Source organism: Ancylobacter lacus (genome assembly GCF_018390635.1).
Lineage (GTDB): Bacteria > Pseudomonadota > Alphaproteobacteria > Rhizobiales > Xanthobacteraceae > Ancylobacter > Ancylobacter lacus.
The window spans coordinates 1-56,276 of sequence record NZ_JAHBGE010000051.1; the positions used below are offsets into that span (position 1 = coordinate 1).

The window sequence follows — 56,276 nt, forward strand, 5'->3', positions numbered from 1 at the left end:
GGGCCTATCCCACCAAGCCCACCCTCAGTAACGTGGCCTGAGGACGACGCTTACCATGCAGCGGCTGAAGGCTGAGGCGAGCGGAACCACTGGCCTCGGCCTTGAGCTGGCGCGCGCGGTGCCGAACTTCGTCCAGCCCGAGGACGCGGTGAACTTCCTCACGGAGCGAGGCTTCCACGTCACCGCCCGCGACCTCATCGAGGCCGCGGCGGTGGAGGCGCGGGACGAGGTGCCGGTCGGCGAGGGGGAGGGCGGCAATGGCCTGCTGATCCGCTTCATGGTCGAGCATTGAGGCGATAGCGCGCCCGGCTTTGGCCGGCTCATCCCGCCGCGCGGATGCGGAAACGCAGGACGAGGCGCCCATTTTCCTCGTCCCGCTCGGTCGCCTCGAGGATCGCGCCCATCTGGCGCACCAGATGCGGGATGTCGATCACCGCCATCGGGTCGGTGCAGATCACGTCGAACACGGCGCCCGCCCCGGCGCGTTCCAGCGCGCGGCGGGTGCGCAGGGCCGGCAGCGGGCATTTCAGCCCGCGGAGGTCGAGCCGTTGCGGATCCATTTCCCCCGCTTAAGCCGAGGGCGGTGCGGCGGCAAGGGCGCTTGACGGGCCGCCGCAGCAAGGGCACCTGCGGCCGGTCGGAGGAGCGCATTCATGAAGGTCATCGGTTTCGCCGGGTGGAGCGGCGCGGGCAAGACAACCCTTCTTGCCCGCCTCATTCCCGTACTGACGGCACGCGGCTTCACGGTGTCCACCATCAAGCACGCCCATCACGCCTTCGATGTCGACACGCCCGGCAAGGATTCCCACACCCATCGCGTCGTCGGCGCGCAGGAGGTGCTCGTCGCCTCCTCCGCGCGCTGGGCGCTGATGCATGAACTGCGCGGCGCGCCGGAGCCGGAGCTTCCGGAACTGCTCGGTCACCTCGCCCCGGTCGATCTCGTGCTGGTCGAGGGCTTCAAGCGCGACCGGCACCCGAAGATCGAGATCCATCGAGCCGAGGTCGGCAAGCCGCTGCTGTTTCCCGACGATCCCTTCATCGTCGCCATCGCGTCCGACGCGGCGACGGGGCAGGGGGCGCTGGCCGGCGCCGCACTGCCGGTCATCGACCTCGACGATGCCGAGGCCGTCGCCGACATGGTCGTGGCTCGTGCCGTGCCGGTCGCGGCCGTCGACTGGCGTCGAGCGGATCAGGCCCCGGAATAGGCGGCGAGCACCGCCTCGGCCGAGGCGAGGTCCTCCGGCGTGTTGATGTTGAGGAAGGGGTCGTAGGGCTGCGCCTCCCAGGCGACCCGTGTCGCCCCCGCCGCCGCGGCGAAGCGGCCGGCCCGGCGCTCGTCCTCTTCCACCAGCAGGCGGCGCAGGAGGGGGCGCAGGCTCACATGCCACAGCCCGACCACGGGGTGCAGCCGCCCGCCCGAGGCCGCGCAGGCCGCTGGGGCATCGTCCTTCTCCGCCAGCAGCCGCGTCAGCAGGTCGGGCGGGAGGAAGGGCGCGTCGCCGGGTGCGCTCAACAGCCACTCCAGGTCTGGCGAATCGACGGCGAGATGATCCATCGCCGCGAGAAGGCCCGCCAGCGGGCCGGGATGGCCGGGAAGCGCATCCGGCACCACGGCGAGCCCGACGCCGAAGCGGGAGGCATCGCCATTGGCGTTCAGCAGCAGCGGTGCACAGCCGGGGCTCAGCCGGTCGATGACCCGCCGGAGAATCGGACGTCCGCCGAGTTGGTGCACCGTCTTGTCGCCGCCGCCGAAGCGCCGCGACAGCCCGCCCGCAAGGATCACGCCCGCGATCGCCGCCATCTCAGGAGGTCGGCCGTGTCAGGAGGAAGGCCGCCACACCGATGAAGCTGGCGGCGATGGCGACCAGGGCCAGCAGCGGCAGCCCCATCGCAACCAGCAGCGCGAAGCTGAACGCCATGCTGACGGTGCCGAAGATCTGGGCCCAGCGCGGGACCGCCCCGCTGCGCCGCCAGGCCACCACCGCCGGACCGAGCCGGGGATGAGTGACCAGCCAGGTCTCGAAGCGTGGCGAGGAGCGCGAGAACAGCGCCGCCGCGATGATGAGGAACACCGTGCCCGGCATCATCGGCGTGAAGATGCCGATGATGCCGAGAACGACGCACAGCCAGCCGAGCGCGATCAGCAGCCAGCGCAGCGGGCCGGTGACGACACCGGGCGAGCGGAGGGAGGAGGGCGGCGGATTCGGGTTCATAGGGCCAATATGGGCGCAAGGCCGGACATCTCCATGGCCTCCGACCTATCCCGCGCCAAGAAGCTTCACCGCGACGTCGCGCTCGAACAGGTGCAGCAGTGCCCGCAGCGCAGGTCCGCGCGGGCCCGTCAGACCCGGGTCGTCCGCCAGAATCGCTGTGGCCTCCGCCCTCGCTTCCTCCAGCAGCGCACCGTGAAGCTCCGGGCGGGCCAGACGGAAGCCGGGAAAGCCGCTTTGCCGGGTGCCGAGAACGTCGCCCTCGCCCCGCAGCTTCAGATCCTGCTCGGCGAGGAAAAAGCCATCCTCGGATTCCCGCAGCGCCTGAAGGCGCAGGCGCGCCACCTCGCCGAGCGGCGCCCGGTAGAGCAGCAGGCATGTGGAGGCGATGGAGCCCCGTCCCACCCGGCCGCGCAACTGGTGAAGCTGGGCGAGGCCGAACCGCTCGGCATGCTCGATGACCATGATGGAGGCCTCCGGCACGTCGACGCCGACCTCGACCACCGTGGTCGCGACCAGAAGCCGGGTTTCGCCGGCGGCGAAGGCGGCCATCGCCGCGTCCTTCTCCGCCCCCTTCATCTTGCCGTGGACCAGCCCGACACGTTCGCCGAAAAAGTGCCGCAGGTCCTCGAACCGGGCCTCGGCGGCGGCGAGATCGGATGTTTCGGATTCCTCGACCAGCGGGCAGATCCAGTAGGCCCGGCGTCCCTCCTCCAGCGCGGCACCAAGCCGGGTGACGACGTCGCCGATCCGCTCGCTGGGAACGGCGCGTGTGTCGATCGGCGTTCGGCCGGCCGGCTTCTCCCGCAGCTCGCTGGAATCCATGTCGCCGAAATAGGTTAGCACCAGCGTGCGGGGAATCGGCGTCGCGGTCATCACCAGGACGTCGACGGCTTCGCCCTTCGCGGCGAGGGCGAGGCGTTGGTGGACGCCGAAGCGGTGCTGCTCGTCGACGATGGCGAGGGCGAGATCACGGAAGGCGACGCCTTCCTGAAACAGGGCATGGGTGCCGATCACGAGGTCCAGCGTGCCGTCGGCGAGCGCGGCGAGAATCTGCTCGCGCGCGCGCCCCTTCTCCCGCCCGGTCAGCAGGCCGACGCGCAGCCCGGCGGCGGCGGCCAGCGGCGCGATGGTCTTGAGGTGCTGGCGGGCGAGAATCTCGGTGGGAGCCATCAGGGCGGCCTGCCGCCCCGCCTCCACCACCACCGTCGCGGCAAGAAGCGCGACCACGGTCTTGCCGGAGCCGACATCGCCCTGCAGCAGCCGCAGCATGCGGCTGTCGGAGCCGAGATCGGCGGTGATGGCGGCGAGCGCACCCTCCTGCGCCGCCGTCAGGCTGAAGGGCAGGGCGGCGCGCAGCCGGCCGGTCAGCCGGCCGTCGCCGCGGCTGGGGCGGCCGGTGCCCCGCACCGTGCTCGCCCGCACCATGGCGAGCGCAAGCTGGCCCGCCAGCAGTTCGTCATAGGCAAGCCGTCGCCACGCCGGGCCGAGAGGCGTTGCGTCGGAGGGTTCGGCCGGGTTGTGGACGGCCCGCAGCGCGGCGAGGAAGGTCGGCTGGCCGGCGACGCGCCCCGGCGCCTGCCATTCCGGCAGTGGCGCGGCGAGGCCGACCGCCGCGCTGAGGGCGCGCCGGACATGGCCCTGGCCCAGCCCCTCCACCAAGGGATAGACCGGCTCGACCGGCGGCAGCCGGGCAAATCCGGCCGCATCGAGCACGCGCTCGGGATGGACCATCTGCCGCATGCCGTCATAAAGCTCGATGCGCCCCGACAGCCAGCGGGTTTCCCCCACCGGCAGCAGGCGCTCGACATAGCCGCCCTCCGCCTTGAAGAAAACGAGGGTCAGGTCCCCGCTTTCGTCATGCACCAGCACGCGATGCGGCGAACGCGCGCCCCGCGGCGTGGCGCGGTGCTGGTCGACCACGACTTCGAGCGTCACCGTCTCCCCGGGCACGGCCTCGGCGATGGTCGGCCGAATGCGCCGGTCGGTGGTGGAGGAAGGCAGATGAAACAGCAGATCGAGCGTCCGCGCGCCTTCCGGCCGGCCAAGCAGGCGGTTGAACGGCTTGGCGAGCTTCGGGCCGATCCCGGACAGCTCGGTCAGCGCACTGAAATAGGGGTTGAGGATATCGGGCCGCATGAGGCGGCCAAAGTGACCGAGCTTGGCGCCGGGCGCAATCGCCGCCCGTCCGGTTCGACATCCGCTCTGGCCTTGGCCGCGTATCCGCTCCATCTACGTCCTGCGCGGCTGACAGCCGGCGCCGGGCGCTGTACAAACCCGCCCTTCTCGTCAGCTCCGGGCCGGAGGCCCCCATGACCGGCACAACCCTTTCCAGCGCGGGCCTTGACCCCAGACGCCGACGCATCCTGTTCCGCGCCTGGCACCGTGGCACCCGGGAGATGGACCTTCTGATGGGGCGGTTTGCCGATGTCCACCTGCCGCATCTGTCCGACACAGAGGTCGCCGAATTCGAGCGGCTGATCGAGGTGGAGGATCCCGATCTGTTCCGCTGGATCGGCGGCGAGACGCCGCCGGTCGAGCACGATACCGCGGTGTTCCGCCGCTTTCGCCGCTTCCATCTCTCGGGCGAGGGGCTGCCCGAGATGTGAGCCGATCTCCCGCCTGCAGCCCTCCGGCTGCGGGAGCCCGCCCGACGCCGTCTGGAACGCCGATGTCCATCTCGCCTGCCAAGCTCGTCTCCCGTCTCGTACCCGGCCGCGCCACCACCTTGTCCAGCGTTCCCGCGGGCATGGAGGGGCTGGTGGTTGCCGATCTCGCCCGCACCCTCGCCGCGCGGGACGACGCGGCATGGCCGACGCTGGTGGTGATCTGCCGCGACGGCGAGCGCATGGCCGAGATGGAGCGGGCGCTGGCCTTCTTCGCGCCGAAGGTCGAGGTGCTGGCGCTGCCGGCGTGGGACTGCCTGCCCTATGACCGTGCCTCGCCGCACGCCTCCATCGTCGCACGCCGCATGAACACGCTGGCGCGGCTTGCCCGTGTGCGCGGCCGGGCGGGTGGCAGCGTGCTGCTGACCACGGTCCATGCCGCGCTTCAGCGGATGCCGGCACGGGCGCTGATCGCGACGCAGTCCTTCTCGGCGGCGCCGGGTAATGCCCTCAACATCGACGAGATCGTCGCCTGGGCCGAGATGAACGGGTTCCAGCGCACCTCAACCGTGCGGGACACCGGCGAATATGCGGTGCGCGGCGGTATCGTCGACCTGTTCCCTCCCGGATTGCCGGCGCCGGTCCGGCTCGATTTCTTCGGCGACACCCTCGAATCCATCCGCTCCTTCGATCCCGAGAGCCAGCGCACCGCCGCGCAGATGCGCGCGCTGGACCTCGTTCCGATGAGCGAGCTGCAGCTGACCAGCGAGACCATGCGCCGGTTCCGCATGGCCTATGTCGCCGCCTTCGGCGCCGCCCAGCGGGGCGACCTGCTCTATGAGGCGGTGAGCGAGGGGCGTCGCCATCCCGGCATGGAGCACTGGCTGCCGCTGTTCCACGACGGGCTGGACACGCTCTTCGACTACGCCCCGGCTTCGCCCATCGTGATGGAGGCCCACGGCGAGGACGCGGCGCGCGAGCGCTTCGGCCAGATCGCGGACTATTATGAGGCCCGGCGCGAGGCGCTGGAGCATCCCGGCCACGGCCAGCCCTATCGGCCGTTGCCGCCGGAGCAGCTCTATCTGACGACCGGGGAATGGGACCGCCGCCGCGCCGACCACGCCAGCGTGCTCCTGACCGGCTTCGCCGTGCCGGAGGGGCGCGACGTGATCGATCTCGGCGGGCGCACCGCGCGCAGCTTCGCGCCGGAACGGGCGGACCCGGAAGCCAATGTCTTCGAAGCCGCCGCGACCTATCTGCGCGATCTCGCCCGGGAGAAGCGCGTCATCCTCGCCGCCTGGAGCGACGGCTCGCGGGACAGGCTCGCCACCGTGCTGGCCGATCACGGCCTCAAGGGCGGGCAGACGGTCGGCACCCGCGACGCGGCGACGGCATTGCCGCCCGGCGCCATCGGCCTCGCCGTCCTCGGCCTCGAACAGGGCTTCGAGACCAGCGATCTCGCGGTCATCGGCGAGCAGGACATTCTCGGCGACCGCCTGGTGCGGCCGAAACGCAAGTCCCGCCGCCCGCAGGACGTCATCGCCGAGCTGACCTCGCTCACCGCCGGCGACCTCGTGGTCCACGTCGATCATGGCATCGGCCGCTTCGTCGGCCTCAAGGCCATCGAGGCCATGGGCGCCCCCCACGACTGTCTCGAAATCCACTATGCGGAAGGCTCCAAGCTTTTCCTGCCGGTGGAAAATCTCGAGCTGCTGTCGCGTTACGGCTCCGAGGATACCGAGGCCCAGCTCGACCGGCTGGGCGGCGGCGCCTGGCAGGCGCGCAAGGCCAAGATGCGCAGCCGCATCCGCGAGATGGCGGCCGAGCTCATCAAGGTGGCCGCCCAGCGGCAGCTCCACGAGGCGCCCCGGCTGGTGCCGGCCGCCGGTCTCTACGACGAATTCCGTGCCCGCTTCCCCTATGAGGAGACCGAGGACCAGGACGCCGCCATCGAGGCGGTGTTCGAGGATCTCGGTTCAGGCCACCCGATGGACCGGCTGGTCTGCGGCGATGTCGGCTTCGGCAAGACCGAGGTGGCGCTGCGGGCGGCCTTCGCCGTCGCGCTGAACGGCAAGCAGGTGGCGGTGGTGGTGCCGACCACGCTGCTGGCGCGCCAGCATTTCCGCACCTTCTCCGAGCGCTTCAAGGGGCTGCCGGTGGTGGTGCGTCAGGCCTCGCGCCTCGTGACCGGCAAGGAGATGACGGAGACCAAGAAGGGCCTCGCCGACGGCACCGTGGACATCGTGGTCGGCACCCATGCCCTTCTCGGCAAATCCATCGCCTTCAAGGACCTCGGCCTCGTCATCGTCGACGAGGAGCAGCATTTCGGCGTCGGGCACAAGGAGAAGCTCAAGCAGCTTCGCGCCGAGGTGCATGTGCTGACCCTGACCGCGACGCCGATTCCCCGCACGCTCCAGCTCGCCATGACCGGGGTGCGCGAGCTCTCCATCATCGCCAGCCCGCCGGTCGACCGCCTTGCGGTGCGCAGCTTCGTGACCCCGTTCGATCCGCTGATCGTGCGCGAGGCGCTGCTGCGCGAGCGTTATCGCGGCGGCCAGAGTTTCTACGTGTGCCCCCGCATCGAGGACCTCGGCGAGGTCAAGGACTTCCTCGACAAGCAGGTGCCCGAGGTGAAGGTCGCCGTCGCTCATGGCCAGATGGGGGCGACCCAGCTCGAGGAGATCATGTCCGCCTTCTATGACGGGCAGTTCGACGTCCTGCTGTCGACCACCATCGTCGAAAGCGGTCTCGACATCCCTACGGCCAATACGCTCGTCATCCATCGCGCCGACATGTTCGGCCTCGCCCAGCTCTACCAGCTCCGCGGCCGGGTCGGCCGCTCGAAGACGCGCGCCTATGCCATCTTCACCCTGCCGGCGGAGAAGCAGGTGACGGCGCAGGCGGAGCGGCGGCTGAAGGTGCTGCAGTCGCTCGATACGCTGGGGGCCGGCTTCCAGCTCGCCAGCCATGATCTGGACATCCGCGGTGCGGGCAATCTGCTGGGCGACGAGCAGTCCGGCCACATCAAGGAAGTCGGCTACGAGCTCTACCAGGAGATGCTGCAGGAGGCGATCGCCAACCTCAAGGCCGGCATCGAGGCGCCGGCGGTCGAGAAATGGTCGCCGCAGATTTCCATCGGCATGCCGGTGCTGATCCCTGAGGACTATGTTGCCGATCTCCACATACGGCTCGGCCTCTATCGCCGTCTCGCCGAGCTGGAGACCGAGCAGGAAATCCAGCAGATCGCCGCGGAGCTGGTGGACCGGTTCGGGGCGCTGCCGGAGGAGGTGGAGCACCTGCTGAAGCTCGTCGCCATCAAGGCGCTGTGCCGGCGCGCCAATATCGAGAAGGTCGATGCCGGGCCGCGCGGCGCCGTGGTCACCTTCCGCGACAACAAGTTCCCGAACCCTTCGGGCTTCGTCGCCTATATGGGCAAGCCCCATGTGGTGGCGAAGATGCGGCCGGACCTGAAGGTCGTCTTCTCCGACGACTGGCCGACCGCCGGCGCGCGGCTGAAGGGCACCGTCGCCATCCTGCGGGAGCTCGCCAAGATCGCGGGCCAGGTTACCCGGGCCGCGTGATCCGAAAGCAAACCCGCCGGTTCGACCTGCCGGCGGGCTGCATTCTGAAGGCGACGGCGGTCGCCGCGGCTCACTCGCCGTAGGCGCTGTCGCTGTCGGGCATGATGTCGGCGTCGACATCCGACCCGATTCCGACGCCCACGCCGTCGAGGTCGTTGCCACCGGCCTGGTCCATGTAGTCCTGGCTGTGGCCGGAGCCCGGCTTGTCCGGCAGCGGGCCGTAATTGAGATAGTTCGAATCGTTATGGGTGGGGAACTGGATGTCCAGTCCGCCGCCCGGTGTCACCTGCTCGGTCACGCCCTGCTGCGGCGCGGGGTGGATGGTCACCGATTGCTGCGCGACCGCCGGCAGGGCGGCCAGAGCACCGAGCGCGGCTCCGGCAAGGACGGTGAGGGCAAGGGAACGCATGGCAGTCACTCCGAAGTCGAACGGCAGGGCCCCGGCCACTGCCTCCCCGCTCGCGCGGAGGCAGGCGCCTCGCCCCTAAGGACGCCATTCCGCGCGACCTGTCCAGCGGGGGACCGAACGTGCCGACGAGGTTTTCTGGGGCTGTGACGGCCCCGCACACCCGCGGCGTCAACCGGCCGCCCACCAGCTCTCCGCCAGGGTTCCGGAAAGAGCCGGCCGGCCCGGCCGGGCGACCTCGGTCCAGCGTGCCAGCCATTGCGTCGGGGTGTGGAAGAGGGGCAGGGAGAAGCCGGCGGAGATCAGCACGCGGTCGAGCGCCCGCACGGCCGAGGCGAAGTCCTCGCGACGGCGCGCCACGAGCAAGGCCCGGATCATCGCATCCGCCGCCGGGCTCCTGAGCCCCATGAAGTTGCGGGTACCGGGCGTGTCCGCAGCCGCGGAGCCGAAATAGAATGCCTGCTCGTTGCCGGGCGACAGCGACTGATCCCAGATGTAGGGCACCATATCGTAGTCGTAGCTCTGCTTGCGGGCCTCGAACTGCACATTGTCGACGAGGCGAATCTCGAGTGCCACGCCGGCACGCCTCACCATGTGCTGGTAGGCGAGGGCAAGCCGTTCCTGATCCTTGGTGCCGACCACCAGCTCCGGGCGGAAGGGCGTTCCGTCCGACCGCCGGACCATCTCGCCCCCCGTCAGCGTCCAGCCCGCGGCCTCGAACAGTTCCAGCGCCCGCCGCAGCCGCGCGCGGTCGCGGCCCGAGCCGTCGGAAACCGGCGGTTGCCAGCTTCCGTCCATCACCGCCGGCAGCACCGCCTCCGTGAAGGGGGCCAGCAGCTCGCGTTCGCGTGCGTCGGCGGGGCGCCCGCGGGCGGAGAGTTCGGAGCCTTCATAGAAGCTGCCGGTGCGGGTGTAGGCGCCGAAATAGAGATTCTGGTTGATCCACTCGAAGTCGAACAGCTCCACCATGGCGGCCCGCACCCGCGCATCGGCAAAGACCGGGCGCCGCATATTGAAGACCAGTGCGGAATAGGGCTTCGGCACCTCGGTCGCGATCTCTTCCAGCACGATGCGTCCCTGACGCCGGGCGGGAATGTCGTAGCCGGTGGTCCAGCGGCCGGGGTCGGTCTCGAACCGGATGTCGTAGAGGCCGCGCTTGAACGCCTCGAACAGCCCATTGACGTCCCGATAGAAATCGTAGCGCAGGCTGTCGAAATTATAGAGGCCACGGTTCACCGGGAGGTCGCGGCCCCAATAGTCCGGCGCGCGGTCGAGCACCACGCTCTCCCCGGGCTTCACCTGCGAGACGACATAGGGGCCGGAGCCGAGCGGTGCCCGGAAGCTGGTTTCCTCGAAATGGGCGGGGTCGGTGGCGTGCTGCGCCAGGATCGGCATCAGCGCCAGGATCAGCGGCAGTTCCCGGTCCTCCTCGCCGAAGCGGAAGCGCACGCCACGGCTGCCGACGGCCTCGGCGGATGCGACCTTGCCATAATAGGTCCGCAGGTTCGGCCGGCCCCGGCTCCGCAGCAGCTCGAAGGAGAACAGCACATCCGCCGGCGTCACCGGGGCGCCGTCGGAAAAGCGGGCGGCCGGGTCCAGTTCGAAGGCGACATAGCTGCGGGCGTCGTCGGTCTCGATGCTGCGCGCCAGCAGGCCGTAGACGGTGAACGCCTCGTCGGGGCAGCGCGCCATCAGGCTTTCCACCACGTTCCAGCGGATGAAGGGCGGGGGCGTGCCGCGGACGATGAACGGATTGAGGCTGTCGAACGTGCCGACAGTCCCCTGCGTCAGCCGGCCGCGCCGGGGAGCGTCGGCATTCACGCTCCGGTAGCTCGTGAAATCGGCGGGATAAAGCGGCGTGCCGTGCATGGCGAGGCCGTGCGCCGGCTGTGGCGAGGCGGTCGATTCGGCCGCCGGGGCGGACTGGGCAAATCCGTCGATGGCGGCGAGAGGGGCCATGCCCGTCGCCGCGATTCCCGCCCGCAGTACCCCTCGCCTCGTGATAAGGACCATGCGCCGAACTCCGCCGGCGGCGCTGCCGTCGCCGCGCCTCAGGGCTGACCGAATCAACGCTAGTATGTATCGCCAAGGGGATTTATTCGAAGGTCACGGTCTTGCCTCAATTGGCCGTGAGACACCCCCAACCCTGAGATGGCGCCTAGGCGTCCGCCCGACGTCGGCGTGCCGACGCTTTGCTCGACAGGACAACGATATGATCCGACGCTCGTCTCTCGCGCCGCGCACCGCGGCTCAGCTCGTGGCCGCCTTCGCGGTGGCCTCGTTGATCGGTGGTGCCACGGGCGCTCTCGCTCAGACGGCTCCCGCGCAGCCCGCCAAGCCTGCCGCCAAGCCGGCGGCGAAGCCCGCGCAGAACGCGGCGCCGGCTGCGGCTGCGGCCCCTGCCGCCGCGCCGGCCCAGCAGCAGTCCCAGCAGATCCCGGCGGTCGCCATTCCGTGGGTGAAGCGCTGCGGCGAGGAGCCGACCATCAAGAAGCAGGTCTGCAACATGGAGCAGACCATCATTGCCGACACCGGCCAGTTCCTCGTCCGCTTCGGCCTGTTCGAGATCAAGGACGACCCGAAGAAGATGTTCACGGTCGCCTTCCCCACCGGCCTCCTGCTGCGCAACGGCTTCCGCGTGGCGCTGGCGGGTGAGCAGCCGCTGACGGGCACCTTCGTCATGTGCGACGACAAGGTTTGCCGCGGCGACATCCAGGTCGACCAGGCCTTCATCGACCGGATGAAGAAGGCGCCGGGCCTGACGCTTCAGGTCGCGAACTCGGTCGGCCGCATCATTTCCTACCCGATCGGGCTCGGCGACTTCGCCAAGACCTATGACGGGCCGCAGACCGATCAGAAGCAGTTCGAGGAGCAGGTCCGCAAGATCCAGGAGCAGGTGCGCGCCCGCCAGCAGCAGGTGGCGAACGAGCAGCAGCAGATGGAACAGAAGACCAAGGAAGGGCTTGAGAAGCTCGGCGCCGAGAAGCTGAAGCAGGCTCCCGCCCAGTGAGCCTCCGGCCGCCCGTCGGCTGACGATGCGCAACGCCCGGCCCCGGCCGGGCGTTTTCATGTGGCGGTCAGCGTGTCAGGAGGCGGATGCCTCACTGCAGCCGGTCGGTGCGCACGCGCCAGCCGCCCGAGCCGTCCGCCGCGAGGATTTCTTCGACCTGGGGGTGGCGGACCGGGTCGCCCGAGGTGTCGAGTTCGAGGTTCTGCTCCGACACATAGGCGACGTATTCGGTCTCCGCATTCTCGGCCAGCAGATGGTAGAAGGGCTGGTCCTTGGTCGGACGGATGCCTTCCGGGATCGACTCCCACCATTCCTCGGTGTTGGAGAATTCGGGATCAACGTCAAACACCACGCCGCGGAACGGGTAGTGACGATGGCGGACGATCTGTCCGATCCGGTATTTGGCCTGGCGCTCTTTCATCTCCGCCTCCCGCGGCGGGGCGACCCGTTAAGAGAATGCCGGCACCTTGTCAAATGACGGCCGTGTTCGCTCCGCCTTCCCGTCAGCATGCAACCTGCATGCCCTCGCTGGCTAGTCCTCTGATGGCCGCCGCGCGGCAGGGAAGGGGGCATGCGTCTCTCGATCTCGGGGTGGTTCCCGGGCTTGCGTTGACCTGCCCACACAGGCGTTGACCCCGCCCCGGCAAGCCGGTAGCTGGCATCATGGCCGATGTGCTGGCGCTCGCGCTTCCTTTTTTCGGAGTGATCTTCCTGGGCTTCGGCTGCGGGCGCTTCTCCCGCATTCCCGAGAGTGGCCTCGCCTGGCTCAGCTTCTTCATCATCTATGTCGCGCTGCCGGCTCTCTTCTTCTCGCTCGTGGCGCGCACGCCGTTTCGCGAACTGACCAATGGCGGCTTCATCCTCGCCACGACGCTGTCGACCGCGACGTGCTTCGCACTGTCGCTCGGTGTGGGGCTGTGGCTGCGGCGCGGCAATGTGCCGGAAGCCTCGATCGCGGCGATTCTCGGCTCCTATGCCAATGTCGGCTATATGGGTCCCGGCCTGACGCTCGGCGCGCTGGGGGCGGCGGCCTCGGTGCCCACCGCGCTGATCTTCGTCTTCGACAGCCTGTTCTTCTTCACCATCGTGCCGGTGATGATGGCGATCGGCGGGCGGGATCGCCGGGGTTTTGGCGCCACGCTGCTGCTGGTGGCACGGCGGGTTCTCACCCACCCCTTCAATGTCGCGACCTTTCTCGGCGTGGCTGCCGCCTATGTCGAGTTCCACCCGCCGCAGGCGATGGAGCGCATGCTGGAGTTCCTGCGCAACGCGGCGGCTCCCTGCGCGCTCCTCACCCTCGGTGTTTCCGTCGCTTTGCGTCCCATGGACCGTCTGCATGGGGAGGTGCCGGTGCTGATCGCGATCAAGCTGCTGCTGCACCCGACGCTGGTGTTCGTGGTGTTGAGCGCGGTGGGTGCGGTGGTGGGCGGCTTTCCGCCGGTGTGGATCGCGACGGCGGTGCTGATGGCGGGACTGCCGCCGGCGCTCAACGCCTTCATCATGGCGCGCCAGTACGACACCTATGTCGAGGCCGCCTCGGGCGGGGTGCTGATCGGGACCGTGGTGTCCGTGGCGACGGTGACGACGCTGCTCTATATCGTGCAGCACGACATGCTGCCGGCCGCGCTCTTCATGCCGTGATCCGGCGTCAGAGCGGCAGCCCCGAGACGAGACGGGGCAGGTCGCGGGTCGGCCCGACGCCCTGCCGCATCGCCGCCAGCCGCAGCGCCGGCACCCGCGCCAGAAGCCACAGCCCCAGCCCCCGCAGCCCCTGGACCGGCACGAGATCGCTGAGCAGGGAGCGGTTGACGAGATCGACCGCCAGCGTGCGGCCGGCGATGTCGCCGCGACGGCGGCGTTCATAAGCCTGCATCACCTCGTCGCCGCCGATGTCGCGGGCCGCCCTGCGAGCATCCGCCACCAGTTCGGCCAGAGTGGCGGCGTCGCGAATGCCGAGATTGAGGCCCTGTGCGCCGATCGGGGGGATGACGTGCGCCGCCTCGCCCACCAGAGCGACGCGGTCGGTGCCGAGCAGATCGGCCGTGCGTGAGCCAAGCGGGAAGCTGCCGCGCGGGCCATCGAGCGTCATCCGCCCGAGAATGGAGCTCGCGCGCCGCTCCATGGCGAGGGAAAACGCCTCCTCGTCCAGCGCCATCAGGCGCTCGGCTTCCGCCGGCGAGACGACGCACACCACCGAACTGCGCCGCTCCGGCAGCGGCACCAGCGTGAAGGGTCCGGTCTCGGTATGGAATTCGGTGGAGACATCGCCATGCGCGCGCTCATGCCGCAGCGTCGCGGTAACCGCGACCTGGGGGTAGCTGCGGCTGTGGCTGCCGATGCCGGCGAGGGCACGCACCCGTGAGTCGCGTCCGTCGGCGGCGACGAGAAGCGCTGCATCGAGGCGGGTGCCGTCGTCGAGCTGCACGGCGATGCCTGAGGGGCCGCGCTCCATGCTCTCCAGTCTGGCCGCACGGCGCTGCACGGCGGGTGTCCGTGCCAGCGTGTCGTCCAGTGCGGCGTTGAGGTCCTCGTTCTCGACATTCCAGGCGAAGGCCTCGAGCCCCGCCTCGGCGGCGCGGAAGGCCACCTCCGGTGCGCGGACCAGCCGGCGGGTTCCGTCGACGATCCGCATCACCCGCAGCGGCGCCGCGCGCGGCTTCAGCCGGGCCCACACCCCGAGGCCGTCCAATGCGCGCACCGACCCGTCCATCAGCGCCGTGGTGCGTCGATCGGCGGCGCGCGGCGGCGCGAGCAGAACGACATCCGCGCCCGCCGCGGCGAGCCCCAATGCCGCCACCGCTCCTGCGGGACCGGCTCCGGCGACGATGACGCGCTCCCGGTTCGGGACACTGGCGTTAATCTGTGCAGCCTCGGACATGGTGCCGCCTCGTTGAGCTCTCGCCGGGATTGTATGGCGCCGCGCGAGTGTGGGATAAGCACTCTGCCCACGTGTGGCAAATCGCGATTTCGCGCGCGACCGATCGCGCGCTCGCGCGTTGTGACCGTGCGTCCCAGGGAGTGAAACCGTGCCCGCATCCTCGAAGCTCAGCGAAGCGGCCCCGCCGGTGCGGCAGACGCTGGCGTTCGCCGTGCACGTCTTCACCGCCTCGGGGGCGGTCTTCGGCCTGCTGGCGCTGATGGCCGCCGTCGCCGGCGACTGGGCCCTGATGTTCGTGTGGCTCGGCGCCGCGCTTTTCGTCGACGGCATAGACGGCAGCATCGCCCGGCGGGTCAAGGTGGTGGAAGTGCTGCCGCGCTGGTCCGGCGAGACGCTCGATCTCGTCGTCGACTACCTCACCTATGTGCTCGTGCCGGCCTTCGCCGTTTCCACCGGCGGGCTGATGCCGGGCTGGATGGCGATACTCGCCAGCGCGGCCATCCTGCTGACGAGCGCGCTCTATTTTGCCGACACCTCGATGAAGACCGACGACAAATATTTCCAGGGCTTCCCGGCGGTGTGGAACCTGGTTGTCTTCTACTTCTTCCTGGTGCCGCTGCCGCCGCTGGCGATCCTCGCCATCATCGTGCTGCTGTCGGTCGCGACCTTCCTGCCGATCAAGTTCGTGCACCCGTTCCGGGTCGTCCGGCTGCGGCCGCTGACGCTGGCGCTGATGACGCTGTGGGGTGTGCTGGCGGTCGTGGCGGTGGTGAACGATCTCGAACCCGCGGCCTGGGTGACGGTCGGCCTCTGTGTGATCGCCGTGTATTTTCTTCTCTTCGGTCTCATCCCCTCGCGCCGCACGAATCCCACGCACCCTACGCCCACCTGATCCCCGGGCGGGCGGCGGGCCCGCCTTCACCCGATCATGATCTGGACGCCTCGCCCGCATGCTTGAGCTCCTCGCCTCTCCCGAAGCCTGGGCCGCGCTGGTGACGCTGACGGCGATGGAAATCGTCCTCGGCATCGACAACATCGTCTTCATATCGGTGCTGGTCGCCCGGCTCGACCCGGTGCGGGCGGAGCGGGCGCGGCGGATCGGCCTCGCCCTCGCGCTGGTCTTCCGCATCGCGCTGCTCACCCTGCTGAGCTGGGTGATCGGGCTCACGGAGCCGGTCTTCTCCCTGGCCGGCCATGACTTCTCCTGGCGCGACCTCGTGCTGGTGGCGGGCGGGCTGTTCCTTATCGCCAAGTCGACCGGCGAGATTCACGCCGCCATCGAGGCCGGCGAGGAGGAGGGCGCCGCGGCGGGCGCCGCGGCAGTGTCGTTCGGCTGGACGGTGGCGCAGGTGGTGGGGATCGATCTCGTCTTCTCGGTCGATTCGATCATCACGGCCATCGGCATGGCGCAGCACCTGCCGGTCATGATCCTCGCCGTGATCATCGCGGTCGGCATCATGTACGTCGCCTCTGGCGCGGTCGCGCGTTTCATTGCCGCCTATCCCACCACCAAGATGCTGGCACTGTCCTTCCTGCTGCTGATCGGCATGTCGCTGATCGCGGACGGCTTCGGTGTCCATGTGCCTCGGGCCTACATCTACTCGGCGATGGCGTTCTCCGCCCTCGTCGAACTGTTCAACGTGACCGCCCTGCGCCGTGCCCGGCGCCGGCGGGGCGGTCGCATCACGCGCGAGAGGTGATCCATGGTCGCGGCGATCCGCATCCACCGGAATGGTGGCCCCGAAGTCCTGACGCTGGAGGATGTTGCGGTGGGCTCTCCCGGCCCCGGCGAGGTCCGGGTGCGGCACACCGCGGTCGGCCTCAATTTCATCGACACCTATTTCCGCTCCGGGCTCTATCCCGCGCCGGGCGGTCTGCCCTTCATCCCCGGCAATGAGGCCGCCGGCGTGGTGGAGGAGGTCGGCGAAGGTGTGACGGAGGTCGCCGTCGGCGACCGGGTCGCCTATGGCTCATCGCTTGGCGCCTATTGCGCGGCGCGGGTGATGCCGGTCGCCCCGCTGGTGAAGCTGCCCGACAGCATTGCCGACCAGACCGCTGCGGCGATGATGCTGAAGGGAATGACGGCGCGTTATCTCCTGCGCCAGACCTTCGAGGTGAAGCCCGGCCACACCATTCTGGTGCAGGCCGCGGCCGGTGGAGTGGGGTTGCTGCTCTGCCAGTGGGCGGCTCATATCGGCGCCACGGTCATCGGCACGGTCGGCTCGCCGGAAAAGGCGGAGCTGGCCCGCGCCAACGGCGCCCACCATACCATCCTCTACCGTGACGAGGACTTCGTTGCGCGGGTGAGGGAGATCACCGAAGGCCGGCTCTGCGACGTCGTCTATGACGGTGTCGGCCAGGCGACCTATCCGGCCTCGCTCGACTGCCTGCGTCCTCGGGGGCTCTTCGCCAGCTTCGGCAATGCGTCGGGGGCGATACAGAACTTCAGCCTGCTGGCGCTGTCGCAGAAGGGTTCGCTCTACGCCACCCGGCCGACGCTGTTCACCCATGTCGCGACCCGGCCGCAACTGCTCGAAAACGCGGCGGACCTGTTCGAAGTCGTGGCATCGGGTGTGGTGAAGGTACCGGTCAACCAGAGCTATCCCCTCGCAGAGGCCGCCGCGGCGCATGGTGATCTGGAAGGGCGCCGCACGACCGGCTCGTCCGTCCTCATCCCCTGATTCACCTCCGCCGCCGTGCTGCCGGGCCGGCAGCGCTGCGCTGCGCAATTGGGCACGTGTGCAAGCGAATCTTCGGGTAGTCTCGTATCGATGCGGAGGGGACGCATCGCTTCTGTGAACTCGAGGGTTGGGAACGCCTTATGGCCGAGAGCGACCACGGGCCGGCGCTGCTGGAAGCGGCGGGCCTCACCAAACGTTTCGGTGCGCTCGTCGCCAATGACTCCGTCAGCCTCGCCATTCGCGCCGGCGAGGCGCACGCCCTGCTCGGCGAGAACGGCGCGGGCAAGTCGACCCTCGTCAAGATGCTGTGCGGCCTGCTGCAGCCGGACAGTGGCGAGCTTCGCTATCAGGGCGAGCCGGTGGTGTTTCCCGACCCGGCTACGTCGCGGGCGCGCGGCATCGGGGTGGTGTTCCAGCACTTCGCGCTGTTCGATGCGCTGACCGTGGTGGAGAACGTCGCCCTCGGCCTGCCGAAGCCGGAGCCGCTGCCGGCGCTTGCCCGGCGGATCGAGGCCTGCGTCGATCGGTATGGCCTTGCGGTGGAGCCTTATCGCCGTGTGGGCGAACTCTCGGTCGGCGAGCGCCAGCGGGTCGAGATCGTGCGCTGCCTGCTCGGCGACCCCCGGGTGCTGATTCTCGACGAACCCACGTCGGTGCTCACGCCGGACGAATCGGAAGGGCTTTTCCGCACCGTCGACCTGCTGACCTCCGAAGGCCGGGCCGTGCTCTTCATCTCGCACAAGCTCGATGAGGTCCGGCGGCTGTGCCAGCGCGCGACGGTGCTGCGCGGCGGCAAGTTCATCGCTGAAGTTGACCCCCGGAAGGAGACATCGGCAGGCCTGGCGCGGCTGATGGTCGGCGCCGACGTGCCGCGCACGGCACCCGCCATCGCCCACGAACTCGGCGAACCGCGCCTCCTCATCAACCGGCTCAACGTCGCGGGTGACGGCAGCCGCGGCTCGGCGCTTCGGGACATCACCCTCGAGATTCGCGCGGGCGAGATCGTGGGCATCGCCGGGGTTGCCGGCAACGGTCAGACCAAGCTGTTCGATGTCCTGTCGGGCGAGGTCGGCTGCGACGACGCCGAGTCCATCGTGATCGACCGGGTGCCGGCGGGGGGGCTGGGTCCGACCGCGCGCCGCGCCCTCGGCGCGGGATTCGTTCCGGAGGAGCGGCTCGGCCACGCCGCCGCGCCGGATCTGCGGCTGTCGGACAATGTGCTGCTGACCACGCATGGCGACGGCCAGATCGTGCGGCAGGGCATCATCCGGCGCCGTGTCCTGCAGCAGCGCTTCGCCGAGATCGTGAAGAAGTTCGACGTGCGCTTCGGCGGCCGCGACCCCAAGGCGCGGCGGCTTTCCGGCGGCAATCTGCAGAAATTCGTGATCGGCCGCGAGGTGCTGCGCAACCCGGTCCTCCTGGTCGTGGACCAGCCGACCTGGGGTGTGGACGCGGCTGCGGCGGCGTTCATCCGCACCACGCTGCGGCGCAAGGCGGCGGAAGGCTGCGCGGTGCTGGTGATCAGCCAGGACCTCGACGAACTGCTGGAATTCGCCGACCGCATCGCGGTGATGTCGGAAGGCGCGCTGACGGTGCCGGTGCCGGTGGCCGAGACGTCGCGGGAGGCGATCGGCATGGCGATGGGCGGCGCGCATGGCCGGCATGGCGAGGGGGAGGCCGTGAATGCGGTTTAGGCTGGAAAGACAGGAGGCGGTCTCCGGCATCGGCGTGCTGGTTGCCCCGCTGCTCGCGCTCGCGGCCACGCTGCTGGTCGGGGCCATCATGTTCGTGGTGCTGGGGCTGGCGCCGTTGCCGGCCTTCTACATCTACTTCATCGAGCCGCTCACCGATCCCTGGACCATCCAGGAACTGGTGGTGAAGGCCTGCCCGCTGCTGCTCATCGCCATCGGCCTGTCGTTCTGCTACCGCGCCAATCGCTGGAACATCGGCGCCGAAGGCCAGTATGTCGCCGGGGCGGTGCTCGGCTCGTGGGTCGCCATCGCGACGCAGGGCACCGAGGCCGGCCCGTGGGTGCTGCCGGCCATGCTGGTCTTCGCCGCGATCGGCGGGGCGCTGTGGGGGCTGATACCGGCCTTCCTGCGGGTGCGGTTCGGCGCCAGCGAGATTCTCACCAGCCTGATGCTGGTCTATGTCGCGCAGCTCGGCCTCGACTATCTCGTGCGTGGCCCGTGGCGCGATCCCGGTGGCTTCAACTTCCCGCGCAGCGTCAGCTTCGATCCGGTGGCGACGGTGCCGCTGCTGTTCGAGGACGGCCGCCTGCACGCCGGCATCGTGATCGCCGGCGTCGCCGTGCTGGTGGCGGCGTTCGTGCTCGGCCGCACGCTGGTCGGCTTCTCGATCGAGCTCGGCGGTTCGGCGCCGCGGGCCGCCGCCTTTGCCGGCTTCGACGAGAAGCGCGTCACCTATGGCGTGTTCATGGTCTCGGGCGCGCTTGCTGGGCTTGCCGGCATCATCGAGGTGGCGGGGCCCATCGGCAACCTGCAGCCGGCGATCTCGCCGGGCTACGGTTTCACCGCGATCATCGCCGCGATGCTGGGGCGGCTGAATCCCTTCGTCATCGTGCCGGCGAGCCTTGTGCTGGCCCTCACCTATATCGGTGGCGAGGCCGCGCAGATCACGCTGCGGATGCCGTTCGACGTGACCCGGGTGTTTCAGGGCACGATGCTGATTTCCATTCTCGCCGCCGATGTCCTGGTGCGCTACCGCCTCCGGCGGGTCGAGGGAGCCGCCCATGCCTGAGTTCACCATCCTCGGTGCGGTGCTCGCCAGCATCGTCGCCGCCGCGACACCGCTGCTGCTGGCGGCGCTGGGCGAGCTCGTGGCCGAGCGCGGCGGCACGCTCAATCTCGGTGTCGAAGGCATGATGATCGTCGGCGCCGCGGTCGGCTATGCCACCGCCTATGGTTCGGGCAGCCTGCTGCTCGGAACGGCGGCGGCGGTGGCGGCAGGCGTGCTGCTGTCTCTGGTCTTCGCCGGGCTCGCCATCTGGCTCGCCGCCAATCAGGTCGCATCCGGGCTTGCCACCACGATCCTCGGCCTCGGCATCGCCGGGCTGATCGGCTCGCCCTTCGTCGGCACCCGGCTCGACGCGGCGCCGACGCTGCACATTCCCGGTCTCACCTCCCTGCCGGTGATCGGGGAGATGGTGTTCGGGCAGGATGCCTTCGTCTATGCCTCCCTCGTGCTGCTCGCGGCGGTCGGCTATGGCCTCGCCCGCACCCGGGCGGGGCTGGTCCTTCGGGCGGTGGGCGAGTCGCATGCCGCGGCCCATGCGCTGGGCCATCCGGTGCGGCGCATCCGCACGCTGGCCGTGATGTTCGGGGGCGCCTGTGCCGGGCTGGCCGGGGCGCATCTGTCGCTTGCCTATACCCCGTTCTGGGCGAGCGACATGACCGCCGGCCGCGGCTGGATTGCCCTGGCGCTCGTCGTGTTTTCCGCCTGGAAGCCGCTCTGGCTGCTGGCCGGCGCCTATCTCTTCGGCGCGGTATCGATCTTGCAGCTCCACGTGCAGGGCTTCGGGCTCGGCATTCCCGCGCAGTTCCTGTCGGCCCTGCCATATCTTGCGACCGTGATCGCTCTCGTGATCATCTCGCTGCTGAAGCGGGGGCAGGGGGCTCCCGCCTCGCTCGGCATGCCGTTCATCCCGGACCGGTGAGACCCGCCCCGGCGGCAGCCGACGCCGGTGGCCGGCATATCCCGTTGTTTCCGGTCGCCTTGCGCGACCCAAGCCGGAGCGCCCGCGGCCACGCTTCGGCAAGACCCCCTCTCCGGCCGAAATGAGTGGGATAGAGCGGAGACGTTCATGCGCAAATTCATCTCGATGGCGGTTGCCCTGACCGCCGGGCTCGTCCTCGCCGCGGGCGCGCCCGTCGCGCACGCCGCCGAAAAGCTGAAGATCGGCTTCATCTATGTCGGTCCGGTCGGGGATTTCGGCTGGAGCTACCAGCACGACCAGGGTCGCAAGGCGGTGGAGAAGGAGTTCGGCGACAAGGTCGAGACCACCTTCGTCGAAAACGTGCAGGAAGGGCCGGATGCCGAGCGCGTGATCGAGCAGCTCGTGCGCGCCGGCAACACGCTGATCTTCACCACTTCCTTCGGCTTCATGGAGCCGACGCTGAAGGTCGCCAAGCGCCACCCGAAGGTGATGTTCGAGCACGCCACCGGCTACAAGCGCGAGAAGAACGTCGCGACCTACAATGCCAAGTTCCATGAAGGCCGCTATATTCTCGGCCAGATCGCGGCCAAGGTCTCCAAGACCGGTACGGTCGGCTACATCGCCTCGGTGCCGATTCCGGAAGTGATCGCGGGCATCGATTCCTTCATGCTCGGCGCCCAGTCGGTCAACCCAAACCTCAAGATCAAGATCGTGTGGGTGAACGGCTGGTTCGACCCGGCCAAGGAAGCCGACGCCGCCAAGGCGCTGATCGACCAGGGTGCCGACGTGATCGCCCAGCACACCGACAGCCCGGCCGCGATGCAGGCCGCCGAGGCCCGCGGCGTGAAGGCGTTCGGCCAGTCCTCCAACATGATCACCTTCGGCCCCAAGGCCCAGCTCACCTCGATCGTCGACAACTGGGCGCCCTACTACATCGAGCGGGTGAAGCTCGCGCTCGACGGCAAGTGGACCTCCACCGACACCTGGGGCGGCCTGAAGGATGGCGAGGTGCAGATGGCCCCCTACACCAACATGCCCGACGACGTGAAGAAGATGGCCGAAGATACCGAGGAGGCCATCAAGTCCGGCAAGCTCCACCCGTTCAAGGGGCCGATCTACAAGCAGGACGGCACCCTTGTCGTGAAGGAGGGCGAGGTTCTCGCCGACAAGGACATCCTCTCGCTCAACTGGTACGTGAAGGGGATCGACGACAAGGTGCCGGGGCAGTGAGCCCCTGGCGGGAAGGCTGAGCGCTGCTCAGGCCTTCCCCTCGCCGCTGGTGACCGCCCCGGGCTGGCGTTCGAGTGGACGCCACCCGGCGCGGCATTGCCAAGCCGCCGCAGCCGGGCTCATATCCGGTGCGGCCCCGGCGCCCGTCCGGCGACGCCGATCTCTGCCGGAGTCCACTGCGATGCCTGCGTGCACAAGCGCCCCGTCCTGCTCGTCTGCCGCGAGCCTGACCTGATGAGCCCGTCTCTCGACACCGCCGGGCTCGGCGCGCGGGCCGCCGAAATGCTCGACGAACTCGCGCAGATCTCCGCCTCCGCGGACCATCTCACCCGCTTCTTCCTCACCCCCGAGCATCGCCGCGGCGCGGATCTCGTTGCGCGGTGGATGCGGCAGGCCGGGCTCGAGGTCACCGAGGATGCGTTGGGCACCGTCCGCGGCCACCGCCCCGGCGCGAGCCCTGATGCGCCCCGCCTCCTGTTCGGCTCTCACATCGATACGGTGGAGAATGCCGGCCGCTTCGACGGTTGCCTCGGGGTGGTGCTGCCGATCCTGGCGCTGGACTGGCTCGCCCGCTCCGGCCATCAGGCTCCCTTCGGCATCGACGTGCTGGCGTTCGGCGATGAAGAGGGGTCGCGCTTCCCCACCACCTTGTCGGCCTCGGCGGCGATCGCGGGCATCTTCTCGCCCTCCATGCTCGCGGCCCGCGATAGCGATGGGGTGCGTTTCGAGGACGCGCTGCGCGCCTATGGCAAGGACCCCGCCGACATTCCCGCCGCGGCCTACGACCCCGCCCGTGTCATCGCCTATGTGGAAGCCCATATCGAGCAGGGACCGGTTCTGGAGGTCGAGGGCGAGCCGCTGGGCATCGTCACCGCCATTGCCGGTGCGTCGCGCCTGTCGGTGACGGTCACCGGCGAGGCCGGACATGCCGGGACGGTGCCCATGCGGCTGCGCCACGACGCCCTGCTGGGAGCCGCCGAAATGGCCCTTGCCATCGAGCGCATCGCGGTCGAGGCCGGCGACGGCATGGTCGCAACGGTCGGTCGGGTCCATGTCGAACCGGGCGCGGTCAATGTCATTCCCGCCCGCGTGGTCTTCACCGTCGACCTGCGCTCCGGGTCCGATCTCTCGCGCCGGACGGCGCTGGAGCGGCTGGAGCGCGAGGCGCACCATGTCGCGGACCGCCGTGGCCTCGGCGTGGTGATCTCGGCCTTCCACGAGGTTGGAACGGTGCCGTGCTTTCCCGATCTGCAGCGCCGTCTCGCCGAGGCGGCGGCCAGCCTGGGTGCCCGGCCGGTGTGGATGCCCTCGGGCGCCGGTCATGACGGGCAAGCGGTGTCACGGCTCTGCCCGATCGGCATGCTGTTCGTCCGGTGCCGGGGTGGCATCAGCCATAACCCGGCGGAATATGCGAGCCCCGCCGACATGGGGCTTGCGGCCGGCACGCTGGTGCGCTTCATCGAGCGCTTCGAATGGCCGGGTCCGGCCGGCTCCCTCAGAGAGGCAGGAGAGAGTGCATGACCGAGGAGACCATCCGAGCCGAACGTCTGGCGCGTGAGGTCGCGTTCCTCAAGGCGCTCGTGCGCGTTCCCAGCGACAATCCCCCGGGCGACTGCGCTCCGCATGCGGAGGAGGCGGCGCGCCTGCTGGAGGAACTCGGCTTCGAGGTCGAGCGCCACGGGGTCCCCGAGCCCTTCGTGAAGAGCTACGGCATGCGCTCGGTCGTCAATCTCGTGGTGCGCCAGCGTTTCGGCAGCGGCCGGGGGCCGGTGATCGCGCTCAACGCTCACGGCGACGTGGTGCCGCCGGGCGAGGGGTGGACCTTCGATCCCTATGGGGCGACGGAGAAGGCGGGTGCCATCTATGGCCGTGGCGCCGCCGTCTCCAAATCCGACTTCGCGACCTATGCCTTCGCGCTTTTGGCGCTGCGCGAGGCGCCCGAAGGACTCGACGGCACGGTCGAGCTGCACTTCACCTATGACGAGGAGGCCGGCGGCTTTCTCGGCCCACGCTGGCTGATCGAGCATGAGCTGACCCGGCCGGACTATGCGATCTCCGCCGGCTTCTCCTATGCCGTGGTGGTCGCCCATAATGGTTGCCTGCATCTGGAGGTGCTGGTGCGCGGCAAGCAGGCTCACGCCGCCCTGCCGGAAACCGGCGCCGACGCGCTGGAAGCGGCCAGCCTCGTGCTCGCCGCCATTTATGAGGAGCGGCGCCGGCTCTATGGCATCACCAGCGCCACCCCCGGCATCGGCTCGCCGAAGATCACGGTCGGGCTCATCTCCGGCGGCATCAACACCAATGTGGTGCCGGACCGCATCGTGATGCGTCTCGACCGCCGCCTGACGCCGGAGGAGGATGGCGGCGCGGTGGAGAAGGAGCTGAGCCAGCTCATCGAGGCCGCCGTCGCGGGCCGGCCGGGCATCGAGCTCGAGATCCGCCGCATCATCCTCGCCGAGCCGCTGCGTACCCTGCCGGGGACGGAGAAACTGGTGGAGACGATCCAGAAGCACGCAACGGCGGTTCTGGGAGAGACACCCCCGGCCACCGCGGTGCCGCTGTACACCGATGCGCGCCACTACACCGCCGCCGGTATCCCGACGGTGCTCTACGGCGCTGGTCCCCGCTCGATTCTGGAAGCCAATGCCCACGCTGCCGACGAGCACGTGCGGATCAGCGATCTCGACGCGGCAACCAAGGTGATCGAGGCGACCCTGCGCGACCTGCTCCGCGCGGAGTGATCGGCCAGACCGCACAAAAAGAAGAAGGCCGGGAGCTTGGCTTCCGGCCTTTTCGTTCTGCCAGACAGTGCGGGCGCCCCAAGCGCCCGTCAGAAGCCGACGGCGGTGCCGTGGAGGTCGTAGGCGTCGGACCGCTCGATCTTCACGGTGGTGATCTCGCCGACCCGCAGCGGGCGGCGCGAGGCGACGTGGACCACGCCGTCGATCTCGGGCGCGTCGGCCTTTGACCGGCCGATTGCCACGGTCGGGCCGACGGAATCGATGATCACCTGCTGCCGGGTGCCGACCTTTCGGCGCAGGCGCCGCGCCGAGACTTTCTGCTGCACCGCCATGAAGCGGTCCCACCGCTCCTGCTTCACCTCTTCCGGCACTGGCGAACCCAGCTCGTTGGCGGGCGCGCCGGCGACCGGCTCGTATTTGAAGCAGCCGACCCGGTCCAGTTCCGCCTCGTCGAGAAACGCGATCAGCTCCTCGAACTCGGCCTCGGTCTCACCGGGGAAGCCGACGATGAAGGTGGAACGCAGGGTGAGGTCGGGGCAGGCCTCGCGCCAGGCCTTGATGCGGGCGAGTGTCTTTTCCTGCGCCGCCGGCCGCTTCATCCGCTTCAGAACGCTCGGCGAGGCATGCTGGAACGGGATGTCGAGATAAGGGAGGATCACCCCTTCGGCCATGAGGCCGATGACCTCGTCGACGTGGGGATAGGGATAGACATAGTGCATGCGCACCCACGCCCCGAGCGAGCCGAGCTCGCGGGAGAGGTCGAGGAAGCGCGCCCGCACCTGACGGTCCTTCCACGCGCTTTCGGCGTATTTCAGGTCGACGCCATAGGCCGAGGTATCCTGCGAGATGACGAGCAGCTCGCGCACCCCTGCCGCAACCAGCTTTTCCGCCTCGCGGAGCACATCACCCGCCGGTCGGCTGACGAGGTCGCCGCGCAGCCGTGGAATGATGCAGAAGGTGCAGCGGTTGGAGCAGCCCTCGGAAATCTTGAGATAGGCGTAATGGCGCGGCGTGAGCTTGATGCCCTGCGGGGGCACGAGGTCGAGGAAGGGGTCGTGCCGGGGCGGCACCGCGCTGTGCACCGCGGCGACGACGCTTTCATATTGCTGCGGGCCGGTGACCGCCAGCACGCCGGGATGCACATCGCGAATCTGCTCGGGCTCGGCGCCCATGCAGCCGGTAACGATGACCTTGCCGTTCTCCTTCAGCGCATCGCCGATGGCGGCGAGGCTTTCCGCCTTGGCGCTGTCGAGGAAGCCGCAGGTGTTGACGATGACGAGATCGGCGCCCTCATGCCGCCGCGACAGCTCATAGCCTTCGGCCCGCAGCCGGGTGACGATGCGCTCGCTGTCGACAAGGGCCTTGGGGCAGCCCAGCGACACAAAGGAAATGCGCGGGGCCGCCCCTGAAAGGGCATTGCCGGCGTCTTGGGCTGCCGCACCGGCGGCGGCCATGGGATCGGCCATGATGATCGGGCTCGGAATGACGGGGTCAGCGTGGCGTTAATCCACCACGCGCACGCCGTCAACTCCGAGCCTGTTGCACGAAGGCGCGAGGTCGGCCGGCGGACGTTCGCGGCCTCAGGCAGCCTGCTCCGTCCCCGTCTGGGCGATAACCGAATCGAACAGCTCCAGCTCGGGATGACCGACATAGAGCGGCTTGTTGCCACCGGCGCTGCGATGGGCATTGCGGAACGCTTCCGACCGCGTCCACTCCTCGAAATGCGCCCGCGACTGCCAGATGGAATGCGAGGCGTAGAGCGTGTGGTCGTCGCGGGTGGCGCCGCGCAGCAGGTTGAAGCTGACGAAGCCGGGAACGGTGGCGAGATAGCTGTCGCGCTCGCGCCAGACGCGCTCGAAATCCTCTTCCGAGCCGAGGCGTACCTTGAAACGGTTCATGGCGAGAAACATGGTCGATCTCCTGCGAAGCTCCCTCGCCGACCATGAGTAGCGCAAAGCCTGACGCCCGTCGAACGCCGGCGTGCCGGGCGGGGAGGGCCTCCCCGCCCGCAGCCGTCACTTCAGCTTGCCGACGTCGACCCCCAGGGTAATGGCGCCGATCGCCTTACCCTTGTCGGAGATGGTGACGCTGGCCTGGGCAATCTTCTTGCCGTCCTCTTCCTCGACCTTGTCGACGAAGATGGTGTCCGGGCCGACGCCGTAGGACTTCTGCCACTTGGCCTCGTCGGCCTGCCACATGTCCGACGTGCCGTCGGTCTGACCGACATTAAGGCCGCGGTCGTCCATGACGAAGGCCTCGGTGATGACGCCGCCCGACGCCTCCTTCTTCTTCACCAGGAATTCCGCGAGCGGGTTCTTCATGGTGCTGTCCCGCAGCTTCTGGTCCTTGGCCTTCCAGTCATTGTCGAGCTGGTCGATGTCCGACTGCATCAGCTTGGCGTGGGCCTTGTTCGAGGCCAGTACCGCCTGAACAACCACCGGATCGCTCAACCACGGCACCACCTTGGATTTCACATAGGCGGTGACGCCGGCGACATGGGCGCTGTCGTCCTGCGCGACGACCGGCGCAGCAAAAAGGGTGCAGGCCGCGACCGCAAGCGCGGCGAGCTTCATATGCACGTTCATGAGCTTCCTCCCAACGGACGATCGTTCCGTCGCCCTGAGATGAAATCTGCACGAACATTTCAGTATCAGGCAACAAGATTCTGTTGCAGTCTTATGTTGCAGAGCAAACATTTTGTCTTGTTCTTAACGCATCTGCGATAAAACGAGATAAGTTCTCGTTTAAGCAAAGTTATCGGCTGGCAGGCGCCGGAGGAAATGTTGCAGTTCCGGCCACACGCAGCCGGCGTCCGTCGTATCGACTGGCGTTCAGTGTCTCTGCCCGAAAGTCATACATGGTCATTCAGGCAGAACGCCCGCCTTATGACGCAAAGGCATCTGTCTAGCAGGGGGCATGATCTCGGCTGGAATGAAGAATTCCATGTCAAATCTACCGTATCCAATATTTTCGTCGGGCCCTGGGAACTTCTGGTCGCCTTGGGCGTTGGCCGCGGCATCACGTGATGGTGCGTGAAAGTGCAAGTGGTCGTTGTGCAGCCGTCGCGGGATTCCGCTATGCTTCCTCCGCCTCTTCCCGGTTCGGGAAGAGCGCTTAACCCGGGCGTGCGGCTCCGACCCCCGCATTGTCCCCATGGAAGACAAAGAACGGGTCGCACCCAACAGGGAGAGGTTCACGCCATGATTAATGTTTCAGCCGAGTATGGTCCTGCCCTCGTCGTCCGCATCGGCCATGAGGACATCGAGATCCGCAGCATCGGGTGTGCCATTGCCCTCATCCGGTCCCTTCGTCACGACCATCTCGGCAACTATGCCGAAATGCTGCTTGCCCAGCTCGAGGCCGCAGACACTCCCGCCCAGCAGGCAGAAGCGTGGCGTGCGTTCGAGACGTGGTCGATGGCCTGTGGCCTTCTCCCCGATTCGCATGCGCGTCGCGCCGCCTGATTTCGCGCGGTAACCATGCAGCGCCGCCGATCCCAGCGGGTCGGCGGCGCTGCGCGTTGTAGGGGCGGGCGGGACACGCTGTTCCGCGCACCGGGTCCGACGGCGACAGCCGGAGCCGATTGCATTATTGTATTACCGGAGGGGTTATGATCGGGCCGGTTGCGGCCCAAAGTGAGTGACCGAACGTGAATGCAAAGTGTCTCGTCGCGCTTCTGGCGCTCCTGCTGCCGGCCGGTGCGAACGCCCAGGAAACCCGCCCTACCGTGCTTCTGCTCGACGGTCTCGGGGTCTACGTCAAAAACGACTATATCGGCGTGTCGCCCCTTGCCGGTCCTCTGCGGCAGCAGGGCTACGATACGGTACTGGACACCCATTTCATGACCCACTCGGGTGGGCTGAAGCCGGCGGTCATCATCGGCCATTCGCTGGGCGGCACATCCGCCCTGCGTCTCGCCCGGAAGATGGCGGAGAGCGGCCAGACCCCGCCGCTGGTTATCACCATCGACGCCGCGCCGGGATCGCCGGGTTGCGTCGGCCAATGCATCAACATCCACGGCCCCGGCTTTCCCGATATTCCCGGTGCACGGAACGTCGACGCCTGGAAGTCCGGCGCCTTCCTCGTCAGTCATGCCATGCTGGCGACAAATCCGTCGATCCAGCGCATGGTCTTGCAGCTCACCGCCCAGCATATCGCCCACCTCGCCGCACCGGCGGAGGCATCTCCGCCACGCGCCGTACATCCCGGTTGAATCGCGTGCGATGGAGTGCTTTGAATCCCGCCGCGCCGGCGTCTGCCATGACGAGGCGCGCGAGCTGGCACTGCAAGGGACGACGGCATGAAGGACGTGACCCGTGAGCTTTCCCGGTGGCTTCACCTGCATGGACTTAATCCCGCCGACTACAGCCTGAAGCTGGAAGCAAAGACGATCACCGCCCAGCGTGATCTTGTCCGGGCCTTCGCTGCCGAGATCGACCCGTCGCTGTCTCCGGCAGCCGCCATGCGGTTGAGGCCGGTGCTCGATGGCATCGAGACGCGGGTGACGGGGCCGCTGCCCCACATATGAGCATCGTGCAGCGGCACAGTTGGGTCTGCCCCGGACAGGCGTGTCCATGAAGGGCGGCGCTCCCCAGACCGACCCGTCGATTCCGGCGGCGGAGGCAGCCTCGCCTCCGCTCTGGCGCCGGCTGGTGCGCGGCGGCGAGGTCGGGCTTGTGCTGCTGGCCGCCGTTGCCGGAGTCATTGCCGGCGTCGCGGCAGCGGCCATGTCGACCGCGATGCAGCTCCTTCATGAATGGATTTTCCAAATCGCACCCGCCGCGCGTCTGTCGGCGCAGGAGAGCATCACGCCGGCGATGGCGCTTGCCGGGCCGATCCTCGGAGGTCTCCTCTTCGGCGTCGTTTCCTGGTTGATCTTCCGCCACCGCGCACAGCCGGTCGATCCGGTCGAGGCCAATGCGCTGCAGGGCGGGCGCATGTCGGTGGCCGACAGCCTGATCGTCGCCGCCCAGACCGTCGCATCCAGCGGGGTAGGCGCCTCGGTCGGGCTTGAAGCCGGTTACACCCAGGCCGCGGGTGGCATTGCCTCCTGGCTTGGCAGCCGCTTTCATCTCCGCCGGGCCGATCTTCGGCTCATGGTAGGGTGCGGGGCTGGGGCGGCGATCGGTGCGGCCTTCGATGCCCCGCTCGCCGGCGCGTTCTATGGCTTCGAGCTGGTGCTGGGCAGCTACACCATTGCCGCTTTCGCGCCGATGATGGCCGCCTGCTTTGCCGCCAGCCTGACCAAGGCGGCGCTGGTCGGGGTCGAGGCGGGCCATGCCGGACTGCCCGCCGTCACCTTTACCGCGCATGATCTGCCGCTGCTCTTGTTGCTGGGCCTGCTCTGCGCTCTGGCGGGCATAGCGGTGATGCGCGGCGTCACGCTGGTCGAGGCGGCTTTCCGGCATTCCCATATCCCGGCATTCCTTCGCCCGGCCATCGGCGGCGGCCTGGTCGGCGCGCTGGCCTTGCTGTCGCCGGCGGTGTTCTCGGCCGGCCATGGGGCCGTGCATCGGTTTCTGGTGGCGGACCTGCCGCTCGGCACGATCGCGCTGATCCTTTTGGGAAAGGCGCTTGCCTCCTCGGTGTCGATCGGTGCCGGCTTTCGCGGCGGGCTGTTCTTCGCATCGCTGCTGCTCGGCGTTCTCTTCGGGCGGCTTTACGGTGGCGCAATGGAAAGCGTGATGCCCGGCCTCGTGGTCGATCCAACGCTGCTGGCGTTGACCGGCATGGCGGGCTTTGCCGTGGCCGTCGTCGGCGGTCCGATGACGATGACGCTGCTCGCCCTCGAAATGACGGGACAGCTCGACCTGACGCTGGCCGTGCTCGGCACGGCCGGCGTGGCTTCGCTGGCGACCCGCCGGCTCTTCGGCTTCTCGTTCGCCACATGGCGCTTTCACCTGCGTGGCGAAAGCATCCGCGGCGCGCATGATATCGGCTGGCTTCGCGAGATGACGGTGGAGCGGCTGATGCAGAGGGAGATGCCGCGGCTCGACCCGGTCACGACTGTCGCGGCGGCGCGGCGGCTCTACCCCGTGGGCTCATCCGCCTTCATCGCCGCGGCCGACGCGCAGGGTGTCTATCGCGGCATGGTCTCCATTGCCGCGCTCTATGCGGAGGGCGCCGATGCGGAGCGCGCGGTGGGGGATCTGCTGGTGCAGAGCGATGCCGTGCTGTTGCCGGCGATGACGATCCGCGAAGCGCTGTCCGCGTTTGAAGCGGCCGAGGTCGAGGTGCTGGCCGTGGTCGACGGGCCGCTGACCCGGAGACTGGTCGGGGTGCTGACGGAGACCCACGCCATCCGCCGCTACAGCGACGAGATCAGCCGGCGGAACCGCGAACTCACCGGGGAGTGAGACGCCCCGCCGCCTCGTGCCATCGCCCGCGGCGGACCAGAACACCAGAGCCCGCTTGCGCCATATCAAAGCCGATCACATCGTCTTGGGGTGAGTTGGCAGGGCGCGGCCGGCTTCGCTGGGCCTGTGTCAGGGGAGGCAGGCATCGTGGAGCACACCAGCAATTCGATGTCCCGCAAGGAATACGAGAGGGCCTTGAGGGACGTGCATGTCGAGCTGGTGAAGCTCCAGCTCTGGGTGCGGGAAACCGGCGCGAAGATATGTGTCGTGTTCGAAGGTCGCGACGGCGCCGGCAAGGGTGGCGTCATCAAGGCCATGACGGAGCGGGTGAGCCCGCGGGTGTTCCGCGTCGTGGCGCTTCCACCGCCGAGCGACCGCGAGAAGTCCCAGATGTACGCCCAGCGCTACGTGCCCCATCTCCCGGCCGCCGGCGAAGTCGTGATCTTTGACCGCAGCTGGTACAACCGTGCCGGCATCGAACGGGTGATGGGCTATTGCTCGGAAAAGCAGGCACGCAAATTTCTCGACACCATCGGCGGCGTCGAGAAAGCCATGATCGAGTCCGGCATCCTGCTGCTGAAATACTGGCTGGAAGTCAGTCCGGAAGAGCAGACCCGGCGGATCGAGCAGCGGATCACCGATCCCCGCAAGATATGGAAGCTCTCGCCCATGGAAAGGCTATACCGAACCCGATTTTGCCCGGCACCACGTGCCGCAGACCTTCTAACCCAGGGAGAGGGCGTCGCGGGCGCGGCGGCCCATCGACCACGCGGAGACACGAATGAGCGAGACCCAGACGTCGGCCGGCGGGCATCACACCCTTGGCGATGAGAGCTTCATGTCGGCGGACGACCTGCGCCACTACATGGATCAGGTCGCGATGGCCCATGCCAACGCGGAACTCGCCGCCGTGGACAAGGCTGAACATGCCCGGCAGGAGCTCGTCAAGAAGATGGCGCAGCCGATCGACCTCACGCCGGAGCGGCTTCAGGAGATCCAGCAAACGCTGCTGGTGAAGCTGCGCGCGGCAGCGGAGCGTGGGGAAACCGAGATCATGGTCATGCGCTTTCCCAATGCCGTCTGTACCGACAAGGGCCGCGCCATCAACAATGAACTCGAGAACTGGCCGGACACGCTCACGGGGCGGCCGCGCCAGGCCTACGAGCTGTGGCGGGACCATCTTAGGGCAGCAGGCTATCATCTGAAGGCGATGATCGTCGATTGGCCGAACGGCATGCCGGGGGATGTGGGGCTCTTCCTCGCCTGGGGCGGAAAGTAGGTTGGTTCCCGCCGACGGCGGCTTGGCGCATGTAAACGGCCCGCGGGGCTCCGCGTGGCGCTCAGCCGATCATCCACAGTCTCGGCGCCACCGCGATGGAACCCGCGGCGGTCGAACGACTTCTCCTTTCGCCGCGATTTGTGCGGGTGCGAGAAGATCGAGACATAGATGCACCGTCGACAGCTCCTGCTGGGCGCCGCCCTGATTCCGGGATTGATGGTCACCGGATCGCCGCTTACGTCGTGGCTTGTCGAAGATGCCGATGCTCAGGACGCCGCCGGCCAGGGTGGCGACGGCGCCGCCTTCGACAGCCAGATCGTCCGGCGCATGGCCCGTGACCTCGCCGCCAAGCCCTTCAAGGCCGGTGATCAGGCCCTGCCGCCGGAACTCGACAAGCTGTCATACGACGACTACCGGAACATCCGCTTCAATGCCGACCGTTCGCTCTGGCGCGGGCAGGGGCTGCCGTTCGAGGTGCAACTGCTGCACCGCGGCTTCCTGTTCCGCGACCGGGTCGACATTTCCGTCGTTGCCGAGGGCAAGACACAGAAGTTGGTCTATCAGCCGGAGCTGTTCCGCTTCGAGCACGGACTTGCCCGGCCGGATCCGAAGCTGGACATCGGCTTTTCCGGCTTCCGGTTGCACGGACCGATCAACCGGCCGGACTATTTCGACGAGATCGCGGTTTTCCAGGGAGCAAGCTACTTCCGCGCGGTTGCCAAGGGACAGGTCTATGGCGCCTCGGCCCGCGGCCTCTCGGTGAAGACGGGCGACCCGGGAGGCGAGGAGTTTCCGGTTTTCCGGGCGTTCTGGATCGAGCGGCCTCGGCCGGACGTCAACTCCATCGTTCTGCATGCGCTGCTGGACTCGCCCAGCGCCGCGGCGGTGTACCGCTTCACCATCCGCCCCGGCGACTCGACCGTGATGACCGTGGAGATGACGGTATTTCCCCGCAGCGATGTCGACCAGGCGGGACTGGCCTCCCTCACCAGCATGTTCATGTTTGGCCCCAATGACCGCGACGGCATCGATGATTTCCGCCCCGCCGTCGGCGACTCGCAGGGACTTGCCATCATCAATGGCAATGGCGAGCGGGTGTGGCGCCCGCTCACCAACCCCTCCCGCCTGCAGCTCAGCTCATTCGTCGATACCAACATCCGCGGCTTCGGCCTGATGCAGCGGCAACGCTCGTTTTTCGACTATCAGGACCTTGAGGCGCGCTACGAGAAGCGGCCGAGCATCTGGGTCGAGCCGATCGGCGACTGGGGCGAGGGAGCGGTGCACCTGGTGGAAATTCCCACCAAGGAGGAGGTGCACGACAATATCGTAGCGTTCTGGCGGCCCAAGGAACCGTTGCGCAAGGGCGGTGAGTACAACTACACCTGCCGCCTGCACTGGACATGGGACACACCGGATCGCGACCCGATCGGCCGCTTTGCCGCAACCCGGGTGGGCGGCAATAGCGGAAAGCGGCTCTTCGTTCTCGATATCGACGGCGAGCCGGTGAAGGACGTCGCGCTCGACGGGCTCGAGGCACGGGTCAGCGCCAGCGGCGGCGCCATCTCCAACATCGTGCTCCAGCCGAACCCCGATATTGGCGGGCTTCGCCTTTCCTTCGCCTTTGAGCCGAAGGGCGCCGACGTTGCGGAACTGCGGGCCAATGTGGTCCGGGGCGAGCAGCGCCTCAGCGAGACGTGGATCTACCGATGGACGCCGTGACCGACCGGGTGCCCCTCGGCTCGATCCCCGCGGATTGCGGACCGTTCCTGCCACCAACGGCTCCCCTCGCCATGCCGGTGCAGTCGCTGGGGGCGGCGCCGGCAGCAGCGAAGCTCGGCTTCTCGCCGAGGTTGTTGCTGCGTCGCCTGTTTGTCATCGGCGGCGCCGCGGCGCTGACGGCGGTTGCGGCTTGTGAGATGTACGCGGTGCTCGAGGTTGGCGGCCTCACCGCACTGGAAGGCCTCGTCCTCGGCCTGTTCGTGCTGCTGTTCGCCTGGATCGGCTTTTCCTTCACCAATGCGGTCGGTGGCGTCGCCGCCATGATCGGCCGAAGCCGGTCGCTCGGGATCGACCCCACGGCCCCGCTGCCACCGCTCGCGATGCGCGTCGCGCTGCTGATGCCGACCTACAACGAGTCGCCCGCCCGGATCTTCGCCAACCTCCAGGCCACCTGGGAATCCCTGCAGGACACCGGCGCCATCGACCGTTTCGACGTCTTCATCCTGAGCGACACGACCGATGCCGACATCTGGGTCGCCGAGGAGGCGGCCTTCCTCGATCTGAGGGCGCGCATCGGCAGCGACCGCATCTTCTACCGCCGCCGGCCTCGCAACATCGACCGCAAGGCCGGCAACATCGCCGACTGGGTGACGAGCTTCGGCGGCGGCTATGAGGCGATGCTGGTTCTCGACGCCGACAGCCTGATGACCGGCTCCTGCATTCTGCGCATCGCCGCCGCCATGGAAAGCCATCCGCGGGTGGGCCTCATCCAGACGCTGCCGGTCATCGTCGGCGGGCAGAGCCTCTTCGCGCGGCTCCAGCAGTTCGCCGGGCGGATGTACGGTCCGCTCATCGCGCAGGGGCTCGCCTGGTGGCATGGCCCCGACAGCAATTACTGGGGGCACAACGCCATCATCCGGACCCGCGCCTTCGCCGAATGCGCGGGGCTGCCGCATCTGCCCGGCCCGAAGCCGTTCGGCGGTCATATCCTCAGCCACGATTTCGTCGAAGCCGCCCTCATCCGTCGCGGGGGGTGGGCTGTCCATATGGTGCCGTGGCTGGAGGGCAGCTATGAGGAGGCGCCCCCCTCGCTGGCCGACCTAGCCGTGCGCGACCGTCGCTGGTGCCAGGGCAATCTCCAGCACGCCGCCGTGCTGCCCAGCCGGGGCCTCCACCCGATCAGCCGGCTTCACCTGCTCACGGGCATCGGCTCCTACATAACCGCTCCGCTCTGGCTGCTGATGCTGGTGGCGGGGCTGCTCACCGCCCTGCAGGCGCGGTTCGTGCCGCCGGATTACTTCCCGCAGGGCTTCGCGCTGTTCCCGACGTGGCCATCGCAGGATCCGGTGCGGGCGGCCTGGGTGTTCATCGGCACCATGGCGGTGCTGTTGCTGCCCAAGCTGTTTGCCTATGTGCTGGTGCTCGGTGATCGCAACGCCCGGCGCGGCTTCGGCGGTGGCATCGTTGCTCTGGTAGGTGTGCTCACGGAAACGCTGATCGCCGGTCTCGCCGCGCCGGTGATGATGATCGCCCAGTCGGGAGCGGTGGTCACGATCCTTGCGGGGCGGGACGGCGGCTGGACCCCGCAGCGGCGGGGCGACGGCAGCGTGCCGCTCGGCCAGACGTTCCGGCGCTTCCTGCCCCAAACGCTGTTCGGCATCATGCTGGGGGCCGCGGCCTTCGCCATTTCGCTGCCGCTGTTCTTCTGGATGAGTCCCGTCATTTTGGGGCTCGTCCTCGCCGTTCCGCTGGTGCAGGGCACGTCGCGTCGCTCGCGACTGTTGCTACGGCTCGGCGTTCTCTCCATTCCCGAGGAGCGTGCGCCGCCGCCGGTGCTCCAACGGGCCCAGCAGCTCCAGCGCGAGCTGGAGGCCCGGAACGAAGAGCAGGAAGCGGTAGTGCGGTTGGCCGCCTCGCCGACCTTGCGGCACGTCCATTACGCGATGCTCCCGAATGGCGGAGAGCGCGCGGCGGGGGACTACCACCCCGACCGGCTGGTGGCGCGGGCCAAGGTCACCGATGCCGCAAGCCTTCCGGCGGCACTGGGCAGCCTGACAGCGCGCGAAAAAGCGGCCGCGCTCGGCGACGGCGACGCGCTGGCGCGGCTTATCGAACTCGCAGCCGCTGTGGAACAGACCCGCTGAAGCCGGACCCCGCGCGCGGCCGTGTCCTTGCTTGACATAAATCATTCGTATCCTATTTATTCGCCTATGAACGATATTGCTGCACTCCGCGCCGCCGTTTCGGCTGAGCTGCTTCAGGCGGGCCGCCAGTGGCGGCGTACCGCCGAACGTGCGCTTCAGCAGCTCGATATCTCCGAGGCCTGCGCGGCGCCGCTCATCTGGACCGGACGGCTCGGCGGCGGGGTACGGCAGGTCACGCTCGCCCACCACGTCGGCATCGAGGGTCCCTCGCTGGTGCGGCTGCTGGATCAGCTCGCCGCCGCCGGGCTCATCGAGCGGCGGGACGATCCGACCGACCGCCGCGCCAAGACGGTCTGGCTGACACCATCGGGCGCCTTGCTCGCCAGCCGGATCGAGGACGTGCTGGTGGAGACGCGTGCGCGTGTGCTCGCCCATATCAGTGCCGAAGATCTCTCTGCAGCCCTGCGGGTGCTGCGGACGTTCAATGATGAGGCCGGCCCCAGTGCAACGCAGGAGGAAACCCCGTGAGCCTTCCCACCTGGCGGGACTGGCTGTTCTCCGGCAAGGCCTTCTTCGCCGCCATGCTCGCCCTCTACATCGCCCTGGCGTTCGATCTGCCGCGCACGTACTGGGCGGTCACGGCCGTCTATATCGTTTCCAGTCCGCTGGCTGGCGCCACAAGCTCCAAGGCCCTGTATCGGGCGCTCGGGACGGTGATGGGGGCGGTGGCGGCCGTCGTGCTGGTGCCCTTGCTGATCGATGCACCGGAATTGCTGGTGCTCGCGGTCGCCCTGTGGACCGGCGGGCTGCTCTACATCTCCCTGCTCGACCGCACACCGCGCAGCTACGTGTTCATGTTGGCCGGCTATAGTCTGGCGCTCATCGCGCTGCCCGACGTCGGCGCGCCGGAATCCATTTTCGACACCGCCCTTGCGCGAAGCGAGGAAATCCTTCTGGGCATAAGCTGCGCCGCCCTCGTCGGCACGATGGTGTTTCCCAGCAGTCTCGGCCCCAGCCTCTCCGGCCGGCTCGCCCTCCTCATCGAGGACGCCGCGTCCTGGGCGGACGAAATCCTCCGCGGCGAAGGCGCGTTGCCAGCGACGCCGCTGCGCCGGCAGCGGCTTGCCACCGACATTGCGGGCCTCGATCTCGTCATCAGCCAGCTCGCCTATGATGTGGGCGCGCGCGACATCGCGCGTCACGCCCGCGAACTGCGCGGCCGGTTGCTGATGCTGCTGCCGCTGTTCTCTTCCCTGGCCGATCGGCTCTATGCCCTTAAGACATCTGGCCGCCTTCTCGCGCCAGAGCTTGCGGCGACGCTGCAGGAGGTGGCGGAGTGGATCGGCCATGGCGCGCGCTGCGATGCCGGGGAGGGCCCGCGGCTGCTGGCCCGGATCCAGGCGCTCGAGCCGGGCGGGCGCACCGACTGGGAGGCGCTGGTCCTGTCGAGCGGTCTCGAACGCCTGCGCGACATCGTCGAGCTGTGGCAGGACTGCGTCTCGCTCCAGCGGCTGATCGCGGAAGGGAAGGGCGCTTCGCACTGGCGGCCGGTCTTTGTCTCGCGCCGCATCCTTCCCCTCAGCCGCCACCACGACCATGGCCTGCTGCTGTTCTCAGCGGCTTCCGTCGCCCTGTCCGTCGTGGCGGCAAGCGCGGTGTGGATCGGAACCGGCTGGGCCTCCGGGGCCGGCTTCGTGATGATGGCGGCGGTTGCCGGCTCCTTCTTCGCCGGGCTCGACCAGCCGGTTCCGAAGATCCGCTCCATGCTGGTGCTCACCGTGGTCGCGATCCTGATCGCCGCGCTCTATCTCTTCATCATCCTGCCGCTGGTCCAGTCGTTCGAGATGCTGGTGCTCGTTCTCGCCCCGGCCTTTCTCGCGCTGGGGCTCATGATAACCCGGCCTGCACTGGCCATGAGCGGCGTGCTGGTCGCGGTGAACGTCGCGTCTTTCGTGGCGCTGCAGAATCGCTACAGCGCCGAATTCGCCGGCTTCGCCAATGATGGTCTCGCTTCCGCCGCCGGCATCGGCTTTGCCCTGGCGTGGGCCGCCATCACCCGGCCGTTCGGGTCGGCGTGGGCGGCGCGGCGTCTGGTCCATGCGGGCTGGGCTGATCTCGCCGAGACCGCCGCCGGCGAACGGCGCGCGGACAGCGACCGGCTCGCCGGCCGGAGTCTGGATCGCCTTGGCCAGCTTGTTCCACGGCTCGGCTCGCTGGAGGACCGGGTCCTCGCCGATGTCGATGGCTTCGCCGAGGTTCGCGTGGGCTTCAACGTCGTCGAGCTGCAGCGCACCCGGGCCGCGATTGGCCCGGCGGGCGGACTTGCGGATGCGGTGCTGGATGCCGTCTCCGGGCTGTATGCGGCGCGTCAGGCGCGTGGAACGGTCGTGGCCCCGCCGGAGACGCTCCGCATCGCGATTGATCGCGCCCTCGGCGGCACGCTGGACACCTCTCCGGCGGGACGCCGCGCCATCGATGCGCTTGTCGGATTGCGCCGGGTGTTCTTTCCCGAGGCGGCCCCGCCGCTCAGCACCCGCGCGGCACCCGCCTTGCCGCTGGCGGCGGAGTAGCAGCATGTCCGCCGATATCGACGTGTACGGCGTCTATGTGCCGGAGCTTCTCGCACTGATGCTGCTTGCGCTGCCGGTCAGCCTGCTGGCGCGGCGCCTTCTCGCCCGGACCGGCGCCTATGCGCTGGTCTGGCATCGCGGCTTGTTCGACGCCGCTCTCTACGTCGTTCTTCTCGGCGCGTTGTTTGCGCTGTTGCGGTGGTGGCTGCCATGACGATCTCCCTGCGTTCCCTGCTTCGCGTCGCCGTGACGCTCGCACTGGTGGCATCGGCACTGCTGGTCGGCCGGGAGATGTGGCGGCACTACATGGACGACCCGTGGACCCGCGACGCCAAGGTGCGGGCCGACGTGGTCGGCATTGCCCCTGACGTCTCCGGTTTCGTGAGCGAGGTGCTGGTCCGCGACAACGAGACGGTGCACAAGGGCCAGCTTCTCTTTCGCATCGACCCCGCACGCTACGCCATTGCGCTGGAACAGGCCGAGGCTGTGGTGGAGCAGAAGAAGGCGACCCTCGACCAGACCAGCCGCGACCGCGCCCGCTACGACAAGCTGACCGAGGTGGTTTCGCAGCAGAAGGCCGAGCAGGCGCGCACCGACGAGGCCGCGGCGGCTGCCGCCTACAGGCAGGCGGTCGCGGACCGCGATCTCGCCCGCCTCAATCTGGAGCGGGTGGAGGTCAAGGCTCCGGTCAATGGCGTCGTGACGAATCTTAGTCTTCAGCCGGGCGACTATGTCGCCCAGGGATCAGCCAAGATTGCGCTGGTCGATTCCGACTCCCTGCGCATCGAAGGGTATTTCGAAGAGACCAAGCTCGGCCGCATCAAGGTTGGCGATCCCGTCACCATCCGCCTGATGGGACAGTCGCACGATCTCGGCGGCCACGTCGAAAGCGTCGCCGCCGGCATCGAGGACCGCGAGCGCTCCGATGGCGGGTTGCTGGCCAACGTCAACCCGACCTTCTCCTGGGTGCGGCTTGCCCAGCGTGTGCCGGTGCGCATCTCGCTGGACGAGAAGCCGGAGGACCTGCGCCTCGTGGCTGGCCTCACCGCCACCGTTTCGATAACCGACTGAGGCACTTACCCCATGATGCTGAGGCCGCCGTCGACATAGGTGGTCGTGCCGGTGAGGCGGCGCGCATAGGGCGTGGCCAGGAAGGCGGTGGTCAAACCCACATCCTCAATATCCACCAGCTCCCCGATGGGTGCGCGTGCGCTGGCCTCGGCCAGCAGTTCGTCGAAATCCTTCAGCCCCGAGGCGGCCCGCGTCTTCAGCGGCCCTGGCGAGACGGCGTGGACACGGATATCCCGGGGGCCCATCTCATAGGCGAGATAGCGAACCGCACATTCCAGCGCCGCCTTGACCGGCCCCATCAGGTTGTAGTTCGGCACGACCTTGGCTGCGCCATGATAGCTCATGGCGATCAAGGTGCCGCCGCCGGTCATGAGGGGCTCGGCAAGCCGTGCCATGCGGATGAAGGAGTGGCAGGAGATGTCCATCGCCCGCGCGAATCCTTCCGCAGAGGAGTCCGCCAGCCGGCCCTGAAGGTCCTCCCTGGGGGCGAACGCGATGCTGTGCAACCCGATGTCGAGCCGCCCCCAGCGAGCCGCGATGGCCTCGAACACCGCCTCAAGGCTTCCCGCCTCGCCGACATCGCACGGCAGGAAGATGTCCGCGCCCAGCTCGCGCGCCAGCGGCTCGACATGAGGCCGGGCCTTTTCGTTGAGATAGGTCAGCGCGAGGTCGGCGCCCAGCGCGCGGAACACCTTCGCACAGCCATAGGCAATGGAATGCTCATTGGCGATGCCGAGCACGAGGACGCGCTGCCCGAGCAGCGCTTGGCCGGGCGGCAGGTCGGGGATGTTCATGCGCGATGTCCCTCCGGTTCCGGCGCGCCGAGGGCGCCCTCCTGCTGCAGCAACCGCAGGGTGTGCAGGCCGATCATCCGTTCCTCGTCGGTCGGTACGATATAGATGGCGGCGCGGCTGCGGGGGTCGTCGATCTGGGTGGCGGAGCGGGCATTGGCGGCAGGATCGAACGCCAGCCCGGCCCAGCCAAGCGCCGCCACCACGCGGCTGCGTATCTCCGGCGCGTTCTCCCCGATCCCGGCGGTGAAGACGAGGGCGTCGAGGCCGCCGATCGAGACCGAGAGCGAGGCCACGGCCTGCGCCACGCGGTGGCAGAACATGTCGATCGCCATCTCCGCGCGGGGATCCGTGCTGGCCAGCAACTCCCTGACATCGTTGCTGATTCCGGAAAGCCCGAGCAGCCCGCTGTCGCGATAGAGCATGGTGCCGACCTCGTGCGCGGACATTCCCTTCTGTTCGATGAGGTGGAGGATGACGCCGGGATCGAGCGTGCCGGAGCGGGTTCCCATGGGTAGTCCGTCCAGCGCGGTGAAGCCCATCGTGGTCTCGATGCTTCGGCCGCCGCGCAGCGCGCAGGCCGAGGCGCCCGAGCCGAGATGGCAGATCACCACCCGCCCGTCGGCGAGGTCCGGCGCCATCCGGTGCAGCGCGGCGCTGACATATTCATAGGACAGCCCGTGAAAGCCGTAGCGCCGCACCCCCTCGTCGTAGAGCGCGCGGGGCAGGGCGAAGCGGTCGGAGCGTTCGGGATGGCCGCGATGGAAGGCGGTATCGAAGCAGGCCACCTGCGGCAGGTCCGGCCGGCGCTCCATCAGCACCCGGATCGGGTCGAGATTGCTGAGCTGGTGCAGCGGCGCCAGCGGGATGAAGCTCTCCAGCGTCGCCAGCACCGCCGCGTCCACCCGCACCGGCTGGGCGTAGGTCAGCCCGCCATGGACCACGCGATGGCCGACCGCGACGATGCGGGCGTCGCCCAGATGCTCCTTCAGCCAGTCGGCCACCACCGTCTGCGCCGCCGCCGCGGAGCCGACCTCCGCGGCGGGATAGGCCTGGTCGGCCAGCGCGCGGCCCGCCTTGTCCTTTACCCTCAGCCGCGGCCGGCTGCCGATGCCGTCGAACTGCCCGGCGAAGACCGGCGCCAGCTCGTCGCCGGCGATGCCGTAGAGCTTGAACTTGATGCTCGAACTGCCGGCATTGATGACCAGGATGCTGTCGCCCATCGTGCCTCTCCGCCCTCAACGCCCCAGAGGATGCCCCAGGGCGAGGCTCTGCGCATAGAGCGCGGCCACCGCGCAGGAGGCGAGGCGGGTGCGCACATTGTCGGCCCTGCTGGTGAGGATGAGCGGCACCCGCGCGCCCAGCACGATGCCGGCGGCGTCGGCGCCGGCGAGGAAGGTGAGGTTCTTCGCCAGCATGTTGCCGGCCTCCAGATCGGGCGCCACCAGAATCTGCGCCCGCCCGGCGACGGGGGAGACGATGCCCTTGATCCGCGCCGCCTCCTCGTTGATGGCGTTGTCGAGCGCCAGCGGCCCTTCCAGCAGGCCGCCGCTGATCTGGCCGCGATCCGCCATCTTGCAGAGCGCGGCGGCCTCGATGGTGCTGGGGATCTTCTGCGTCACCGTTTCCACCGCCGAGAGGATGGCGACGCGCGGGACCCCCAGGCCGAGCCCGACATGCAGGTCGATGGCGTTCTGGATGATGTCGCGCTTGTCCGCGAGGTCCGGGAAGATGTTGACCGCGGCGTCGGTGATGAACAGCGTGGTGGGATGGGCCGGCACGTCCATGACGAAGACGTGGCTGATGCGCCGGCCGGTGCGCAGGCCGGTTTCCTTCGCCGTCACCTGCGCCAGCACCTCGTCGGTATGCAGGCTGCCCTTCATCAGCAGCGCGGCGCGGCCGGCCCGCACCAGCCCGACCGCGGTCGCGGCGGACTCGACGCTGTGGGCGGCGTCCACCTGCTCGTAACGACCGATATCCAGCCCCGCCGCCTCGGCCGCGGCAGCCATGCGGGTGCGCGGGCCGACGAGAATGGGCTCGATGAGACCCTGCTCGGCCGCCTCGCAGGCCCCCCGCAGCGAAGCCTCGTCGCAGGGGTGGGCGACCACCGTGGGGGTCGGCGGCATCTGCCGGGCCCGGGCGATCAGCGCCTCGTATTTGTCGTGGGGCGGGCGGGGGACGGGGCTGGTCATGGCATCTCGCAGCAGCACAATGGAACCGGACCGGGAGAGGGCGGCGGCCCCCGCGGGGCAGGGCGTGATGTCCTGCCATGTCGCATCAATGGGTTGGCACCTTGCCTTGAGACCGCAGCTTATCGGGCTAGGCCGCCCCGGCGACGACGGTGAGGACGGGACCACGGGGATACATCGCCACGACCGCCTCGAACCGCGCCAGCGCCTCGCCCTCCAGCGGGCCGGGGGCGGTGACGATCGCCTTCAGCTCCTCGATGCCGACCGCCGGAGGCTCGCTCGCCAGCACGCGGGCGACGTCGGCCATGGCCGCCTCGCGGTCCAGCCGCAGCATCAGCGACTGGCGCCGCACATTGTCCTTGAAGCCGGCGAGGGTGGCGTCGTGGAATTCCAGCCGGTCGCGGTGCAGGTTGCGCAGCACGGCGAAGACCCGCTCGTCCACCCGCTGCTGCCCGGCGAGAATATAGATCATCGCCCGCAGCGCGGCGGTGCGCGGGGTGAGGGCGCGCGCTTCGGCCGCCAGCGTCTCGCGCCGCGCCGCCATCTCCGCCTCGGTCCAGCGCTGGGCCGCGAGGCCGCGCGGATCGTCCCGGTCGATGCCGAGCATCGCCTGCAGCCAGGGCTGACCAAACACCGCCTTGAAGCCCGCCGCGACGGCGTCGTCGCGAACCCGGCGGTAGAGATCGAGCGAGGCGACGATGTTGGCGGAAACCAGCCCCTGCCAGGCGTGGAACGGGTTGTCCGGCGCGGCCGGCATGCGGTTTTTCCGCACGCGTTCGGCGGCGTGCCGCACCGGCGCCATGGCAGGGTTGGCGTTGGTGAAGGCTTCGAACTGCAGCCGGTCGGGGTGCAGCCGCCGGCCAAGCGTCGCCAGGGCGGGCGTCACCAGCGCCTGGACCAGCGGCCGGGCCCAGCTCTTGTACAGCGCGGCATTCCATTCGGAAATGGCGGCGAGCGCGGCGAAACGCCGGTCCTCCTCCACCGAATTCAGCCCCAGCGCGCGGATATCGTCGAGGCCGCGGGCCTCGAAGCGGGCGACGAACCGGCCGGTGAGCAGATCGGCATGGGCATCCTGCGGGGTGCGCGGGGTCAGCACGATTTCCCACAGGCCGGGCGGCAGCACATCGATCAGGTCGATCTGGCTGCTGAACTCGCTGTGCTCCTTCTGCGCCACGGCGCCGGACACGAAGATGCCGAGATGGCCGACATCGGGATGGATGCAGTAGACGATGGTCCGCTCCCGCAGCATCAGCTCCGCGTCGCTGCCATAGAGATCGGTGATCCAGCCCAGCGCCTGCTGCGGCGGGGTGATGTTGTCGCCCCAGGAGCAGAACACCACGACGGGAGAGGCCACCTCGCGCAGGTCGACCGGCGCGCCCGAGGCCTGCCGCAGCCGGCCGGCGGTGAGCCGGTTGCCCACGAACAGGTTCTCGGTGATGAACTCGATCTCCTCGCGGGTGAGCAGCACATGCCCGCCCCACCAGGTTTCGAAGGCAAGGAAGCGCTCGCGCTCGGTGTCCACCTTGGACCAGACGTTATACAGCTTGGTCCAGAAGGTGTTGGCCGGGTTGAGGCTTTCGAAGTTCTGCACGAGATGGGCGCCGTCGAACAGGCCCGCGCCGAGGTCGGCCGCAAAGGAGGCCGCCCAGGTGCCGCCCAGCGGGCCGGCGGAATACCGCATCGGGTTCAGGTCGTCCCGCCCCGCCCAATAGGAGAGCGGCGAGCCGGCGACCAGAAGGGGGCCCATGAGGTCCGGCTCCACCGCGGCGAGCCCCATCACCGCCCATCCCGCCTGGCAATTGCCGATGACGCAGGGCTTGGGCGCCAAGGGATGGCGGCGCGCCACCTCGGCGACGAAGGCGGCCTCCGCCGCGGCGACATCCTCGATGGTCTGGCCCGGCATGGGCGTCGGGGTGAAGCCGACGAAATAGCAGGGATGCCCCGCCGCCAGCGCCGCGCCGATCTCGCTGTCCGGCTTCATCCCGCCAATGCCCGGGCCATGGCCGGCCCTCGGGTCGATGACGATGAAGGGGCGCGCCTGCGGCTCGACCGTCGTTCCCTCCGCCGGCTGGATGTGGACGATGCCGTAATTGACAGGGCGGGACAGGGTGCGGCCGTCCAGCACCAGCTCGCAGTCGAAGCCGAGCACGTTGGGCACCGTCATCGCCTGATGGGCGAGGTAGTTCTCGCCGCGCTCGCGCAGAACATCGAGGAACAGGATGTGGCGCTGGGCGGCGTCGATCAGATAGTCGGTGAGGTCGTGGTGGAACGACATCCCTGCCTCCTTGCGGCGGGCCGGCAACCGCCGCCGGCGATGCGCCCGCGGCGCGGCCGTCGGCACGGGCGCCCCTGTGGCGCGCGCATCATGATGCTGTGGGCAGCGGCGGCCGGCCTTGATCCAGGTCAGCCTGCCTGACCCTCCCGGAAGCGCCGCCGCCGGGGAACGCCGCGGGGGCCACGGGGGGTCAACGAGGGTGCCGCGAGGTTCCTCTTGCAAAGCGCGGCGGCTTTGGGAACAAGGTGCGCGGCAGGGAAGTGTGGCCGAGTGGTTTAAGGCTCCAGTCTTGAAAACTGGCGTACGGGCAACCGTACCGTGGGTTCGAATCCCACCGCTTCCGCCATCTCGCCCCGGCGGGTGCGCCCGGCGCGGCGTTATCGACCGAAGCGGCAGCCGGCCTGCCGGCGCGGATCTCCGGTGCGCGGCGGCTGTCCGGTGGGCGCGGCGGCCCGGCGGGCGCCCTCAGGCGTCTTCAGTCCCGGGCGCCCCGCCCGCGCTTTCCCTTCGGCGCCGCCGCGCGCCCGGCGCGGATGCGGGCGAGAAGCTGCTCGGCCGGCTCGTCGTTTTCGTCCTGCGGCACCAGCTCGCCACGAAAGGCCTTGGCGAGGATCGCCTCGTCGAGCCTGCCCACCAGCTCCAGCGCCCGCTTCGCCTCGCCCGCCAGCCGGTCGATCCTGGCGAAGGCGGATTCGATGCGGCGAACGATTTCTGTTCGTAGCTGGGCGTCTGCGTATGGGACGGCGAGCGAAAGAAGACTTTTTTGCCCGATATTTCGCATGGAAAGCTGATTGCCGGACGAGATGTTCATCAGAGCTTCGCGGCCCATGGGCGACCGTAGATACCATAGCAGCCAAGAGTGCACGGGTTCGGTGAATTCAAGTCTGAGAATTTTGTCGCTGAGGTATAAATTTTCTGGCGTTTCGGCGACGATCACCACAGCGCCAACCAAGTCGATGGTATTCGCACGGGAAAAGAGAAAATCACCAGACTTGATACGAGTATCCTCGTCAGGTTCAAAATCAGAGGGAAGTGTCTTAGATTGATCCGCGCGGAATTCACCCCATGTCACCGCGCTTACCTTGACGACGCCGTTTTCATTGGAGCGCGGCGGTCTTTCTTCGCAACGCAGGTTCTTTCCCGCCTTGATACGGGCCACGAGCTCACCGAGCTCCTTGCGACACAACTCCCCGCTGAACGCCTTGCTGAGCACGGCCTGCTTGTAGCGGGAGGCGAGGGTTTCGATGCGGGCGAGTTCGGCGCGGGCGCGGGCGGATGTCGCGTTCAGCGCCTCCAGCTTGGCCACGATGCGCTTCTGCTCGGCGAGGGGCGGGATATTGGCCGGGACCGACTTTAATCTTTCAAAGTCAACGCTATCGACGGTAGTACCTGCTTTAGCGCAGTTCCTGAGGACGAACGGGCCGAGAGACTTGATCTGCTGCGCAATGAAGACGGGATCCAGCTCCCGATGTGGCGTCAGAGCCTTGATGTCTTGATTGATTGCCACGTCACGGTTGGTCAGTGCAACAGGCAGCGTATGCTTTAGGATACCGCTTCGTGTGACCAGAAGCACAGAATGTGGCGCGATCAGGTTGGTCGAAGATCCGGCCAAGGCTGCTTCCGTTATTTGATCTTCTGCCTCTGAGATATGAAATCGCTTCATGTCCTTCGGGGAGACCCAAGGAATAGTGCCAGAACTCCAATAGGCAGCGTTTGATTTGTCGGGTGTGCCTCCGCCTTGCCAAACACCGAGCTCCCCCAGCGTCGCCTCAACCCACCCCTTCGGCAGCCCGCTCATTCCGCCGCCTCCGGCACGACATCATCCCCCAGCTCCGCCAGCAGCGCCTCGATCTCCAGCGTCGCGGCCTGCAGGTGGCCGAGGATGGCGGCGGCGATGTCGTCGGGCTCGATCAGGCCTTCTTCCGCCTCCTCCTCCGCCTCGCGCAGCCAGGAGATGTCGAGATTGTCGCCGCGCGCGGCGATCGCCTCGCGGGTGAACATGCGCCAGCGGCCGGCCTCGCCTTCGTCCGGCCCGCGCTCCCGGCCATGGGCGTCCGCGCCGAAGGCCCGCTCGAAGCCCTCGAAATGCGCGGGGGTGAGCGGCGTGGTCTTGCCGAATTTCGGCATCTGGGCGCGCAGGTCGTAGATCCACACCGCCCTGGTGGTGGCGGTCTCGGTCTTGCCGCGGGTGAGGAAGAGCACGTTGGTCTTCACGCCCTGCGCGTAGAAGATGCCGGTGGGCAGGCGCAGGATGGTGTGGAGGTCGCACCAGTCCAGCATCATGCGGCGCAGCTCTTTGCCGCGGCCATCCTCGAACAGCACGTTGTCCGGCACCACGATGGCCGCGCGCCCGCCGGGCCGCAGCGCGCGGATGCAGTGTTCGACGAAGGGAAGCTGGTAGGAGGAGACGGTGGCGGTGACGGAGAGGTCGTCGCGGGTCGGCGCCCCGCCGGCCGGGCCGAAGGGCGGATTGGTGAGAATGAGGTCGGCCCGGCCCAGCGCCTTGCCCTTGTCGGAGAGCGTGTCGCCGAGATCGACCTGCTCGCTGTCGATGTCGTGGAGATAAAGGTTCATCAGCAGCAGGCGCAGCGTGCCCGCCACGTTCTCCATCCCGCGAAAGGCGTGGCGCTTCTGGAAGTCCTGCGCCTTCTCGCCCAGTTCGAAATAATTGTCGGTGCGGGCGCGCATGTAGCGGTCGGCGGCGATGAGGAAGCCGCCGGTGCCGGCGGCGGGGTCCTGGATCACCTCGCCGGGCTGCGGCTGCATGAGCCGCACCATGACGTCGATCAGCACACGCGGGGTGAAGTACTGCCCCGCCCCCTTCTTGGTTTCCTCGGCATTCTTCTGCAGCAGGCCTTCATAGAGATCGCCGAACTGGTCGCGCTCCTCGGAGAACCAGTCGAGCTCGTCGATCGCGGTCACCAGCGTGGCCAGATTCTGCGGCTCGCGGATGATGGTGGCGGCACTGTCGAAAATCTTCTGCACCATGTCGGGCAGCGGCCGGGCGTCGGTATGCCGCGCGCGCTCCTCCGGCGTGGCGCTCTCGCCCGGCGGGCGCACGAGCGTGTCGTCCTTGCCGAGCCGGGAGCTGGTGGCGCCGAGGGTGACCAGCACGTTGCGGTAATGCTCCAGCTTGGCGAGGCCGCTGGCCGCGACCAGATCCGCCCAGCGCATGCCCTTCGGAAGGGTGCCGGTCTCGCGGTTGCGCTCGGCCATCATCTTCAGGAACAGCAGGTAGGTCAGTTCGGTGACATATTGCTGGTAGGTGATACCGTCCTTGCGCAAGACCGTGCAGAGGCGCCAGAGTTTCTGGACGATGGCGTTGGCGTTCATGGCGTGAGTCTCTGGGGCAGGGGATGGCGCCTGCGCTTGTAGCGGGCGCCGGGCGCGGGTCAAAGCGAGGCGACAGGTCAGGCGGCGGGCGAGCTCCAGATCGCCTCGTTGAAGGCGTGCAGCACCTCGTCCAGCGCGCCGTCGAATTCCTGCGCGATGCGCTGGAAGCCGCCCTTGTCGGCGAAGGCGCCCTGATCGAGCAGGGTCGGGTCGGCCACCGGCTTGTCCTTGAGGGCGCGGCCGATGCGGCGCAGCCACTCCTTCTGCTTCGGCGTCCAGCGGCGCGAGGCCTCGATCCTGACGATCGCGTTGTCGACCCGGGTGGCATAAGGGATCAGCGGATCGCCGAGCGCCGCCTGCCGGACAAAGCCGATGATATGGGCGGCAATATCGGCGTTGCGGGCGCGGCCATAGGCGGCGCGGAGCATGGCTTCGGAATAGTTCTTCTCGTCGAGCAGGCCGGCCAGTTCCGACAGCTCCCGGCGGGTGAGATCGCGCGGACGCTGGGTGACGGCGATCAGCGCCGGCACCCGGTTCATGTTCTCGCGCACGAAGCGCTCGAAGCCGGTGATGTAATCCTCCGGCGTGGTGTTCCTGCCGAAAATCTCCTCGATGCGGAGCAGCTCGTCGTCCTGGCTGGCGATGACGACGCCATCGTTCCGGTTCGTCCGCAGCGGGCGGCGTTCCAGCAGCTCCACCGCGCGCGGATGGGCGGCGAACCAGTCCTGGAGCGCCGCGCCGGAGCCGGTGGCGAGCCGCTGCAGGGCCATGTCGGGGCTCTCGCCGGCGGCGCGCTCGAAGCTCTCCCGGGTCTCGCCATCCATGTGGCGGACCACCGCCCGCATGCGCACGATCACCTGCCCCGCGACCCAGTCCTTGTCCTCCGCCGTTTCGGCGTTCCCCAGGTCGGTCACCAGCTGGCCGAGCGAGATGTCCGGCTTCACCACGACGGGGCGCATATCCGTCATCTCCTGAAGCTCGGCATAGAGATCGACGGCATCGAAGATGCGGAAATGCTCCTTGCCGATCTCCGGGCACAGGCGCGTCGCCCGGCCGATCATCTGGTCGTAGAGGATGCGGCTCTTCACCCGGCGAACGAAGACGAGATTGCAGATGGCCGGCACATCGACGCCTGTGGTCAGCAGATCAACGGTGACGACGTATTTCGGATAGGGGTCGTTCTTGAATTTCAGGATGAGGTCGTCGGCCCTTTCGACCGTGCCGGTGATCTTCATGACCATGCCATGGGGCACCGCCTCCGCGCCGTATTCCTCCCGCAGTTCCTCGTTCAGCAGCCGCACGATGTCGTCGGCATGGGCGTCGCGGGCGGCGAAGATCAGAGTCTTGCCGTGCCTCGACGGCGGGATCTCCGTGGCGATCGCCCGGCAAACGATGCGGTTGAACGATTCCGAGTAGACGCGCCTGTTGAAGTCGGCGAGGTCGTAATCCAGCGAGACATCATCCGGCAGTTCGAACAGATCGATCTGCCCGGTCTTGCGGTCGATGATCTCCACTTCGTCGCCGCCGTCGAAATGGATGCCGGCTTCCGAGAGCGCCGTGGTGATGCGCTTGGGCGGGAGATGGTCGTTGAGATAGCCTTCGACGACGGCCTGACGATAGCCATAGTGGAAGACCGGATGGCCGAAGATCTCGCGCGTGTGAAGCGCGGGCGTCGCCGTCAGCGCCACCTTCACGGCATCGAAATAATCGAGAACCTGACGGTAGGCCGACTGGTAATCGTCGACGGTGCGAAAGCCGATATCGGTCTCGCGCAGCTCCGCATCCAGCGTGTAGCCGCGATGGGCCTCGTCCACGATGATGCAGTCGAAGGTGCCGGGGGTCGGGCGCCGGGCCGGGTCCGGTTCGTTCAGGATGCGGGCGATGAGCGACTGGACGGTCGCGACCTGCACCTGGTCCTCGTCTTCCGGCAGCTTCTGGTCGAGCCCGGCCACCTTATAGATTTGGGCGAAGTTCAGCATGCCCTCGATCTCGGTGGTTTCGAGGGCGTCACTCGTCTGCTTGCCGAGCGCCTTGCGGTCGACAAGGAAGAGGATCCGGCGGAAGCGCCTGTGCTTGAGCAGCCGGTACATCAGCGCAATCGCGGTGCGGGTCTTGCCGGTGCCGGTGGCCATGGACAGCAGGATGTCCCGCTGGCCGGCGGCCACGGCCTTTTCGATCGCCGCGATGGCCTCTTCCTGGTAGGGGCGCATCCGGCCCTTGCCGAAGCTCTCCTCGGCCAGGCCTTGCGCGGCGGTGTCGACATTGGTCGCCAGCTTGTCCAGCAGGTCTTTCGGCGAGAACCAGCTCGTCATGGCGATGGCATGGTTCGTCGCCCGCCTCGCATCGCGATACCAGATGCCGGACTTGGTCAGCCACTGGCGCAGATAGGGCCGCCCGTTGGTGGCGAAGACGAACGGCACGCGGAACGGATCGTCGAGGTCGTGTTTCCACGGGCCGTGGGGGCAGGCGTGCTCCGGGGGCAGCACGAGGCCGCGGGCGTAGCGCTCGGCCTGCAGCAGCGTGGACGGCACATCGACGCTCTCGCGCTTCGCCTCGATGACGCCGACGCAGGCATTGCCGACGAAGAGGGCGTAATCGGCGCGACCACCTTCGGCCGGCCATTCGGCGATCGCCCGGTTGCGGCCTTCTTCCGGCCGCGCCCCGTTCGCGTGGGTCAGGCTCTCGCTGTCGGCCTCCCAGCCGGCGTCGGCGAGCTGGACATCGATCAGGCGGCGGGTCTGGCGCTCATCGAGTTCCAGGCGGCTGGCGGCCTGCAGCCCGGCCTGCCGGAACTCCATCTGCAGCTGCGCGGGCTGAGCCTCGGCCGCCTTCTGCAGCTCGGCCAGCTTGCGGGACAGCGTTGCCTGGCTGGCCTCCAGTTCGACGACGGTGCGCTCCCAGACGGCATTGTCGGCGGCGGCCTGCCGGGCGAGTTCTTCGGCCGCCGCCCGCGCGTTGGCGAGCTCGTCGGCTGAGGCGTGGGCCGCCGCCAGCTTCTCCTCCGCCTCGCGAACCCTGGCGCGGAGGGCTGCGAGCTCGGCCTGCGTCGCCTCATCGGTACCGGAGGACGCTCTGGGCGGCACGAACGGTGCCGGTCGGAAGTTCGGATCGCGTCCATATGTGCGGCGATACCAGATCGCGAGCGCGTGGCAGAATTTGAGCGCCGCCAGTGCGTCTGCCGGCGACCCCTTCAGGTTGTGGGCCGCCTCGTTGCCCCTCTTGCGCACGGCATGGAAGACGTCCGCCACCTCTCGCGGCAAGATCTGTTGTGCTGCTAGTCGTCGAAGAAGATCATTCGTCGTCTCGCGGGCGGCTGGATCATAGACGCCGGAGAGGGCGGCAATCTCCTTGACCATGTACTCCCCGAATTGCCGGCTCTTGATCAGGGACGTATTGGCGTCTTCGGCGAAGAAGCGTTCGGCCAGGGTGCCGAGCAGATGCAGCTCCGGGCTGATCTTTTGCAGATGGTCGAAGTTCACCGACAACGCTGCGCCCACATCGTTTCTGCGGCTGAGCCGAGACGATGGCACACCGATTGGACTGACGCAAACGCGTTGGAGGGCTGTTTTTCCTGCCACGCCTCCTCCAGCAATTGAAGAGCGTGCCGTTCGCGCCCGATCCGATAACGGATGACCGGCGCCATATCTCCCGGTTTTCTACGCCAGCCTGTCCTTCCAAGGTTCATTCGGGCGTTTGCTGTTGCAACCGATCTGCAGGGACGGCCACAATGCGGTAGGGGAAGGGTGGCGTCGGGGGGGCTGGGACATGAAGGATGGAGGCTGGTTTGCCTTGCGTGTCGGCGCGTTCTGGTCAATTGCGCTGGCGGCACCGATACTCGCCTCACTCCTGTTTCACATGCTCGACTGAATCGAGGAAGGTCGTGCCGCGGTACAACTGAATCTGGGCATCGACGGTGGAAACCGGGTGCATCGCCTTTTCGACGCGGTGCCTATTGTGGGCGATGCGGCGCGCGGATTTGACAACGATGTTGCGCGGGCAGCGGTAGTTCTTTTCGAGAACATAGGTGGAGAACGCCCGGCCGAGATGGCGCTCGGGCGCCAGGATGAATTCCGGCGCGGAGCCGCGCCACTCGAAGATCGCCTGATCGTCATCGCCGACGAGGATGAGCGCGGAGCGGTGGAGCTCCGCCACCTTCAGGATCAGCGCCAGATCCAGCGGGTTGATGTCCTGAAACTCGTCGACAAGAATGTGCGTGATGCGCGCAGGCCCTTCCGGGAGAAGGCCAGCCGCCACCTGCCGCCGCTGGTCGAGCCAGGCACCGTATTTCTGGTCTTCCAGGGTGAAGCAGCCGGTTGCGAACTGCTGGGCGCAGGCGGCGTTGAAGAATGGCAGCGCGACCTCGAGGAAGGGTTCCCAGCGGCGCCGGCGAAAGCGGGGTCGGTCAACCGGGACCGCACCTCTTCACGCGCGGCGCGGGTGAAGGAGACGATGAGGAAGCGGGCCGTTCCGGCTCGTCGCCGATGCAGATGGGCGCAGCGGTTCAACAGGGACAGGGTCTTGCCGCTGCCTGCGGGTGCGAGAAAGCGAATATCTTCTTCCAGAGCCTCGACGAAGGCGATTCGCGTCTCGTCCAACATCCCGGGAACCGACAGTATTTAGGACGCTCGGCCATCATAGCACCTAACAGGTCAATGACGCCGGCGCCAGTATGAGCTCACCTTCTTTCAGAGTACGCAATTGATAGGGCTCATCACAGCCTGAGCGCGCGCCCGCCGATGCCTGCAATCCTTTCGCTACGGAACATGCGCTGGCGCGGCGCATTGGTGGAATTCCCCGCAGAACGCACCCGAGGAGTTCGCCATGAAGGCACTGACCTGGCACGGCAAGGCCGACATACGCTGCGAGAGCGTGCCGGACCCGAAGATCGAGGATGGCCGCGATGCCATCATCAAGGTGACGGCGTGCGCGATCTGCGGGTCGGATCTCCACATCTATGGCGGCATCATTCCCGGCATGGAGCATGGCGATGTGCTCGGTCACGAATCCATGGGCGAGGTGGTCGAGGTCGGGTCGCAGAACAGCAAGCTGAAGGTTGGCGATCGGGTCGTCGTGCCCTTCACCATTTCCTGCGGCGAATGCTTCTTCTGCACGCGCGGCTATTTCTCGGCCTGCGAGCGAACCAATCCCGACCGTGACAAGGCATCCAAGCTTTGGGGAAACGCGCCCGGCGGGCTCTTCGGCTATTCCCATCTTCTCGGGGGCTATGCCGGCGGGCAGGCCGAATATCTGCGCGTGCCCTATGCCGATGTCGGCCCCATCAAGGTGCCGGAGGGACTGACCGACGAGCAGGTGCTTTTCCTGTCGGACATCTTTCCCACGGGCTACATGGCCGCCGAATTCTGCGACATCCAGCCCGGCGACACCATTGCGGTGTGGGGTTGCGGTCCGGTCGGCCAGATGGCCATCCGCTCCGCCTTCCTGCTGGGTGCCGAACGGGTGATCGCGATCGACACGGTGCCGGAACGGCTCGCCCTTGCGCGGGCGGGTGGTGCCATGACGCTCGATTTCGCTGAGGAGGACATCTACGACCGGATCATGGAGCTGACGGGCAAGCGTGGCGCGGATGCCTGCATCGATGCCGTCGGCACCGAGGCCGATGCGACCGCGAGCGCCGATTCAATGGTCGACCGGGTGAAGACCGCGCTCTTCATGGGCACAGACCGGCCCCATGTGTTGCGGCAGGCGATCCACTGCTGCCGCAATTTCGGGACGGTTTCCATTGTCGGCGTCTATGGCGGCTTTCTCGACAAGGTGCCGATGGGGTCGGCCATCAATCGCGGCCTTCGTTTCCGCATGGCGCAGACGCCGGTACAGCGCTATCTGCCGATGCTGCTCGACCGCATCCAGAAGGGCGAGATCGACCCCTCCTTCGTCATCACCCACAAGGCGTCGCTGGAGGAGGGGCCGGACCTCTACAAGACGTTCCGCGACAAGCACGACGGCTGCATCAAGGTCGTTCTCAAGCCCTGAGGAGCGTGTCCAGAGGACGTGAGCGGGCGAGGAGAGGGCGCGCGTCCCGCCATGCGCCCCGCCATGCGTGGGGCGGAGGGTCAAGCGACGTCGAGGACAATCTTGCCCTGGATGCCGCCGCGTGCCGCCCGTTCGTGGGCGCGCGCGGCGTCGGCCAGCGGAAAGATGCTGTCGACCACGACCCGGAGGGTGCCGTCGGCGAGCAGCGCGGCGGCCTGCGCGAGCTGTTCGCCGCTGGAGCGGACCTGAGCCGTCGAGACGGTAATGCCCCGCTCCGCCGCCTCCTGATGGCCGGCGAAGCCGAGAGGGTAGACCGGAAACAGCGCGCCGCCCCGCTTCAGGCTGCGCAGAAAACGACCGCTTTCAGCGCCACCCACGGTATCCAGAACCAGATCGGCGTCCCGCACCACCTCTTCCGGGGCGATGCCGGCGCGGTCGAGAAACTGGTCGGCGCCGAGATCGCGCAGCAGAGCCTCGCTCCGGCGGGAGGCCACGGCGATGACATGGGCGCCTCTCCACGTCGCCAGCTGCACGGCGAGATGGCCGACCCCGCCCGCGGCACCGTTGATGAGCACCGTCTTGCCTTCCAGCGGTACCGGCACATGGGCAAAAGGCTGGAACGGGTTCGGCTGCTGATGGCCCGGTTCGATCAGGAACTGCCACGCGGTGAGCAGCGACATGGGCGCTCCGGCCGCGTGCACATGGTCGATGGTGGAGGGCTTGTGGGCCAGTTCCGAGGCGGGCACGCTGACATATTCGGCATAGGCTCCGCTGCCCTTCATAACCTCGCCGGGGAACCGCACCAGGGCGTAGACGGCGTCGCCGACCGCGAAACCCTCGACCCCCTCCGCCACAGCCGCGACCACGCCGGACACGTCGGAGCCGAGGATCAACGGGAAGGCGGGTTCGGGTCGCCACTCCGGAGGCAACGAGCGGTAGCCGTCCCGCAGATACCAGTCCGGCGGGTTCAGCCCGACGGCGTGGACCCGCACGAGCACGTCGCCGTGCGACAGCGCAGGTCGCGGCGCCTCCTCGTAGCGCAAGACGTCGGGGCCGCCAAAGGCGTGCAACCGGACGGCCTTCATCATCGGGTTCATGAGACTTCTCCCTGATCGTGCTGCGCCAGAGGTGGCTCATGAAGGCGGAATTGATAATCCTGCCGACATTTCATTTAATGCTTCCATGAAGGAACAGATCGCGCTTGAACGACTGACCGGGCTCATCGCCTTCGCCCGGGTGGGGTCGATGGGCAGTTTCACGGCCGCGGCCCGCTCGCTCTCGCTCTCGCCTTCGGCGGTGAGCAAAAGCGTGCAGCGGCTGGAGCAGTCGCTCGGCCTGTCGCTCATCGCCCGCACCACCCGATCCCTGACGCTGACGCCGGAAGGGCGCGAGCTGCACGAACGCGCGCTCCGTCTGCTGCGCGACGCCGAAGAAATCGAGCAGCTCGCCAAGACGGCGCGGGCGGAGCCGTCCGGCACCCTGCGCATCGCGGCCTCGCTGCCGATCGGCATCCATCTCCTGGCGCCCATTCTGCCGGCG

General features: G+C 68.1%; 50 protein-coding genes and 1 tRNA gene (1 of these 51 running past the window's edge). 30 read left to right on the top strand and 21 right to left on the bottom strand.

Going from position 1 to position 56,276, the window contains the following annotated elements; translation table 11 throughout:
* Window positions 1-55: 55 nt before the first annotated feature.
* Window positions 56-292, top strand: coding sequence for a hypothetical protein (locus KHC27_RS12755; RefSeq protein WP_213339760.1), 237 nt, complete (start codon window positions 56-58; stop codon window positions 290-292).
* Window positions 293-320: 28 nt separating this feature from the next.
* On the opposite strand, the gene KHC27_RS12760 is transcribed toward KHC27_RS12755, so the two are convergent.
* Window positions 321-560 (bottom strand): sulfurtransferase TusA family protein, encoded by a 240-nt coding sequence (locus tag KHC27_RS12760; protein WP_213339761.1) that lies wholly within the window; start codon window positions 558-560, stop codon window positions 321-323.
* A 93-nt stretch (window positions 561-653) separates the two neighbouring features.
* Between KHC27_RS12760 and mobB the strand changes: the two genes are divergently transcribed.
* Complete coding sequence (gene mobB / locus KHC27_RS12765; protein WP_213339762.1) at window positions 654-1,205, top strand: molybdopterin-guanine dinucleotide biosynthesis protein B; 552 nt, start codon at window positions 654-656, stop codon at window positions 1,203-1,205.
* On the opposite strand, the gene mobA is transcribed toward mobB, so the two are convergent.
* The 3 genes from mobA to recG are packed head-to-tail and all read right to left on the bottom strand — an operon-like array spanning window position 1,190 to window position 4,349.
* On the bottom strand, window positions 1,190-1,801 hold the full coding sequence (gene mobA / locus KHC27_RS12770; protein WP_213339763.1) for a molybdenum cofactor guanylyltransferase MobA: 612 nt from the start codon (window positions 1,799-1,801) through the stop codon (window positions 1,190-1,192). The two genes, mobB and mobA, sit on opposite strands and share 16 nt — an antisense overlap.
* Before the next feature lies 1 nt (window position 1,802).
* A complete protein-coding gene (locus KHC27_RS12775; RefSeq protein ID WP_246519908.1) occupies window positions 1,803-2,213 on the bottom strand; it encodes a YbaN family protein in 411 nt (136 codons plus the stop codon).
* Window positions 2,214-2,258: 45 nt separating this feature from the next.
* Window positions 2,259-4,349, bottom strand: coding sequence for an ATP-dependent DNA helicase RecG (recG, locus tag KHC27_RS12780; protein ID WP_213339764.1), 2,091 nt, complete (start codon window positions 4,347-4,349; stop codon window positions 2,259-2,261).
* 173 nt (window positions 4,350-4,522) lie between these two features.
* On the opposite strand from recG, the gene KHC27_RS12785 reads away from it, so the two are divergent.
* Together KHC27_RS12785 and mfd are read left to right on the top strand one after the other, a co-directional pair.
* A complete protein-coding gene (locus KHC27_RS12785; RefSeq protein ID WP_213339765.1) occupies window positions 4,523-4,819 on the top strand; it encodes an FAD assembly factor SdhE in 297 nt (98 codons plus the stop codon).
* A 62-nt stretch (window positions 4,820-4,881) separates the two neighbouring features.
* Window positions 4,882-8,397 (top strand): transcription-repair coupling factor, encoded by a 3,516-nt coding sequence (gene mfd / locus KHC27_RS12790; protein ID WP_213339766.1) that lies wholly within the window; start codon window positions 4,882-4,884, stop codon window positions 8,395-8,397.
* Window positions 8,398-8,467: 70 nt separating this feature from the next.
* On the opposite strand, the gene KHC27_RS12795 is transcribed toward mfd, so the two are convergent.
* Entirely contained in the window at window positions 8,468-8,806 is a 339-nt protein-coding gene (locus KHC27_RS12795; protein ID WP_213339767.1) for a hypothetical protein, read from the bottom strand.
* Window positions 8,807-8,974: 168 nt separating this feature from the next.
* Window positions 8,975-10,762, bottom strand: coding sequence for an extracellular solute-binding protein (locus KHC27_RS12800; RefSeq protein WP_246519909.1), 1,788 nt, complete (start codon window positions 10,760-10,762; stop codon window positions 8,975-8,977).
* A gap of 253 nt (window positions 10,763-11,015) precedes the next feature.
* On the opposite strand from KHC27_RS12800, the gene KHC27_RS12805 reads away from it, so the two are divergent.
* Entirely contained in the window at window positions 11,016-11,813 is a 798-nt protein-coding gene (locus KHC27_RS12805; RefSeq protein ID WP_213339768.1) for an invasion associated locus B family protein, read from the top strand.
* Between the two features lie 91 nt (window positions 11,814-11,904).
* Here the strand turns inward: KHC27_RS12805 and hspQ are convergent, their stop codons facing one another.
* Window positions 11,905-12,234: a heat shock protein HspQ gene (gene hspQ / locus KHC27_RS12810; protein WP_213339769.1), complete on the bottom strand. Its 330-nt coding sequence runs from the start codon at window positions 12,232-12,234 to the stop codon at window positions 11,905-11,907.
* Window positions 12,235-12,476: 242 nt separating this feature from the next.
* Here hspQ and KHC27_RS12815 point away from each other — a divergent pair, with 242 nt between their 5' ends.
* Window positions 12,477-13,454 (top strand): AEC family transporter, encoded by a 978-nt coding sequence (locus tag KHC27_RS12815; protein ID WP_213339770.1) that lies wholly within the window; start codon window positions 12,477-12,479, stop codon window positions 13,452-13,454.
* 7 nt (window positions 13,455-13,461) lie between these two features.
* Here the strand turns inward: KHC27_RS12815 and KHC27_RS12820 are convergent, their stop codons facing one another.
* Window positions 13,462-14,691: a UbiH/UbiF family hydroxylase gene (locus tag KHC27_RS12820; RefSeq protein WP_213339771.1), complete on the bottom strand. Its 1,230-nt coding sequence runs from the start codon at window positions 14,689-14,691 to the stop codon at window positions 13,462-13,464.
* 148 nt (window positions 14,692-14,839) lie between these two features.
* Here KHC27_RS12820 and KHC27_RS12825 point away from each other — a divergent pair, with 148 nt between their 5' ends.
* The 9 genes from KHC27_RS12825 (at window position 14,840) to KHC27_RS12865 (ending at window position 25,019) form a co-directional block, all read left to right on the top strand.
* Window positions 14,840-15,583: a CDP-alcohol phosphatidyltransferase family protein gene (locus KHC27_RS12825; protein WP_213339772.1), complete on the top strand. Its 744-nt coding sequence runs from the start codon at window positions 14,840-14,842 to the stop codon at window positions 15,581-15,583.
* A gap of 58 nt (window positions 15,584-15,641) precedes the next feature.
* Window positions 15,642-16,391 carry a TerC family protein gene (locus KHC27_RS12830; protein WP_213339773.1) on the top strand — a complete coding sequence of 250 codons (750 nt, stop codon included), beginning with the start codon at window positions 15,642-15,644 and terminating at the stop codon, window positions 16,389-16,391.
* A gap of 3 nt (window positions 16,392-16,394) precedes the next feature.
* A complete protein-coding gene (locus KHC27_RS12835) occupies window positions 16,395-17,372 on the top strand; it encodes a quinone oxidoreductase family protein (protein ID WP_213339774.1) in 978 nt (325 codons plus the stop codon).
* Between the two features lie 140 nt (window positions 17,373-17,512).
* On the top strand, window positions 17,513-19,066 hold the full coding sequence (locus KHC27_RS12840; protein ID WP_213339775.1) for an ABC transporter ATP-binding protein: 1,554 nt from the start codon (window positions 17,513-17,515) through the stop codon (window positions 19,064-19,066).
* Window positions 19,056-20,132 (top strand): ABC transporter permease, encoded by a 1,077-nt coding sequence (locus tag KHC27_RS12845; RefSeq protein WP_213339776.1) that lies wholly within the window; start codon window positions 19,056-19,058, stop codon window positions 20,130-20,132. Before KHC27_RS12840 ends, KHC27_RS12845 begins: the two co-directional genes overlap by 11 nt.
* Window positions 20,125-21,048 carry an ABC transporter permease gene (locus KHC27_RS12850; RefSeq protein ID WP_213339777.1) on the top strand — a complete coding sequence of 308 codons (924 nt, stop codon included), beginning with the start codon at window positions 20,125-20,127 and terminating at the stop codon, window positions 21,046-21,048. Before KHC27_RS12845 ends, KHC27_RS12850 begins: the two co-directional genes overlap by 8 nt.
* A gap of 147 nt (window positions 21,049-21,195) precedes the next feature.
* Complete coding sequence (locus KHC27_RS12855) at window positions 21,196-22,278, top strand: BMP family ABC transporter substrate-binding protein (RefSeq protein ID WP_213339778.1); 1,083 nt, start codon at window positions 21,196-21,198, stop codon at window positions 22,276-22,278.
* Window positions 22,279-22,512: 234 nt separating this feature from the next.
* The gene (locus tag KHC27_RS12860; protein ID WP_213339779.1) at window positions 22,513-23,799 is read left to right on the top strand and encodes an allantoate amidohydrolase; all 1,287 of its coding nucleotides are present in this window, start codon (window positions 22,513-22,515) and stop codon (window positions 23,797-23,799) included.
* Window positions 23,796-25,019, top strand: coding sequence for an ArgE/DapE family deacylase (locus tag KHC27_RS12865; protein WP_213339780.1), 1,224 nt, complete (start codon window positions 23,796-23,798; stop codon window positions 25,017-25,019). The genes KHC27_RS12860 and KHC27_RS12865 overlap by 4 nt, the downstream gene beginning before the upstream one ends.
* 89 nt (window positions 25,020-25,108) lie before the next feature.
* On the opposite strand, the gene rimO is transcribed toward KHC27_RS12865, so the two are convergent.
* The 3 genes from rimO to KHC27_RS12880 form a co-directional block, all read right to left on the bottom strand.
* Window positions 25,109-26,473: a 30S ribosomal protein S12 methylthiotransferase RimO gene (rimO, locus tag KHC27_RS12870; RefSeq protein ID WP_213339941.1), complete on the bottom strand. Its 1,365-nt coding sequence runs from the start codon at window positions 26,471-26,473 to the stop codon at window positions 25,109-25,111.
* A gap of 126 nt (window positions 26,474-26,599) precedes the next feature.
* Entirely contained in the window at window positions 26,600-26,929 is a 330-nt protein-coding gene (locus tag KHC27_RS12875) for an antibiotic biosynthesis monooxygenase family protein (RefSeq protein WP_213339781.1), read from the bottom strand.
* 105 nt (window positions 26,930-27,034) lie between these two features.
* Window positions 27,035-27,604: a hypothetical protein gene (locus KHC27_RS12880; RefSeq protein WP_213339782.1), complete on the bottom strand. Its 570-nt coding sequence runs from the start codon at window positions 27,602-27,604 to the stop codon at window positions 27,035-27,037.
* 615 nt (window positions 27,605-28,219) lie between these two features.
* Here KHC27_RS12880 and KHC27_RS12885 point away from each other — a divergent pair.
* From KHC27_RS12885 to KHC27_RS12940, 12 genes are all read left to right on the top strand, one after another.
* A complete protein-coding gene (locus tag KHC27_RS12885; protein WP_213339783.1) occupies window positions 28,220-28,483 on the top strand; it encodes a hypothetical protein in 264 nt (87 codons plus the stop codon).
* A 185-nt stretch (window positions 28,484-28,668) separates the two neighbouring features.
* On the top strand, window positions 28,669-29,232 hold the full coding sequence (locus tag KHC27_RS12890; protein ID WP_213339784.1) for an alpha/beta fold hydrolase: 564 nt from the start codon (window positions 28,669-28,671) through the stop codon (window positions 29,230-29,232).
* Between the two features lie 87 nt (window positions 29,233-29,319).
* Window positions 29,320-29,547: a hypothetical protein gene (locus KHC27_RS12895; protein ID WP_213339785.1), complete on the top strand. Its 228-nt coding sequence runs from the start codon at window positions 29,320-29,322 to the stop codon at window positions 29,545-29,547.
* 46 nt (window positions 29,548-29,593) lie between these two features.
* On the top strand, window positions 29,594-31,375 hold the full coding sequence (locus KHC27_RS12900) for a chloride channel protein (RefSeq protein WP_213339786.1): 1,782 nt from the start codon (window positions 29,594-29,596) through the stop codon (window positions 31,373-31,375).
* A 168-nt stretch (window positions 31,376-31,543) separates the two neighbouring features.
* Window positions 31,544-32,206: a polyphosphate kinase 2 family protein gene (locus tag KHC27_RS12905; RefSeq protein WP_213339942.1), complete on the top strand. Its 663-nt coding sequence runs from the start codon at window positions 31,544-31,546 to the stop codon at window positions 32,204-32,206.
* The gene (locus KHC27_RS12910; RefSeq protein WP_213339787.1) at window positions 32,157-32,654 is read left to right on the top strand and encodes a hypothetical protein; all 498 of its coding nucleotides are present in this window, start codon (window positions 32,157-32,159) and stop codon (window positions 32,652-32,654) included. Before KHC27_RS12905 ends, KHC27_RS12910 begins: the two co-directional genes overlap by 50 nt.
* Window positions 32,655-32,822: 168 nt before the next feature.
* Window positions 32,823-34,373, top strand: a complete 1,551-nt coding sequence (locus KHC27_RS12915; RefSeq protein ID WP_213339788.1) for an OpgD/OpgG family glucan biosynthesis protein — start codon at window positions 32,823-32,825, stop codon at window positions 34,371-34,373.
* Window positions 34,361-36,517, top strand: a complete 2,157-nt coding sequence (gene mdoH, locus KHC27_RS12920) for a glucans biosynthesis glucosyltransferase MdoH (RefSeq protein WP_213339789.1) — start codon at window positions 34,361-34,363, stop codon at window positions 36,515-36,517. Before KHC27_RS12915 ends, mdoH begins: the two co-directional genes overlap by 13 nt.
* A 66-nt stretch (window positions 36,518-36,583) precedes the next feature.
* Window positions 36,584-37,045, top strand: a complete 462-nt coding sequence (locus KHC27_RS12925; RefSeq protein WP_213339790.1) for a MarR family winged helix-turn-helix transcriptional regulator — start codon at window positions 36,584-36,586, stop codon at window positions 37,043-37,045.
* A complete protein-coding gene (locus KHC27_RS12930; RefSeq protein WP_213339791.1) occupies window positions 37,042-39,087 on the top strand; it encodes an FUSC family protein in 2,046 nt (681 codons plus the stop codon). Before KHC27_RS12925 ends, KHC27_RS12930 begins: the two co-directional genes overlap by 4 nt.
* Before the next feature lie 4 nt (window positions 39,088-39,091).
* Window positions 39,092-39,301, top strand: coding sequence for a DUF1656 domain-containing protein (locus tag KHC27_RS12935; protein ID WP_213339792.1), 210 nt, complete (start codon window positions 39,092-39,094; stop codon window positions 39,299-39,301).
* Window positions 39,298-40,158 carry an efflux RND transporter periplasmic adaptor subunit gene (locus tag KHC27_RS12940; RefSeq protein WP_213339793.1) on the top strand — a complete coding sequence of 287 codons (861 nt, stop codon included), beginning with the start codon at window positions 39,298-39,300 and terminating at the stop codon, window positions 40,156-40,158. Before KHC27_RS12935 ends, KHC27_RS12940 begins: the two co-directional genes overlap by 4 nt.
* A 5-nt stretch (window positions 40,159-40,163) precedes the next feature.
* Here KHC27_RS12940 and fabI read toward each other — a convergent pair whose 3' ends face one another.
* From fabI to KHC27_RS12960, 4 genes are all read right to left on the bottom strand, one after another.
* Window positions 40,164-40,952 (bottom strand): enoyl-ACP reductase FabI, encoded by a 789-nt coding sequence (gene fabI, locus KHC27_RS12945; protein ID WP_246519910.1) that lies wholly within the window; start codon window positions 40,950-40,952, stop codon window positions 40,164-40,166.
* Complete coding sequence (locus KHC27_RS12950) at window positions 40,949-42,172, bottom strand: acetate/propionate family kinase (RefSeq protein ID WP_213339794.1); 1,224 nt, start codon at window positions 42,170-42,172, stop codon at window positions 40,949-40,951. Before KHC27_RS12950 ends, fabI begins: the two co-directional genes overlap by 4 nt.
* Before the next feature lie 15 nt (window positions 42,173-42,187).
* On the bottom strand, window positions 42,188-43,141 hold the full coding sequence (locus KHC27_RS12955; protein WP_213339795.1) for a phosphate acetyltransferase: 954 nt from the start codon (window positions 43,139-43,141) through the stop codon (window positions 42,188-42,190).
* Window positions 43,142-43,268: 127 nt separating this feature from the next.
* Window positions 43,269-45,413, bottom strand: coding sequence for a DUF3141 domain-containing protein (locus KHC27_RS12960; RefSeq protein WP_213339796.1), 2,145 nt, complete (start codon window positions 45,411-45,413; stop codon window positions 43,269-43,271).
* Between the two features lie 256 nt (window positions 45,414-45,669).
* Between KHC27_RS12960 and KHC27_RS12965 the strand changes: the two genes are divergently transcribed.
* A tRNA-Ser gene (locus KHC27_RS12965) sits at window positions 45,670-45,759 on the top strand.
* Window positions 45,760-45,888: 129 nt separating this feature from the next.
* Here the strand turns inward: KHC27_RS12965 and KHC27_RS12970 are convergent.
* The 5 genes from KHC27_RS12970 to KHC27_RS22120 form a co-directional block, all read right to left on the bottom strand.
* Entirely contained in the window at window positions 45,889-47,211 is a 1,323-nt protein-coding gene (locus KHC27_RS12970; protein ID WP_213339797.1) for a restriction endonuclease subunit S, read from the bottom strand.
* Entirely contained in the window at window positions 47,208-48,746 is a 1,539-nt protein-coding gene (locus tag KHC27_RS12975) for a class I SAM-dependent DNA methyltransferase (RefSeq protein ID WP_213339798.1), read from the bottom strand. Before KHC27_RS12975 ends, KHC27_RS12970 begins: the two co-directional genes overlap by 4 nt.
* A gap of 77 nt (window positions 48,747-48,823) precedes the next feature.
* On the bottom strand, window positions 48,824-52,225 hold the full coding sequence (gene hsdR, locus KHC27_RS12980) for a type I restriction-modification system endonuclease (protein ID WP_343210904.1): 3,402 nt from the start codon (window positions 52,223-52,225) through the stop codon (window positions 48,824-48,826).
* Window positions 52,226-52,586: 361 nt separating this feature from the next.
* Window positions 52,587-53,000: a UvrD-helicase domain-containing protein gene (locus KHC27_RS12985; protein ID WP_213339799.1), complete on the bottom strand. Its 414-nt coding sequence runs from the start codon at window positions 52,998-53,000 to the stop codon at window positions 52,587-52,589.
* Window positions 52,907-53,344 (bottom strand): UvrD-helicase domain-containing protein, encoded by a 438-nt coding sequence (locus KHC27_RS22120; RefSeq protein ID WP_213339800.1) that lies wholly within the window; start codon window positions 53,342-53,344, stop codon window positions 52,907-52,909. Before KHC27_RS22120 ends, KHC27_RS12985 begins: the two co-directional genes overlap by 94 nt.
* A gap of 223 nt (window positions 53,345-53,567) precedes the next feature.
* On the opposite strand from KHC27_RS22120, the gene KHC27_RS12995 reads away from it, so the two are divergent.
* Window positions 53,568-54,737 carry a zinc-dependent alcohol dehydrogenase gene (locus KHC27_RS12995; protein WP_213339801.1) on the top strand — a complete coding sequence of 390 codons (1,170 nt, stop codon included), beginning with the start codon at window positions 53,568-53,570 and terminating at the stop codon, window positions 54,735-54,737.
* An 80-nt stretch (window positions 54,738-54,817) separates the two neighbouring features.
* Here the strand turns inward: KHC27_RS12995 and KHC27_RS13000 are convergent, their stop codons facing one another.
* Complete coding sequence (locus tag KHC27_RS13000) at window positions 54,818-55,834, bottom strand: NADP-dependent oxidoreductase (protein ID WP_213339802.1); 1,017 nt, start codon at window positions 55,832-55,834, stop codon at window positions 54,818-54,820.
* 85 nt (window positions 55,835-55,919) lie between these two features.
* On the opposite strand from KHC27_RS13000, the gene KHC27_RS13005 reads away from it, so the two are divergent.
* Window positions 55,920-56,276 carry the 5' end (the start) of a LysR family transcriptional regulator gene (locus KHC27_RS13005; protein WP_213339803.1) on the top strand. Its footprint extends 564 nt past the window's final position, so the window shows 357 of its 921 coding nt (coding positions 1-357); it begins with the start codon at window positions 55,920-55,922; its stop codon lies beyond the right edge, outside the window.

What these genes read in the sequence shown, in the direction of transcription:
- KHC27_RS12860 (WP_213339779.1), top strand. Translation starts at nt 22,513, where the DNA reads ATGAGCCCGTCTCTCGACACCGCCGGGCTCGGCGCGCGGGCCGCCGAA.
- KHC27_RS12935 (WP_213339792.1), top strand. Translation starts at nt 39,092, where the DNA reads ATGTCCGCCGATATCGACGTGTACGGCGTCTATGTGCCGGAGCTTCTC.
- KHC27_RS12910 (WP_213339787.1), top strand. Translation starts at nt 32,157, where the DNA reads ATGAGCGAGACCCAGACGTCGGCCGGCGGGCATCACACCCTTGGCGAT.
- KHC27_RS13000 (WP_213339802.1), bottom strand. Translation starts at nt 55,834, where the DNA reads ATGAACCCGATGATGAAGGCCGTCCGGTTGCACGCCTTTGGCGGCCCC.
- KHC27_RS12915 (WP_213339788.1), top strand. Translation starts at nt 32,823, where the DNA reads ATGCACCGTCGACAGCTCCTGCTGGGCGCCGCCCTGATTCCGGGATTG.
- KHC27_RS22120 (WP_213339800.1), bottom strand. Translation starts at nt 53,344, where the DNA reads ATGTTGGACGAGACGCGAATCGCCTTCGTCGAGGCTCTGGAAGAAGAT.
- KHC27_RS12805 (WP_213339768.1), top strand. Translation starts at nt 11,016, where the DNA reads ATGATCCGACGCTCGTCTCTCGCGCCGCGCACCGCGGCTCAGCTCGTG.
- KHC27_RS12800 (WP_246519909.1), bottom strand. Translation starts at nt 10,762, where the DNA reads ATGGCCCCTCTCGCCGCCATCGACGGATTTGCCCAGTCCGCCCCGGCG.
- hspQ (WP_213339769.1), bottom strand. Translation starts at nt 12,234, where the DNA reads ATGAAAGAGCGCCAGGCCAAATACCGGATCGGACAGATCGTCCGCCAT.
- KHC27_RS12895 (WP_213339785.1), top strand. Translation starts at nt 29,320, where the DNA reads ATGAAGGACGTGACCCGTGAGCTTTCCCGGTGGCTTCACCTGCATGGA.
- KHC27_RS12775 (WP_246519908.1), bottom strand. Translation starts at nt 2,213, where the DNA reads ATGAACCCGAATCCGCCGCCCTCCTCCCTCCGCTCGCCCGGTGTCGTC.
- KHC27_RS12940 (WP_213339793.1), top strand. Translation starts at nt 39,298, where the DNA reads ATGACGATCTCCCTGCGTTCCCTGCTTCGCGTCGCCGTGACGCTCGCA.
- KHC27_RS12900 (WP_213339786.1), top strand. Translation starts at nt 29,594, where the DNA reads ATGAAGGGCGGCGCTCCCCAGACCGACCCGTCGATTCCGGCGGCGGAG.
- KHC27_RS12975 (WP_213339798.1), bottom strand. Translation starts at nt 48,746, where the DNA reads ATGAACGCCAACGCCATCGTCCAGAAACTCTGGCGCCTCTGCACGGTC.
- KHC27_RS12925 (WP_213339790.1), top strand. Translation starts at nt 36,584, where the DNA reads ATGAACGATATTGCTGCACTCCGCGCCGCCGTTTCGGCTGAGCTGCTT.
- KHC27_RS12815 (WP_213339770.1), top strand. Translation starts at nt 12,477, where the DNA reads ATGGCCGATGTGCTGGCGCTCGCGCTTCCTTTTTTCGGAGTGATCTTC.
- KHC27_RS12955 (WP_213339795.1), bottom strand. Translation starts at nt 43,141, where the DNA reads ATGACCAGCCCCGTCCCCCGCCCGCCCCACGACAAATACGAGGCGCTG.
- KHC27_RS12960 (WP_213339796.1), bottom strand. Translation starts at nt 45,413, where the DNA reads ATGTCGTTCCACCACGACCTCACCGACTATCTGATCGACGCCGCCCAG.
- KHC27_RS12995 (WP_213339801.1), top strand. Translation starts at nt 53,568, where the DNA reads ATGAAGGCACTGACCTGGCACGGCAAGGCCGACATACGCTGCGAGAGC.
- KHC27_RS12795 (WP_213339767.1), bottom strand. Translation starts at nt 8,806, where the DNA reads ATGCGTTCCCTTGCCCTCACCGTCCTTGCCGGAGCCGCGCTCGGTGCT.
- KHC27_RS12850 (WP_213339777.1), top strand. Translation starts at nt 20,125, where the DNA reads ATGCCTGAGTTCACCATCCTCGGTGCGGTGCTCGCCAGCATCGTCGCC.
- KHC27_RS12760 (WP_213339761.1), bottom strand. Translation starts at nt 560, where the DNA reads ATGGATCCGCAACGGCTCGACCTCCGCGGGCTGAAATGCCCGCTGCCG.
- rimO (WP_213339941.1), bottom strand. Translation starts at nt 26,473, where the DNA reads ATGGCCGCCGCCGGTGCGGCAGCCCAAGACGCCGGCAATGCCCTTTCA.
- KHC27_RS12905 (WP_213339942.1), top strand. Translation starts at nt 31,544, where the DNA reads ATGTCCCGCAAGGAATACGAGAGGGCCTTGAGGGACGTGCATGTCGAG.
- fabI (WP_246519910.1), bottom strand. Translation starts at nt 40,952, where the DNA reads ATGAACATCCCCGACCTGCCGCCCGGCCAAGCGCTGCTCGGGCAGCGC.
- KHC27_RS12880 (WP_213339782.1), bottom strand. Translation starts at nt 27,604, where the DNA reads ATGAACGTGCATATGAAGCTCGCCGCGCTTGCGGTCGCGGCCTGCACC.
- mobA (WP_213339763.1), bottom strand. Translation starts at nt 1,801, where the DNA reads ATGGCGGCGATCGCGGGCGTGATCCTTGCGGGCGGGCTGTCGCGGCGC.
- KHC27_RS12875 (WP_213339781.1), bottom strand. Translation starts at nt 26,929, where the DNA reads ATGTTTCTCGCCATGAACCGTTTCAAGGTACGCCTCGGCTCGGAAGAG.
- KHC27_RS12830 (WP_213339773.1), top strand. Translation starts at nt 15,642, where the DNA reads ATGCTTGAGCTCCTCGCCTCTCCCGAAGCCTGGGCCGCGCTGGTGACG.
- KHC27_RS12835 (WP_213339774.1), top strand. Translation starts at nt 16,395, where the DNA reads ATGGTCGCGGCGATCCGCATCCACCGGAATGGTGGCCCCGAAGTCCTG.
- KHC27_RS12855 (WP_213339778.1), top strand. Translation starts at nt 21,196, where the DNA reads ATGCGCAAATTCATCTCGATGGCGGTTGCCCTGACCGCCGGGCTCGTC.
- mobB (WP_213339762.1), top strand. Translation starts at nt 654, where the DNA reads ATGAAGGTCATCGGTTTCGCCGGGTGGAGCGGCGCGGGCAAGACAACC.
- KHC27_RS12970 (WP_213339797.1), bottom strand. Translation starts at nt 47,211, where the DNA reads ATGAGCGGGCTGCCGAAGGGGTGGGTTGAGGCGACGCTGGGGGAGCTC.
- KHC27_RS12885 (WP_213339783.1), top strand. Translation starts at nt 28,220, where the DNA reads ATGATTAATGTTTCAGCCGAGTATGGTCCTGCCCTCGTCGTCCGCATC.
- recG (WP_213339764.1), bottom strand. Translation starts at nt 4,349, where the DNA reads ATGCGGCCCGATATCCTCAACCCCTATTTCAGTGCGCTGACCGAGCTG.
- KHC27_RS12785 (WP_213339765.1), top strand. Translation starts at nt 4,523, where the DNA reads ATGACCGGCACAACCCTTTCCAGCGCGGGCCTTGACCCCAGACGCCGA.
- mfd (WP_213339766.1), top strand. Translation starts at nt 4,882, where the DNA reads ATGTCCATCTCGCCTGCCAAGCTCGTCTCCCGTCTCGTACCCGGCCGC.
- KHC27_RS12950 (WP_213339794.1), bottom strand. Translation starts at nt 42,172, where the DNA reads ATGGGCGACAGCATCCTGGTCATCAATGCCGGCAGTTCGAGCATCAAG.
- KHC27_RS12840 (WP_213339775.1), top strand. Translation starts at nt 17,513, where the DNA reads ATGGCCGAGAGCGACCACGGGCCGGCGCTGCTGGAAGCGGCGGGCCTC.
- KHC27_RS12820 (WP_213339771.1), bottom strand. Translation starts at nt 14,691, where the DNA reads ATGTCCGAGGCTGCACAGATTAACGCCAGTGTCCCGAACCGGGAGCGC.
- KHC27_RS12845 (WP_213339776.1), top strand. Translation starts at nt 19,056, where the DNA reads ATGCGGTTTAGGCTGGAAAGACAGGAGGCGGTCTCCGGCATCGGCGTG.
- mdoH (WP_213339789.1), top strand. Translation starts at nt 34,361, where the DNA reads ATGGACGCCGTGACCGACCGGGTGCCCCTCGGCTCGATCCCCGCGGAT.
- KHC27_RS12755 (WP_213339760.1), top strand. Translation starts at nt 56, where the DNA reads ATGCAGCGGCTGAAGGCTGAGGCGAGCGGAACCACTGGCCTCGGCCTT.
- KHC27_RS12865 (WP_213339780.1), top strand. Translation starts at nt 23,796, where the DNA reads ATGACCGAGGAGACCATCCGAGCCGAACGTCTGGCGCGTGAGGTCGCG.